The organism is Leclercia sp. UBA1284 (assembly GCF_002308415.1).
Classification (GTDB): Bacteria; Pseudomonadota; Gammaproteobacteria; order Enterobacterales; family Enterobacteriaceae; genus Enterobacter; species Enterobacter pneumoniae.
In genome coordinates, this window is the sequence record NZ_DBUS01000007.1 from 115,343 (window position 1) to 173,013 (window position 57,671).

General features: G+C 55.4%; 47 protein-coding genes, 1 pseudogene and 1 riboswitch (1 of these 49 cut by a window edge). Of the genes and pseudogenes, 22 read left to right on the top strand and 26 right to left on the bottom strand.

What is annotated here, in order from left to right; translation table 11 throughout:
* From murG to leuO, 14 genes are all read right to left on the bottom strand, one after another.
* Positions 1–700, bottom strand: the 5' portion of a protein-coding gene (gene murG, locus B3511_RS15275) for an undecaprenyldiphospho-muramoylpentapeptide beta-N-acetylglucosaminyltransferase (protein WP_286783717.1). It extends 365 nt beyond the left edge of the window; the window shows 700 of its 1,065 coding nt (coding positions 1–700); it begins with the start codon at positions 698–700; its stop codon lies off the left edge, out of view.
* A complete protein-coding gene (gene ftsW / locus B3511_RS15280; protein ID WP_040077170.1) occupies positions 697–1,941 on the bottom strand; it encodes a cell division protein FtsW in 1,245 nt (414 codons plus the stop codon). Before ftsW ends, murG begins: the two co-directional genes overlap by 4 nt.
* A complete protein-coding gene (murD, locus tag B3511_RS15285; RefSeq protein ID WP_286783718.1) occupies positions 1,941–3,257 on the bottom strand; it encodes a UDP-N-acetylmuramoyl-L-alanine--D-glutamate ligase in 1,317 nt (438 codons plus the stop codon). The genes ftsW and murD overlap by 1 nt, the downstream gene beginning before the upstream one ends.
* Positions 3,258–3,259: 2 nt before the next feature.
* Complete coding sequence (gene mraY, locus B3511_RS15290; RefSeq protein ID WP_040077172.1) at positions 3,260–4,342, bottom strand: phospho-N-acetylmuramoyl-pentapeptide-transferase; 1,083 nt, start codon at positions 4,340–4,342, stop codon at positions 3,260–3,262.
* Positions 4,336–5,694: a UDP-N-acetylmuramoyl-tripeptide--D-alanyl-D-alanine ligase gene (gene murF / locus B3511_RS15295; protein ID WP_040077173.1), complete on the bottom strand. Its 1,359-nt coding sequence runs from the start codon at positions 5,692–5,694 to the stop codon at positions 4,336–4,338. Before murF ends, mraY begins: the two co-directional genes overlap by 7 nt.
* Positions 5,691–7,178 carry a UDP-N-acetylmuramoyl-L-alanyl-D-glutamate--2,6-diaminopimelate ligase gene (murE, locus tag B3511_RS15300; RefSeq protein WP_286783719.1) on the bottom strand — a complete coding sequence of 496 codons (1,488 nt, stop codon included), beginning with the start codon at positions 7,176–7,178 and terminating at the stop codon, positions 5,691–5,693. Before murE ends, murF begins: the two co-directional genes overlap by 4 nt.
* On the bottom strand, positions 7,165–8,931 hold the full coding sequence (locus B3511_RS15305) for a peptidoglycan glycosyltransferase FtsI (RefSeq protein WP_040077175.1): 1,767 nt from the start codon (positions 8,929–8,931) through the stop codon (positions 7,165–7,167). The genes murE and B3511_RS15305 overlap by 14 nt, the downstream gene beginning before the upstream one ends.
* A gap of 15 nt (positions 8,932–8,946) precedes the next feature.
* Positions 8,947–9,312, bottom strand: coding sequence for a cell division protein FtsL (ftsL, locus tag B3511_RS15310; RefSeq protein WP_040077176.1), 366 nt, complete (start codon positions 9,310–9,312; stop codon positions 8,947–8,949).
* Positions 9,309–10,250: a 16S rRNA (cytosine(1402)-N(4))-methyltransferase RsmH gene (gene rsmH / locus B3511_RS15315; RefSeq protein WP_040077177.1), complete on the bottom strand. Its 942-nt coding sequence runs from the start codon at positions 10,248–10,250 to the stop codon at positions 9,309–9,311. Before rsmH ends, ftsL begins: the two co-directional genes overlap by 4 nt.
* Positions 10,251–10,252: 2 nt before the next feature.
* A complete protein-coding gene (gene mraZ / locus B3511_RS15320) occupies positions 10,253–10,711 on the bottom strand; it encodes a division/cell wall cluster transcriptional repressor MraZ (RefSeq protein WP_040077178.1) in 459 nt (152 codons plus the stop codon).
* Positions 10,712–11,309: 598 nt separating this feature from the next.
* Positions 11,310–12,314, bottom strand: a complete 1,005-nt coding sequence (gene cra / locus B3511_RS15325) for a catabolite repressor/activator (RefSeq protein ID WP_040077179.1) — start codon at positions 12,312–12,314, stop codon at positions 11,310–11,312.
* 179 nt (positions 12,315–12,493) lie between these two features.
* The gene (gene ilvN / locus B3511_RS15330) at positions 12,494–12,985 is read right to left on the bottom strand and encodes an acetolactate synthase small subunit (RefSeq protein ID WP_286783720.1); all 492 of its coding nucleotides are present in this window, start codon (positions 12,983–12,985) and stop codon (positions 12,494–12,496) included.
* 1 nt (position 12,986) lies between these two features.
* On the bottom strand, positions 12,987–14,711 hold the full coding sequence (gene ilvI, locus B3511_RS15335) for an acetolactate synthase 3 large subunit (RefSeq protein WP_286783721.1): 1,725 nt from the start codon (positions 14,709–14,711) through the stop codon (positions 12,987–12,989).
* Between the two features lie 382 nt (positions 14,712–15,093).
* Positions 15,094–16,056 carry a transcriptional regulator LeuO gene (gene leuO / locus B3511_RS15340; RefSeq protein WP_286783722.1) on the bottom strand — a complete coding sequence of 321 codons (963 nt, stop codon included), beginning with the start codon at positions 16,054–16,056 and terminating at the stop codon, positions 15,094–15,096.
* Positions 16,057–16,671: 615 nt separating this feature from the next.
* Here leuO and leuL point away from each other — a divergent pair.
* The 6 genes and pseudogenes from leuL to B3511_RS20630 all read left to right on the top strand — a co-directional run bounded on the left by leuL (position 16,672) and on the right by B3511_RS20630 (position 22,141).
* Complete coding sequence (leuL, locus tag B3511_RS20680; protein WP_154298789.1) at positions 16,672–16,758, top strand: leu operon leader peptide; 87 nt, start codon at positions 16,672–16,674, stop codon at positions 16,756–16,758.
* Between the two features lie 90 nt (positions 16,759–16,848).
* Entirely contained in the window at positions 16,849–18,420 is a 1,572-nt protein-coding gene (leuA, locus tag B3511_RS15345) for a 2-isopropylmalate synthase (RefSeq protein WP_040077183.1), read from the top strand.
* Entirely contained in the window at positions 18,420–19,511 is a 1,092-nt protein-coding gene (gene leuB, locus B3511_RS15350) for a 3-isopropylmalate dehydrogenase (RefSeq protein ID WP_286783723.1), read from the top strand. Before leuA ends, leuB begins: the two co-directional genes overlap by 1 nt.
* A gap of 2 nt (positions 19,512–19,513) precedes the next feature.
* On the top strand, positions 19,514–20,914 hold the full coding sequence (gene leuC / locus B3511_RS15355; protein WP_212477229.1) for a 3-isopropylmalate dehydratase large subunit: 1,401 nt from the start codon (positions 19,514–19,516) through the stop codon (positions 20,912–20,914).
* 11 nt (positions 20,915–20,925) lie between these two features.
* Positions 20,926–21,531 (top strand): 3-isopropylmalate dehydratase small subunit, encoded by a 606-nt coding sequence (leuD, locus tag B3511_RS15360; protein WP_207292988.1) that lies wholly within the window; start codon positions 20,926–20,928, stop codon positions 21,529–21,531.
* A gap of 337 nt (positions 21,532–21,868) precedes the next feature.
* Positions 21,869–22,141 (top strand): annotated as a pseudogene (locus B3511_RS20630) (hypothetical protein).
* Between the two features lie 188 nt (positions 22,142–22,329).
* Here B3511_RS20630 and B3511_RS15370 read toward each other — a convergent pair.
* Positions 22,330–23,508: a sugar efflux transporter gene (locus B3511_RS15370; protein ID WP_040077189.1), complete on the bottom strand. Its 1,179-nt coding sequence runs from the start codon at positions 23,506–23,508 to the stop codon at positions 22,330–22,332.
* Between the two features lie 101 nt (positions 23,509–23,609).
* A complete protein-coding gene (gene sgrT, locus B3511_RS15375; protein WP_046884995.1) occupies positions 23,610–23,762 on the bottom strand; it encodes a glucose uptake inhibitor SgrT in 153 nt (50 codons plus the stop codon).
* An 87-nt stretch (positions 23,763–23,849) separates the two neighbouring features.
* Between sgrT and sgrR the strand changes: the two genes are divergently transcribed.
* The 4 genes from sgrR (at position 23,850) to thiQ (ending at position 28,927) form a co-directional block, all read left to right on the top strand.
* Positions 23,850–25,505 (top strand): HTH-type transcriptional regulator SgrR, encoded by a 1,656-nt coding sequence (gene sgrR / locus B3511_RS15380; RefSeq protein ID WP_286783725.1) that lies wholly within the window; start codon positions 23,850–23,852, stop codon positions 25,503–25,505.
* Between the two features lie 36 nt (positions 25,506–25,541).
* A riboswitch (TPP riboswitch) is annotated at positions 25,542–25,641 on the top strand.
* 31 nt (positions 25,642–25,672) lie between these two features.
* The gene (gene thiB, locus B3511_RS15385; protein ID WP_207292985.1) at positions 25,673–26,656 is read left to right on the top strand and encodes a thiamine ABC transporter substrate binding subunit; all 984 of its coding nucleotides are present in this window, start codon (positions 25,673–25,675) and stop codon (positions 26,654–26,656) included.
* On the top strand, positions 26,632–28,242 hold the full coding sequence (gene thiP, locus B3511_RS15390; protein ID WP_207292984.1) for a thiamine/thiamine pyrophosphate ABC transporter permease ThiP: 1,611 nt from the start codon (positions 26,632–26,634) through the stop codon (positions 28,240–28,242). Before thiB ends, thiP begins: the two co-directional genes overlap by 25 nt.
* Entirely contained in the window at positions 28,226–28,927 is a 702-nt protein-coding gene (gene thiQ, locus B3511_RS15395; RefSeq protein ID WP_046884999.1) for a thiamine ABC transporter ATP-binding protein ThiQ, read from the top strand. The genes thiP and thiQ overlap by 17 nt, the downstream gene beginning before the upstream one ends.
* On the opposite strand, the gene B3511_RS15400 is transcribed toward thiQ, so the two are convergent.
* Both B3511_RS15400 and araC read right to left on the bottom strand, forming a co-directional pair.
* Positions 28,924–29,691: a DedA family protein gene (locus B3511_RS15400; protein WP_286783726.1), complete on the bottom strand. Its 768-nt coding sequence runs from the start codon at positions 29,689–29,691 to the stop codon at positions 28,924–28,926. The two genes, thiQ and B3511_RS15400, sit on opposite strands and share 4 nt — an antisense overlap.
* A gap of 129 nt (positions 29,692–29,820) precedes the next feature.
* Positions 29,821–30,666 (bottom strand): arabinose operon transcriptional regulator AraC, encoded by an 846-nt coding sequence (gene araC / locus B3511_RS15405; protein WP_046885001.1) that lies wholly within the window; start codon positions 30,664–30,666, stop codon positions 29,821–29,823.
* Between the two features lie 335 nt (positions 30,667–31,001).
* Here araC and araB point away from each other — a divergent pair, with 335 nt between their 5' ends.
* From araB to rluA, 6 genes are all read left to right on the top strand, one after another.
* On the top strand, positions 31,002–32,711 hold the full coding sequence (gene araB, locus B3511_RS15410) for a ribulokinase (RefSeq protein ID WP_212477239.1): 1,710 nt from the start codon (positions 31,002–31,004) through the stop codon (positions 32,709–32,711).
* Positions 32,712–32,721: 10 nt separating this feature from the next.
* Positions 32,722–34,224 (top strand): L-arabinose isomerase, encoded by a 1,503-nt coding sequence (gene araA, locus B3511_RS15415; RefSeq protein ID WP_046885003.1) that lies wholly within the window; start codon positions 32,722–32,724, stop codon positions 34,222–34,224.
* A 53-nt stretch (positions 34,225–34,277) separates the two neighbouring features.
* The gene (gene araD / locus B3511_RS15420) at positions 34,278–34,973 is read left to right on the top strand and encodes an L-ribulose-5-phosphate 4-epimerase (protein WP_286783727.1); all 696 of its coding nucleotides are present in this window, start codon (positions 34,278–34,280) and stop codon (positions 34,971–34,973) included.
* A 130-nt stretch (positions 34,974–35,103) separates the two neighbouring features.
* Positions 35,104–37,461: a DNA polymerase II gene (polB, locus tag B3511_RS15425; RefSeq protein WP_286783728.1), complete on the top strand. Its 2,358-nt coding sequence runs from the start codon at positions 35,104–35,106 to the stop codon at positions 37,459–37,461.
* Between the two features lie 130 nt (positions 37,462–37,591).
* A complete protein-coding gene (gene rapA / locus B3511_RS15430) occupies positions 37,592–40,498 on the top strand; it encodes an RNA polymerase-associated protein RapA (protein ID WP_040077203.1) in 2,907 nt (968 codons plus the stop codon).
* Positions 40,499–40,510: 12 nt separating this feature from the next.
* Positions 40,511–41,170: a bifunctional tRNA pseudouridine(32) synthase/23S rRNA pseudouridine(746) synthase RluA gene (gene rluA / locus B3511_RS15435; RefSeq protein WP_040077204.1), complete on the top strand. Its 660-nt coding sequence runs from the start codon at positions 40,511–40,513 to the stop codon at positions 41,168–41,170.
* A 28-nt stretch (positions 41,171–41,198) separates the two neighbouring features.
* Here rluA and djlA read toward each other — a convergent pair whose 3' ends face one another.
* Positions 41,199–42,017 (bottom strand): co-chaperone DjlA, encoded by an 819-nt coding sequence (djlA, locus tag B3511_RS15440; RefSeq protein WP_286783729.1) that lies wholly within the window; start codon positions 42,015–42,017, stop codon positions 41,199–41,201.
* Between the two features lie 240 nt (positions 42,018–42,257).
* Between djlA and lptD the strand changes: the two genes are divergently transcribed.
* From lptD to apaH, 6 genes are read left to right on the top strand one after another with little or no spacing between them, the layout of a single operon-like run.
* On the top strand, positions 42,258–44,606 hold the full coding sequence (gene lptD / locus B3511_RS15445) for an LPS assembly protein LptD (protein WP_286783730.1): 2,349 nt from the start codon (positions 42,258–42,260) through the stop codon (positions 44,604–44,606).
* A 54-nt stretch (positions 44,607–44,660) separates the two neighbouring features.
* Positions 44,661–45,947 carry a peptidylprolyl isomerase SurA gene (gene surA, locus B3511_RS15450; RefSeq protein ID WP_040077208.1) on the top strand — a complete coding sequence of 429 codons (1,287 nt, stop codon included), beginning with the start codon at positions 44,661–44,663 and terminating at the stop codon, positions 45,945–45,947.
* Positions 45,947–46,933, top strand: coding sequence for a 4-hydroxythreonine-4-phosphate dehydrogenase PdxA (pdxA, locus tag B3511_RS15455; protein ID WP_286783731.1), 987 nt, complete (start codon positions 45,947–45,949; stop codon positions 46,931–46,933). The genes surA and pdxA overlap by 1 nt, the downstream gene beginning before the upstream one ends.
* Positions 46,930–47,751, top strand: a complete 822-nt coding sequence (gene rsmA / locus B3511_RS15460) for a 16S rRNA (adenine(1518)-N(6)/adenine(1519)-N(6))-dimethyltransferase RsmA (RefSeq protein WP_212477248.1) — start codon at positions 46,930–46,932, stop codon at positions 47,749–47,751. Before pdxA ends, rsmA begins: the two co-directional genes overlap by 4 nt.
* 3 nt (positions 47,752–47,754) lie before the next feature.
* Positions 47,755–48,132, top strand: a complete 378-nt coding sequence (gene apaG / locus B3511_RS15465) for a Co2+/Mg2+ efflux protein ApaG (RefSeq protein WP_040077213.1) — start codon at positions 47,755–47,757, stop codon at positions 48,130–48,132.
* 3 nt (positions 48,133–48,135) lie between these two features.
* A complete protein-coding gene (gene apaH / locus B3511_RS15470) occupies positions 48,136–48,984 on the top strand; it encodes a bis(5'-nucleosyl)-tetraphosphatase (symmetrical) ApaH (RefSeq protein ID WP_046885010.1) in 849 nt (282 codons plus the stop codon).
* Positions 48,985–49,026: 42 nt separating this feature from the next.
* On the opposite strand, the gene folA is transcribed toward apaH, so the two are convergent.
* The 7 genes from folA to carA form a co-directional block, all read right to left on the bottom strand.
* Positions 49,027–49,506: a type 3 dihydrofolate reductase gene (gene folA, locus B3511_RS15475; RefSeq protein ID WP_212477250.1), complete on the bottom strand. Its 480-nt coding sequence runs from the start codon at positions 49,504–49,506 to the stop codon at positions 49,027–49,029.
* 114 nt (positions 49,507–49,620) lie between these two features.
* Positions 49,621–51,486, bottom strand: coding sequence for a glutathione-regulated potassium-efflux system protein KefC (gene kefC, locus B3511_RS15480; protein WP_212477251.1), 1,866 nt, complete (start codon positions 51,484–51,486; stop codon positions 49,621–49,623).
* Positions 51,479–52,009 (bottom strand): glutathione-regulated potassium-efflux system oxidoreductase KefF, encoded by a 531-nt coding sequence (gene kefF, locus B3511_RS15485; protein WP_286783732.1) that lies wholly within the window; start codon positions 52,007–52,009, stop codon positions 51,479–51,481. Before kefF ends, kefC begins: the two co-directional genes overlap by 8 nt.
* 105 nt (positions 52,010–52,114) lie before the next feature.
* Positions 52,115–52,348 carry a YgdI/YgdR family lipoprotein gene (locus B3511_RS15490; protein ID WP_046885013.1) on the bottom strand — a complete coding sequence of 78 codons (234 nt, stop codon included), beginning with the start codon at positions 52,346–52,348 and terminating at the stop codon, positions 52,115–52,117.
* An 88-nt stretch (positions 52,349–52,436) separates the two neighbouring features.
* On the bottom strand, positions 52,437–52,925 hold the full coding sequence (locus B3511_RS15495; RefSeq protein WP_286783733.1) for a toxin-antitoxin system YwqK family antitoxin: 489 nt from the start codon (positions 52,923–52,925) through the stop codon (positions 52,437–52,439).
* A gap of 124 nt (positions 52,926–53,049) precedes the next feature.
* Positions 53,050–56,274, bottom strand: coding sequence for a carbamoyl-phosphate synthase large subunit (gene carB / locus B3511_RS15500; RefSeq protein ID WP_040077219.1), 3,225 nt, complete (start codon positions 56,272–56,274; stop codon positions 53,050–53,052).
* 18 nt (positions 56,275–56,292) lie between these two features.
* The gene (carA, locus tag B3511_RS15505; protein WP_046885014.1) at positions 56,293–57,441 is read right to left on the bottom strand and encodes a glutamine-hydrolyzing carbamoyl-phosphate synthase small subunit; all 1,149 of its coding nucleotides are present in this window, start codon (positions 57,439–57,441) and stop codon (positions 56,293–56,295) included.
* Positions 57,442–57,671 lie beyond the last annotated feature (230 nt).

Here is a 57,671-nt window from a genome sequence, read left to right on the forward strand (position 1 = left end):
GACCGGCCTCTGCATAAGCTTGCTCAACGGTCTGCTGAGCGCCTTTACCGCTTTGATGCCAAATTGTCACAGCCTCACCCAGCTTCGCGGCCACCTGCGGCATCGTCTGGTTCAACACGCGCGCGCCCTGCGAGCCTCCGACGACCAGCACCCGCACCGGCCCTTCACGACCGGTGAGTCGCGCCTGGGGTAGCGGCAGCGCCAGCACATCAACGCGCACCGGGTTACCCACGACATCGGCTTTTGGAAACGCTCCCGGGAAAGCCTGCATCACTTTGCTGGCAATTTTCGCCAGCCATTTATTGGTGAGGCCCGCGATACCGTTCTGCTCATGCAGCACAACGGGGATACCCAACGACCATGCCGCCAGGCCACCCGGGCCAGAGACATAACCGCCCATGCCCAACACCACGTCCGGCTTAAAGCGTTTCATGATGGCGCGCGCCTGACGCCAGGCATTGAAAATGCGTACCGGTGCGAGCAGCAGAGCTTTCACTCCCTTGCCGCGAAGACCGGAAATACGAATAAAGTCGATCTCGATACCGTGTTTCGGTACAAGATCGGCTTCCATGCGGTCTGCGGTTCCTAGCCAGCGTACTTGCCAGCCCTGATCCATCAAATGGTGCGCAACCGCCAGCCCCGGAAAAACATGTCCGCCGGTACCGCCTGCCATCACCATTAACCGCTTCGGTTGATTCATCGTGAACCTCGTGTAAACGCCTGGGCATTCTCCAGACGCGTTTCATAATCTATACGTAGCAAAAACATAATGGCGGTCGACATAATCAACAGACTCGAGCCACCATAACTGATCAACGGCAACGTCAGGCCCTTTGTGGGCAGCATGCCGGCCGCCGCGCCGACGTTCACCAGAGCCTGGAAACTGAACCAGATCCCGATCGAGCACGCCAGAAAGCCCGAGAAGCGATGGTCAATCACCAGCGCTTTTCGGCCAATCGACATGGCGCGGAAAGCGACGAAGAATACCATTAAAAGTGCTAATACCACACCGATATAACCCAGTTCTTCCCCAATGATGGAGAAGATGAAGTCGGTATGTGCCTCCGGTAAATACTCAAGTTTTTGGACGGAATTCCCCAGCCCCTGCCCCCAGAATTCACCCCGTCCAAACGCCATCAATGACTGGGTGAGCTGATAACCGCTGCCGAAGGGATCTTCCCACGGATTCCAGAACGAGGTGACGCGGCGGATACGGTAGGGTTCAGCCAGAATCAACAGCACGACGGCAGAGATGCCCATCCCGATAATGGCGATGAACTGCCACAATTTGGCGCCAGCGAGAAACAGCATGGCCAGCGTGGTGACAAACAGCACGACCACGGTACCCAGGTCAGGCTGCGCAAGCAGTAATACCGCCAGCACCAGAATCACGCCCATCGGTTTTAAAAAGCCGCGCAGGTTGTTACGCACCTCATCGACTTTACGCACCAGGTAGTTGGCCAGATAGCAGAAGAGCGACAGTTTGGTAAACTCCGCAGGCTGAATACGCAGCGGGCCAAAGGCAATCCAGCGCGATGCCCCGTTAACAGAACTGCCCACCACCAGAACAATCAGCAGCATGACGATAGAGGCGATAAGCATTGCGGTGCTGTGCCGCTGCCAGAACTCCATCGGCAGACGCAGTGTCACCATCGCCAGACAGAATGCGAGAATAATGTACAAACCATCACGCTTGGCAAACAGGAAAGGATCGTTCGCCAGACGCTGCCCCACGGGCATCGAGGCGGAGGTCACCATAATAAAGCCAATAGCGGCCAGCCCCAGCGTAAGCCAGAGCAGCACACGGTCATACATAATAAGGCTATCGGAATCTTTATCCCGTGAGCCCATGACCCAGCCTTTCAGCGCCGCGAAGATCCACGCCAGGATACCGAATCCCGGCAGGCGCGGCAGGCGAAGGCGAGGGAAAGATAAACGCATCAGCCTAACTCCTGCGCCAGACGGGTGAAGAGATCGCCACGCTGTTCAAAGTTTTTAAACTGATCAAGGCTGGCGCAGGCAGGAGAGAGCAACACCATATCGCCCGGCTTCAGCGTGGGGGCGAGCAGGCGCATCGCCTGTTCCATGGTTTCTGTCTGCTGTGCGACCTCCGGACGTAATGCCGCCAGCTCTGCGCCATCCCGGCCGAAGCAGTAAAGGCGCACGTTGTCGCCCTTCAGATACGGTTTCAGAGACGAGAAGTCAGCCGATTTGCCATCACCGCCAAGCAACAGATGCAGCGTACCCTCTACGTGCAGGCCATTCAGCGCCGCCTCGGTGCTACCCACGTTGGTGGCTTTGGAGTCGTTGATCCAGCGCACGCCGTTGTGTTCCAGCGCCAGCTGGAAACGGTGAGCAAGGCCGGTAAAGGTGGTGAGGGCTTTCAGACTGGACGCACGCGGTAACCCGGCGGCATCCGCCAGCGCCAGTGCGGCCAGCGCATTGGTGTAGTTATGCTGCCCGGAGAGCTTCATCTCTTTTACGTTCAGCACTTTTTCACCCTGCACGCGCAGCCAGGTTTCGCCCTGCTGACGATTCAGATGATAGTCACCCATGTTGATACCAAAGCTGATGCAGCGCTCATCGGCGCCGCGAACCGGCATGGTCAGCGCATCATCGGCGTTAACCACACAAACTTCTGCATTCTCGTAAACCCGCAGTTTGGCTGCACGGTATTGCTGCAGACCAAACGGGTAACGGTCCATATGATCTTCGGTTACGTTGAGGATCGTGGCGGCCACGGCCTTCAGGCTGGAGGTGGTTTCTAGCTGGAAACTGGAAAGCTCCAGTACATACAACTCGCGTCCCTGATCGAGCAGCATTAAGGCCGGCAATCCAATATTTCCGCCGACACCGACGCTCACGCCTGCCGCTTTTGCCATCTCACCCACGAGAGTCGTGACGGTGCTTTTACCGTTAGAGCCGGTAATGGCGACGATGGGCGCCTGTGCCTCACGGCAGAACAGTTCAATATCACCCACAATTTCAACGCCCGCATCGGCTGCAGCGCTTAACGGAGGGTGCGCCAACGCCATACCGGGGCTGGCAACGATCAGATCGGCTGCCAGCAGCCAGTCATCATTAAGACCACCAAGGTGGCGTTCAACCTGTTCCGGCAGTTTGTCCAGCCCAGGCGGAGAGATACGCGTATCCATTACGCGCGGCGTCACGCCGCGCGCAAGGAAAAAGTCCACGCAGGAGAGCCCGGTAAGGCCCAGCCCGATGATAACGACTTTTTTACCCTGGTAATCTGCCATGATTAACGTACCTTCAGCGTTGCCAGGCCAATCAGCACCAGCATCAGCGAAATAATCCAGAAGCGCACAATCACGCGCGGCTCCGGCCAGCCTTTCAATTCATAGTGATGGTGAATCGGCGCCATACGGAAGATGCGCTGACCGCGCAGCTTGAAGGAGCCCACCTGCAAAATCACTGACAGGGTTTCAACCACGAACACCCCTCCCATGATCACCAGCAAGAACTCCTGACGCAGCAGCACGGCGATAATGCCCAGTGCACCACCCAGCGCCAGCGAACCGACGTCACCCATAAAGACCTGCGCCGGATAGGTGTTGAACCACAAGAATCCGAGCCCCGCGCCCACAATCGCCGTACAGACAATCACCAGCTCGCCGGCATGACGCAGATAAGGAATGTGCAGGTAGTTCGCGAAGTTCATATTCCCGGTTGCCCAGGCCACCAGCGCAAACCCGCCAGCCACGAAGACAGTCGGCATAATAGCCAGGCCGTCCAGACCATCGGTCAGGTTCACCGCATTACCGGTACCCACAATGACGAAGTAAGCCAGCAGGATGTAGAAGATCCCCAGCTGTGGCATCACATCCTTGAAGAACGGCACCACCAGCTCGGTGGCCGGGGTATCTTTGCCGGCCAGGTAGAGCGCGAATGCCACGCCCAGCGCAATCACCGACATCCAGAAGTATTTCCAACGGGCTATCAGCCCTTTGGTATCTTTGCGTACCACTTTGCGGTAATCATCGACAAAACCAATAATCCCGTAGCCCACCAGCACAACCAGCACACACCAGACATAGGGGTTAGACGGGTAGGCCCACAACAGCACGGAAACGACGATCGCCGTCAGAATCATGATGCCGCCCATGGTTGGCGTACCACGTTTGCTGAAGTGTGATTCCGGACCATCGTTACGGACAACCTGGCCGAAAGAGAGCTTTTGCAGATGGGCAATCATGCGCGGGCCCATCCATAAAGAGATGAACAACGCAGTCAGCAGGCTGACAATGGCGCGAAACGTCAGATAGGAAAAGACGTTAAAGCCTGAATAATATTTGACCAAGTGTTCGGCCAGCCAAACTAACATGTCCCATTCTCCTGTAATGCGCGCACAACGTCTTCCATGGCTGCGCTACGTGAACCTTTCACCAAAACGGTGATGATTTGTTTTTCCTGAATCAACGCCTTCAGGCGGGTGATCAGGGCGGCTTTGTCAGCAAAGTGCTCACCTGCGCCGCTTGCCTCACTAAGTGTCTGGCTTAATGCTCCGGTGCTTAACACGCGATCAATACCTGAAGCTTTCGCTGCTTCCCCCACCTGGCGGTGACACGCTACGCTTTCATCACCCAGCTCTGCCATATCACCGACCACCAAGACGCGGTAGCCCGGCATTTCGGACAGCACCTGCACCGCAGCGGTCATCGACCCGACGTTGGCGTTATAGGAGTCGTCCAGCAGCAGTTTGTTTTCACCCAGTGGGACCGGGAACAGACGACCAGGTACCGCGGTCAAATTTGCCAGTCCGGTTTTGATAGCGCTCAGGGGAGCACCGACCGCCATGGCCAGCGCCGTCGCGGCCAGCGCGTTGGCGATGTTATGGCGCCCCGGCAACGGCAGCAGAACGTCCGTGCTGCCGGTTGGCGTTTGTAAGGTGAACTCTGTACCGTGCGAGGTCACATGGATATTGGTTGCCGTAAAGTCGCTGTTGGCAGCATTCGGTGAAAATCGCCAGGTTTTGCGATCGCCAATCACGCTCTTCCAGTTCAACTGGTCGTTATTATCGGCGTTCATGATGGCGATACCGTTCTGCGGCAGACCGGTATAGATTTCGCCCTTCGCTTTCGCCACGCCTTCGAGCGAGCCAAACCCTTCGAGGTGAGCGGCCGCCAGATTATTGACTAACGCCGCCTCCGGTTTAGTCAGGCTGACGGTCCAGGCGATTTCTCCCTGGTGGTTAGCGCCAAGCTCAATCACGGCATACTCATGCTCTGGCGTCAGACGCAGCAGAGTCATCGGCACACCGATGTCATTATTCAGGTTCCCGGCAGTGTAGAGGGTGTTACCGCATTGGCTCAAAATGGCCGCGGTCATCTCTTTAACCGAAGTTTTACCGGATGAACCGGTCAGCGCCACGATCCGCGTAGGGACCTGTTGGCGCACCCATGCCGCCAGTTCACCAAACGCCTGGCGGGTATCTTTCACCACCACCTGGGGCAAATCGACATTCAGCTTACGACTCACTAACAGTGCGCCAGCGCCGGCCTCTTTGGCTTGATCGGCAAAATCATGAGCGTCAAAACGCTCGCCCTTCAGTGCCACAAACAGGCAACCTGGGGTGATTTTACGGGTGTCCGTTGTTACCGCATCACAGGTCAGATCCTGTCCCTGCAGTTCACCGTGCAAAATGCCGGCGAGTTGGCTTAGCGATACGCTAATCATGCTACGACCCCCAGCAGACGCGCTGCGGTCACGCGATCGGAGTAGTCCAGACGGTTGGTCCCCACGATCTGATAATCTTCGTGCCCTTTACCCGCCAACAAGACCACGTCGTTTTCATCGGCCTGCATAATGGCGTTAGTGACCGCTTCGGCGCGCCCTTCAACAACGCGAGCACGTCCGGCGTCCAGCATCCCGGCCAGGATATCGTTAATGATGGCGCGCGGCTCTTCGGTACGTGGGTTGTCATCCGTCACGACCGGAATGTCTGCAAACTCTTCCGCGATGGCGCCCATCAACGGACGTTTGCCTTTATCACGATCGCCGCCACAGCCAAACACGCACCAGAGTTTGCCGGCACAGTGCAGACGAGCTGCCTGCAGCGCCTTCTCCAGTGCGTCCGGAGTGTGGGCATAATCAACCACTACGGTCGGTTTACCCGGTGCGCTGAAGACTTCCATGCGGCCACATACCGGCTGCAGGCGAGCAGAGGTTTTCAGCAGTTCTGCGAGTGGATAACCCAGTGCCAGCAGCGTTGCCAGCGCCAGTAGCAAATTGCTAACGTTAAACGCCCCCATCAGACGGCTTTCAATTTCGCCTTCGCCCCAGGAGGAGGCGAAACGGATGGTTGCACCGCTGTCGTGGTAGTCCACTTCCGTGGCTTTTAGCCAGCGGCCATGACAGTTCGGGTTGATATGATCGTCCATCGACACGGCAACAGCGTCCGGCAGCTTAGCTAGCCAGCGGCGGCCGACTTCATCGTCGGCATTAATGATCGCCTGACCGCAGTGGTGAGTGGAATAGAGCAGCCATTTCGCGGCCTCGTAATTTTCCATATCACCGTGATAATCGAGGTGATCGCGGCTCAGGTTGGTGAACACCGAGGCGGCAAACTTCAGCGCCGCCACACGATGTTGAACCAGCCCGTGAGAAGAGACTTCCATCGCAGCGAAGGTTGCCCCCTGCCCTGCCAGACCCGCCAGCACGTGCTGGACGTCAACCGCAGAGCCGGTGGTGTTTTCTGTTGGGATCACTTTGCCCAGCAAACCATTGCCAACGGTGCCCATCACCGCACCGGTCTCGCCCAGCAGCTGCGCCCACTGCGCCATAAGCTGCGTGGTGGTGGTTTTGCCGTTCGTACCGGTTACGCCAATAAGACGCAGTTGTTCAGACGGTTCATGATAAAAACGCCCTGCCAGTGCAGAGAGACGCTCATTCAGCTGGCTGAGAAAGATTACCGGCACGCCGTGCATTTCACGGATTTCACCGTCGGTCGCCTCATCTTTTGCCTCAGCAATAATGGCAGCTACACCTTGCGCAATCGCCTGCGGGATATACCGACGCCCGTCCGCCTGATGACCGACCACCGCTACAAAGAGATCGCCCGATGCAGCCACACGGCTGTCGAGTACCATCTCCCGCAGTGCTCGCTCCGGTGCGTTTGGCACCCATGGAGCAAGAAGGTCGCGCAAATTACGATCTGCCACCTGTTCCCTCACCTTGATTAATTACAAATTCACTTTTCTCGCCCGTTGCCAGCGCATCCGGTTCGATGTTCATGGTACGTAAAACGCCGCCCATGATGGCACCAAACACCGGCGCGGAAACGGCGCCACCGTAGTATTTACCCGCCTGTGGATCGTTAATTACTACCACCAGCGCAAAACGCGGATTGCTTGCAGGCGCTACGCCTGCGGTATAGGCAATGTATTTATTAATGTAGCGACCGTCCGGCCCTACTTTTTTCGCTGTACCGGTCTTAATCGCGATACGATAGCCTTTAATTGCGGCTTTGACCCCGCCGCCGCCTGGCAGCGCCACGCTCTCCATCATATGTACAACCGTACGTACGATAGACTCCGGGAAGACACGCTCGCCGGGGACCGGGGGATCAACTTTGGTAATCGACAGCGGACGATAGATGCCATAGCTGCCAATCGTTGCGTAGACTCGCGCTAACTGTAACGGGGTTACCATTAGCCCGTAGCCGAAAGAGAAGGTGGCCCTCTCTATGTCAGACCACCGTTGTTTTTGAGGATATAAGCCACTGCGTTCTCCGACCAACCCCAAATTGGTCGCCTTTCCTAGCCCAAAACGTGAGTAAGTTTCTACTAACGCTGAGGACGGCATCGCTAACGCCAGCTTAGAAACACCGACGTTACTCGACTTCTGCAGAACCCCGGTCAGGGTCAATTCGCTGTAGCGCGCCACGTCTTTGATTTCGTGGCCGTTAATTCGATAAGGAACCGTGTTCAGCACCGTGTTTTCATTGACGATACCGCGTTGCAGGGCGGTCATGACGACCATAGGCTTCACGGTTGAACCCGGTTCAAACACGTCGGTAATGGACCGGTTACGCATTGCGTCTTTGGCGGTACCGGCGAAATTGTTCGGGTTATAGGAAGGACTGCTGGCCATCGCCAGCACTTCGCCGGTGCTGACGTCGACCAGCACAGCGCTACCTGATTCAGCTTTGTTGAAAGCGACGGCGTTATTTAGCTCACGGTAAACCAGCGCCTGCAGACGCTCATCGATGCTGAGGGCGAGGTTGTGTGCCGCCTGGCTATCGGTAGAGGAGATATCTTCAATGACGCGGCCATAGCGGTCTTTACGCACGATACGCTCGCCAGGCTGGCCGGTGAGCCATTTATCGAAACTCTTCTCGACGCCTTCAATACCCTGGCTATCCACGTTGGTGAAGCCGATGAGGTGAGCGGTGACTTCCCCTGACGGATAGTAACGGCGTGACTCTTCACGCAGATGGATCCCCGGCAGTTTCAGCTTTTTAATGTAATCAGCCATATCAGGATTGACCTGGCGCGCCAGATAGATGAATCGCCCTTTCGGGTTGGCATTCACCCGCGCGGCGAGCTGATCCAGCGGCATTTTGAGCGCGTCAGAGAGTGCTTTCCAGCGGTTATCCAGAGAGATCCCGCCGGCGTCATGCAGCTCCTTCGGATCGGCCCAGATCGCTTTTACCGGCACGCTGACGGCCAGCGGACGACCAGAACGATCGGTGATCAACCCTCGTGATGTCGAGACCTCTTGTACGCGAAGGGAGCGCATGTCCCCCTGACGTACCAGCATATCCGGTGCAATGATCTGTAGCCACGCCACCCGCCCCAGCAGAAAGCCCAGCGCCAGTAAGATACAGCCGCATAACAACGCAAAACGCCAGCTGATAAAGCTGGCCTGTTCTTCCTGACGTTTTGGTTTTAGCGCTTTTGCCGCTGCTCTCATGCGTCGCGTTTTCCCTTATTTTTGTACTACGATATTTTCCTGAGAAGGATCAACATGCTGCATCTGCAGCTTTTCCGTTGCGATCCGTTCAACCCGGCTATGATCGCCGAGCGCATTTTCTTCAAGAATCAAATTTCGCCACTCAATGTCCAGCGCATCACGTTCCAGTACCAGCTGTTCACGTTGCGCCGTTAACAAACGGGTGTGGTGTGCGGTGGTGACCACCGTTACGGCCGTTACGATAATGCAGATGAACAGGCAGAGTGGCAGTTTCCCAAATCGCAAAAGATCGTCACCGATCACGCCAGGCAAGGCATGGCGCTCGTTGCTTCCTAACGATCCCGTCACTTTGCTGAGGGTCTCTGTCACTCTGCTGATCATGCGTTCGTCCTTTCTGCAATGCGCAGTACTGAACTACGGGCACGTGGATTTTCAGCCACTTCTTCTTCGCCCGGCATTAACTTGCCTAGTGCACGCAACTGACGGCCGCCCAGTTTTCTGAGTTGCTCTTCAGTCATCGGTAACCCTGCCGGAACCTGCGGACCGCGGCTCTGTTCGCGCATAAAACGCTTCACAATGCGGTCTTCCAGCGAATGGAAACTGATGATTGATAGCCGCCCTCCCGGGGCCAGCACGCCGAGCGAGCTTTTTAGCGCCTGCTCTATCTCTTCCAGTTCACTGTTTACCCAGATGCGCACCGCCTGGAATGTACGGGTCGCGGGATGTTTGTATTTATCCTTCACCGGCATCGCCGCTGCGATAACTTCCGCAAGCTCTTTGGTACGGGTCATCGGCTCAATACGGTTACGCTCAACGATGGCGCGGGCAATGCGCTTACCAAAACGTTCTTCACCAAAGGTTTTGATCACCCAGGCGATATCCGCCTCTTCGGCCGTCAGCAACCACTCGGCGGCAGACTGTCCGCGCGTAGGATCCATACGCATGTCCAGCGGGCCATCGCGCATAAAGGAGAAGCCGCGCTCTGCGTCATCAAGCTGTGGTGAAGAGACGCCAAGATCGAGAAGAATACCGTCGATCTTACCGGTCAGATCGCGTTCAGCGACATAGTCAGCCAACGCAGAGAAAGGGCCATGTACGATGGAAAAGCGCGGATCATCGATGGTCTTCGCCACGGCAATAGCCTGCGGATCGCGATCGATTGCCAGTAAGCGACCTTCTGCTCCCAGTTGGGAGAGAATCAGACGCGAGTGACCGCCGCGACCAAATGTCCCATCAATATAAATGCCGTCAGGACGAATATTCAGGCCGTTTACGGCCTCGTCCAACAGCACCGTCGTATGTTTATAATTTTCCATCATTTTTATAGAGACAAATCCTGCAATCGATCCGTTAACATCGCGGAATCGGACTGCTCAGCGTCGATATCATCCTTGACCTGTTGATACCAGGTCGTTTCGTCCCACAGTTCAAACTTGTTGAACTGTCCGACCAGCATCACTTCTTTCGTCAGACCAGCATGTTGCCGCAGTACCGGGGCGATCAATAATCGGCCCGCACTGTCCATCTGACATTCACTCGCATGTCCCAACAACAAACGCTGCACGCGGCGTTCCTGTGGATTCATGCTCGACAGTCGAGACAGCTTTTGCTCAATGATTTCCCATTCAGGCAAGGGGTAAAGCAGCAGGCAGGAGTGGTTGATGTCAATGGTGCACACCATTTGACCAGAAGCGCTCTCATTCAGCTCATCACGATATCGGGTTGGTACCGATAAACGCCCTTTGCTGTCGAGATTGACTAACGTCGCTCCACGGAACATGCCAGCCTCACCCCCTCAATACCACTTTAACCCACAAAATCCCACCCGAAGGAGTTTACGGAGCGAGGGAAAACCTTGTCAAGCCAGGACTTCCGCCATACCAGACTAAATACGCCAAGTTTACGGACGTAACCTGACCCGGCTAATAACTGAACAACCGGCGAGGCAAATTAACGTTATGAATATTTGTAAGAAAAAATCGAATAAACATAGTGGCGTTAAAGATCACTTCTCTCATCGCAAGGAAATATAAAGTGTCAGTTTGCGACGCGGGCAGCATTTTAAGACATATTGCAGGGGGATAACAGCGCCAGTTACACGGCTATGTGTCGCAGCCTGCCGCGGTACTGCGCTGGGGAGGTTCAGATGGGAAAAAATGGCTGATAATTCAGCACCGCACTTCAGGAATGTTACAAAATAATACAAACTGGTAAACGAATAACATTGAAATAAGCAGGAAACTGACAAATTTAAATGTTCGAGTAATTGAAGAAGGGGGCTGGCCCTTTTTTAAAGAATTATCCTAAAAAAAATATGGCCATTATTTTTAAAGTATTTAAGGAAAATAACAGGGCAGCCCACCTGCCCTGTCAGGCTATTACACGCGGCTGAGTACACCACGGCGATAAAGATTACGCCGAATACGGGTTAATCCCGGTTTAGGTTTGCGCGGCTCATCCAGGCTTGCCAGCACGATTTCCAGCACTCGTTCCGCCACATCGCGGTGGCGCTGGGCAACGGCCAGTACCGGGCACTGCAGGAAATCGAGCAGTTCATTATCCCCAAAGGTGGCGATAGCCAGATCCGAGGGTAATTTGCCTTCACGACGCAGCGTCACGTCCATCACCCCCTGCAACAGGGCAAAAGAGGTGGTAAAGAGCGCCTGCGGCATCTCGTGCGTCTCTAGCCACTTCTCAAAAAGCTGCGCAGAGGCTTCACGTTCATAGCTATTGGCATAGAGGAACTCCACCTTGCGCGGATCGTCTTTCCATGCGGTCCGGAAGCCCTGTTCACGCAGGTAGCTGACGGATAGCTCTGGCAACGCACCCAGATAGAGGACTTTTTCCGCCGGGAAGGTACGCAGCTCTGCCGCCAGCATTTCGGCGTCGTCCTGATCCGCTCCCACAACGCTGGTGAAATGTTCGCGATCCAGCGCACGGTCCAGAGCGACAATCGGCAGCGGATCGTTAGCCCAACGCTGATAAAAAGGGTGCTCCGGTGGCAGGGAGGTTGAAACAATGATCGCATCAACCTGACGCTGCAGCAGATGATCGATACAGCGCATTTCGTTATCAGGCTGATCTTCCGAGCAGGCGATAAGCAGCTGATAACCACGCTGGCGCGCCTGACGTTCCAGATAATTTGCAATACGGGTGTAGCTGGTGTTTTCCAGATCCGGAATGACCAGACCTATTGAACGGGTGCGTCCGGCGCGCAAACCCGCCGCTACGGCATTCGGATGGTAGTTATGTTCACGAACCACTGCCATGACTTTCTCAACGGTCTTATCGCTCACACGATACTGCTTCGCTTTACCGTTAATCACATAGCTTGCCGTAGTTCGTGACACGCCGGCGAGCCGGGCGATTTCATCCAGTTTCACAATTGCCCCTCAAAAAAAATAAAAGAGTCCATGACCTCAACAGGGTTATGGCTAAATCTTTTAACATCTAAGCGCAGAAAAGAGTGTGCGGCAACCGCTTTTGTCTGCACAAAGGTGCAGGCCACAAAAAAAAGCCCGGTTATGAAGACCGGGCATGTTCGAGAGAGGCTCGTTGAGACTTAGCGCATCACTTTATCGCCGCGGGATAACCCTACGACGCCAGAGCGAGCCACTTCAACGATTTTTGCCACATCTCTTACCGACGCGAGGAAAGCATCAAGCTTGTCACTGGTACCCGCAAGCTGCACGGTATAAATAGACGGAGTAACATCGATGATCTGGCCGCGGAAAATCTCCGCGTTACGTTTCACCTCTTCACGCCCGTAACCGGTGGCCTGAACTTTTACCAGCATGATTTCCCGTTCAACATGGGCCCCCTGCCCCAGCTCGCTCACGCGCAGTACATCCACCAGCTTATGCAGTTGCTTTTCGATCCGCTCCAGCACTTTGGCATCGCCTACGGTCTGAATGGTCATCCGCGAGAGGGTAGGATCGTCGGTGGGCGCCACGGTAAGGCTTTCAATATTGTAGCCGCGCTGTGCGAAAAGCCCGATGACTCGCGATAAGGCCCCAGACTCGTTTTCCAGTAAGACAGATAATATCCGGCGCATATCAGGTTCTCTCCGTTTTGCTTAACCACATTTCATCCATTCCGCCTCCGCGAATGTGCATCGGATAGACGTGTTCAGTGCCGTCTACGATCACATCGACAAACACCAGGCGATTGTTTTTCACCTGTTCAAGCGCTTGCGCGAGCTTCGCTTCCAGCTCTGCCGGATCGGAAACCCGGATCCCAACGTGGCCATAGGCTTCTGCCAGACGAACGAAATCAGGCAGTGACTTCATATATGAATGAGAGTGGCGGCCTGAGTAGATCATGTCCTGCCACTGCTTCACCATCCCCAGATAGCCATTGTTAAGGTTTAACACCAGCACCGGAAGGTCATATTGCAGCGCCGTGGAGAGCTCCTGAATATTCATCTGGATACTGCCATCACCCGTCACGCAAACGACGGTTTCCGCTGGTAGCGCCATTTTCACGCCCAGCGCGGCGGGCAGGCCAAAGCCCATGGTTCCCAGGCCGCCAGAGTTAATCCAGCGGCGAGGTTTATCAAACGGATAGTAGAGTGCCGCAAACATCTGATGCTGACCTACGTCTGAGGTGACATAAGCATCGCCGTTTGTCAGACGCCAGATCGTTTCGATTACCGCCTGCGGTTTGATGTGCTCGCTTTGCGTGTCGTATTTCAGACACTGACGCGTACGCCACTGTTCGATTTGCAGCCACCAGTCACGTATGTCGTCGAGCGGCTGCGTGGTTGTCTCCTGCGGCAGTAGCTCCAGCATCTGCAGCAGCACCTGACGCGCATCGCCCACAATCGGAACGTCCGCCGCGACGGTTTTAGAGATCGAGGTGGGATCGATATCGATATGCAGTACGGTCGCGTTCGGACAATATTTCGCGAGATTATTGGTGGTGCGATCATCAAAGCGAACCCCGACGGCGAAAATCACATCGGAGTTGTGCATCGTCATGTTGGCTTCAAAGGTGCCGTGCATGCCAAGCATCCCCAGCGCCTGACGATGGGTGGCCGGAAATGCCCCTAATCCCATCAGTGAAGAGGCTACCGGCAGGTTGAGCTTTTCAATCAGCTCACGCAACGGCTCTTCACAATGGGCATTAATGGCCCCGCCACCGACATAGACAACCGGTTTTTTCGCCGCCAGCAGCGTTTGCAGGGCGCGCTTAATCTGCCCTTTGTGTCCCTGGGTTGTCGGATTATAAGAGCGCATACTGACCGAATCAGGCCAGACGTACGGCAGCTTATTCGCCGGGTTGAGGATATCTTTTGGCAGATCCACCACGACCGGGCCAGGACGGCCGCTGGCCGCCAGCCAGAATGCCTTTTTCAGCACGCCCGGAATGTCTTCCGTCTGTTTCACCAGGAAGCTGTGCTTGACCACCGGCCGGGAGATCCCAACCATGTCACACTCCTGAAAGGCGTCATAACCTATCAGCGATGTCGCGACCTGACCGGAGAGGATCACCAGTGGGATAGAGTCCATATAGGCGGTGGCAATCCCGGTAATGGCATTGGTTGCCCCAGGGCCAGAAGTGACCAGCACCACGCCCACTTCGCCGGTCGCGCGCGCCAGTCCATCAGCCATATGCACCGCCGCCTGCTCGTGGCGCACCAGCACGTGGTCAATACCGCCAACGGTATGTAGTGCATCGTAAATATCGAGGACTGCGCCCCCAGGATAACCGAACACTTGCTTCACGCCCTGATCGATTAACGACCGGACGACCATTTCGGCGCCAGACAACATCTCCATGCTTTGCCTCCAGGCATCATGTTACAGACGGACAGCAGAGATCATTTCTGCTCCATCTTTATTGACCAGGGTGACCCCAGTCATTTTTATTGTGCAGAGTGACAGTTAACATAACCGCTTGCCCTCAGGCAGGCAATTCGCGCTCCCCCGAAGGAGATAGCCTAAGAAAGTAGAATCAAGGGGTATAAGGTTGAGTTATGGATAAATATACTGCCAGCAGGAAATGCACCGACCAATAATCACATAAACTGGAAGCGTCACAGAAATTCATCCATTTTTGTGACAAATAAGGCGAGGTAAAAAAATGGCTGACAGTATAAAATTTCATAACGATTAAAAAATGCAGGATAAACAACAAATATGGTGCTTATCCTGTGATGTTTTAGCGATGACAGACATTCACTAATAACTCTTCCATCCACTGATGGCCTTTATCGCGCCCCGCCGCTTCATGCCAGGAGAGATAACAGGTCCGCGTATTCAACTGCAGAGGCAACGCCTGAATACGTAAACTCAGCGGTTCGGCAAATTTCTCAGCCAGCCAGCGCGGAGCGATAGCGACCAGATGTGTTTGCGACACAATATTTAATACGCTGACCATTGCCATACCCTGATAAGCAACGCTGGCTTGTTTATCCGGCGTGTCATACCACGGCTGACTGAAGGAGGCATATCTGTCCAGGGCAACAACGGCGTGCTGCTCATTATAAATATCGCTTTCATGCAGCGTGCCATGCAAACGCGGATGTTTTTTACTGGATACCAGAACCATTTCATCTTTGAATAAAGGCACGCAGGAGAATTCCGGGCGACGAAACTCTTCATAACCAATAACAAACTCCGTCTCCTGATAACGCAGCTGATGTTCCGTGTTTTGATTGAGAGAGGATTTGAAGACAAGTTGAATATTGGGGGCGATCTCACCCACTTTATTATAAATAATCGAGGTTAAATAATTATCCAGCGGGCTGCATACACAGAGATGGAAAATACGCTCGCTAACTAACGGCTCAAAACCGGAACCCGGTAGTTCATTTTGCACCAGTTGCAGCGCTTGTCGCACCGAAGCAAATAGCTGGTACGCACGGGCGGTGGGCTGAATCCCTCTGCCGTACCTTACAAATAATTCATCATTAAACATGACTTTAAGTCTTGCAACCGCATTACTTACTGCCGGTTGCGACATCCCCAGGGCATGTGCCGCCCGGGTAATATTTTGCTCCTGCATTACCGCATCAAAGACGGTAAGCAGATTAAGATCCACGGTACGCAACTGAGGTTTAGTATTCTCATTCTGCGGCGCTTTTTCATTATTTTCGTCACACATATCCATCTTCACTGTCATGCTAAGCTCCTTTTACTTGTGCGCAATAATAAGCTGACAAAATATGATTTATCACGCATATAAAACAAGCAAAAGAGAAATATATAAATTTCAGAAAACATCAAGCTCTGTCACAAGCGATAAAAAGGAGTCCTGTACCTTAAAAAGGGAGTTACCTCGTCAAAACATACTAGATAGTTTAGTAATTCAATGAAATCATAATCCCTACAAATATACAATATGGCATCTAATTAAGGATTATTTAAGCCACTATTAATTGTTAACAACTTTCTATAGATAATTATTAACAATGAATTATCAACCTAATCACTTTATTCTTCATCACCAAAAAAGAGCCTAAACAACCTTCTGATTCAAAAGGCAATCAAGAATATTACCGACATGTCGCAAAATTTGTACAAATGCAAACAAACATCTTCTTTTAATTCCAGCGATGAATATGCAAATGAATCGCAGAGCATTTAAATTGTCTTCAACGAAAAAAGCAGCACAATTAGCTCATTTCATCTTTGGCTGTCTGCCCCCTCTTCCGCCCTTTTCACCCTTGCGGGGTTGACATCAATGCGCGTATCCAGTACCACTAAAAGCATATCGCATTTAACCGAGGCTAGATTCATGATCCGCAGCATTCGTTTCACCGGTCTACTACTACTAAACGCATCCATTGTGCGCGGTAGACTGGCGGACGAAATTCAGCGTTGAATCGTCTCTGGTAAACAAAAAACCCGCGCCACTGCGCGGGTTTTTTTATGCTCGTAGCAAGGCGCCCAAATACAGACAAGGACCTAACCCATGAGCCAGCAAGTCATTATTTTCGATACGACCTTACGTGATGGTGAACAGGCATTACAGGCCAGCCTGAGTGTTAAAGAAAAACTGCAGATTGCTCTGGCCCTCGAACGTATGGGCGTAGATGTCATGGAAGTGGGTTTCCCGGTCTCCTCCCCGGGTGATTTTGAATCTGTACAGACCATCGCCCGCACGATCAAAAACAGCCGGGTTTGTGGTCTGGCGCGCTGTGTAGAAAAGGATATCGACGTCGCTGCAGAGTCGCTGAAAGTGGCCGAAGCTTTCCGTATCCATACCTTTATCGCCACCTCGCCAATGCACATTGCGACCAAATTGCGTAGTACGCTGGACGAAGTGATTGAGCGCTCCATCTATATGGTAAAACGCGCCCGTAATTACACTGATGACGTGGAATTCTCATGCGAAGACGCGGGCCGCACCCCAATTGCTGACCTGGCGCGCGTCGTCGAAGCCGCCATCAGCGCAGGCGCAACCACCATCAATATCCCGGATACCGTCGGCTATACCATGCCGTTCGAGTTCTCCAATATCATCACCGGGCTGTATGAGCGTGTGCCTAACATCGACAAAGCCATCATCTCTGTCCATACCCACGACGACCTGGGCCTGGCCGTAGGTAACGCCATTGCCGCCGTCCACGCGGGTGCCCGCCAGGTTGAAGGCGCGATGAACGGTATCGGCGAGCGCGCCGGTAACTGTTCACTGGAAGAGGTCATCATGGCCATCAAGGTGCGCAAAGACATCATGAATGTGCACACCCGCATTAATCACAACGAAATCTGGCGTACCAGCCAGACAGTCAGCCAGATCTGCAACATGCCGATCCCGGCGAACAAAGCCATCGTCGGCACCGGCGCCTTTGCCCACTCCTCGGGCATTCACCAGGATGGCGTGCTGAAAAATCGCGAAAACTACGAAATCATGACCCCGGAATCCATCGGGCTGAATCAAGTGCAGTTGAACCTGACCTCCCGTTCCGGCCGTGCGGCGGTGAAACACCGTATGGAAGAGATGGGTTACAAAGAGGCCGACTACAACATGGATCAGCTGTATGACGCGTTCCTGAAGCTGGCGGATAAAAAAGGTCAGGTATTCGATTACGATCTGGAAGCTTTGGCGTTTATTAATAAGCAGCAAGAGGAACCAGAGCACTTCCGTCTGGATTACTTCAGCGTGCAGTCGGGCTCCAGCGATATTGCCACCGCCTCCGTCAAACTGGCCTGTGGTGAAGAAGTGAAAGCCGAAGCGGCTAACGGAAACGGCCCGGTCGATGCGATCTATCAGGCCATCAACCGCATCACCGACTATGACATTGAGCTGGTGAAATACGGTTTAAGCGCCAAAGGTCACGGTAAAGACGCGCTGGGTCAGGTAGACATCGTGGTCAACTACAACGGCCGTCGCTTCCACGGCGTAGGTCTGGCGACCGATATCGTCGAATCCTCCGCGAAGGCGATGGTGCATGTCCTGAACAACATCTGGCGCGCCGCTGAGGTCGAGAAAGAGTTACAACGCAAAGCTCAGAATAAAGAGAACAATAAGGAAACCGTGTAATGTCGAAGAATTACCATATTGCTGTGTTACCGGGTGATGGAATTGGCCCCGAAGTTATGGCACAGGCGCTGAAAGTACTGGACGCGATTCGCACCCGTTTTGCGATGAAAATTACCACCAGCCACTATGATGTGGGCGGTATCGCCATTGATAATCATGGTACGCCGTTGCCGCAGGCCACGGTCACCGGCTGTGAAAACGCCGATGCCGTTTTGTTCGGCTCCGTGGGCGGCCCGAAATGGGAGCATCTCCCTCCTGCCGGGCAGCCTGAGCGTGGTGCTCTGCTGCCGCTGCGTAAGCATTTCAAATTATTCAGTAACCTGCGTCCGGCCAAACTCTATCAGGGCCTGGAAGAGTTCTGCCCACTGCGCGCCGACATCGCCGCCAACGGTTTCGATATCCTTTGCGTACGTGAATTGACGGGCGGGATCTACTTCGGCCAGCCGAAAGGCCGCGAAGGCAGCGGTCAGCATGAAAAAGCCTTTGATACCGAGGTCTATCATCGCTTTGAGATCGAGCGTATTGCCCGCATCGCCTTTGAATCTGCACGCAAGCGCCGCCACAAAGTGACCTCAATTGATAAAGCCAACGTCCTGCAATCCTCCATTTTGTGGCGTGAAATCGTGAACGAAATCGCCCAGGAGTATCCGGACGTTGAGCTGTCACATATGTACATCGACAACGCGACCATGCAGTTGATCAAAGACCCGTCTCAGTTTGACATACTGCTCTGTTCGAATCTGTTCGGCGATATTTTGTCTGACGAGTGCGCCATGATCACCGGGTCGATGGGTATGCTGCCCTCTGCCAGCCTGAACGAAGAAGGTTTTGGCCTGTATGAGCCTGCAGGTGGCTCGGCGCCGGATATCGCGGGTAAAAACATCGCTAACCCTATTGCGCAGATCCTCTCCCTGGCGCTGCTGTTACGCTACAGCCTGGATGCAAATGATGCGGCAACCGCCATTGAAAATGCCATTAACCGCGCCTTAGAAGAGGGCGTGCGGACAGGCGATTTAGCCCGCGGTAACGCGGCAGTCAGTACCGAAGAAATGGGCGATATCATTGCCCGCTATGTCGCTGAAGGGGTGTAATCATGGCGAAGACGTTGTACGAAAAAATTTATGATGCTCACGTGGTTTACGAAGCGCAGAACGAAACCCCGCTGCTCTATATCGATCGCCATCTGGTACATGAAGTGACCTCACCGCAGGCGTTTGACGGCCTGCGTGCTCATCATCGTCCAGTGCGCCAGCCGGGTAAAACCTTCGCGACCATGGATCATAACGTTTCCACCCAGACGAAAGACATCAACGCGTCCGGTGAGATGGCGCGGATTCAGATGCAGGAGCTGATCAAAAACTGCAACGAGTTTGGCGTAGAGCTCTATGATCTGAACCACCCTTACCAGGGTATCGTGCACGTGATGGGCCCTGAACAGGGTATCACCCTGCCGGGGATGACCATAGTCTGCGGCGATTCCCACACCGCCACCCACGGCGCATTTGGCGCGTTAGCATTCGGTATCGGCACCTCTGAAGTCGAACATGTTCTGGCGACCCAGACCCTGAAGCAAGGGCGCGCGAAGACCATGAAGATTGAGGTAACAGGTCAGGCCGCCCCTGGTATTACCGCAAAAGATATTGTCCTTGCGATCATCGGTAAAACCGGCAGCGCTGGCGGCACCGGTCACGTGGTGGAGTTCTGCGGTGATGCCATCCAGGCGTTGAGCATGGAAGGACGTATGACCCTGTGCAACATGGCTATCGAAATGGGTGCCAAAGCGGGCCTGGTCGCGCCGGACCAAACCACCTTTGACTATGTGAAAGGGCGTCTGCATGCGCCAAAAGGCCAGCATTATGACGAGGCAGTTGCCTACTGGAAGACGCTGAAGACCGATGACGGCGCCACCTTCGATACCGTGGTAACCCTGCAGGCCGAAGAGATCGCGCCGCAGGTCACCTGGGGGACCAACCCGGGGCAAGTTATCTCCGTGAACGACGCGGTTCCGGATCCCACCTCCTTTGCCGATCCGGTTGAACGCGCCAGCGCCGAGAAAGCGCTGGCCTATATGGGCTTACAGCCGGGCGTACCCTTAACTGAGGTGACGATCGACAAGGTGTTTATCGGCTCCTGCACCAACTCGCGCATCGAAGATTTACGCGCCGCGGCAGAGATCGCCAAAGGCCGCAAAGTGGCTCCGGGCGTTCAGGCGCTGGTCGTCCCTGGCTCTGGCCCGGTGAAGGCGCAGGCGGAGGAAGAGGGCCTGGATAAGATCTTTATTGATGCCGGCTTTGAATGGCGTCTGCCTGGCTGCTCTATGTGTCTGGCCATGAACAACGACCGTCTGAACCCGGGTGAACGCTGTGCCTCTACCAGCAACCGTAATTTCGAAGGCCGTCAGGGTCGCGGTGGACGCACGCACCTGGTCAGTCCAGCCATGGCAGCAGCCGCCGCCGTTACCGGCCATTTCGCCGACATCCGCAACCTGAAATAAGGAAGACAATCATGGCAGAGAAATTTACCCAGCATACGGGCCTGGTTGTCCCTCTGGACGCGGCCAACGTCGACACCGACGCCATCATTCCAAAGCAGTTTTTACAGAAGGTGACCCGCACCGGTTTTGGCGCGCACCTGTTTAACGACTGGCGTTTCCTCGATGACAAAGGCGAAGTGCCGAACCCGGAATTTGTGCTGAACTTTCCGGAGTTCAAAGGGGCTTCCATCCTGTTGGCTCGTGAAAACTTTGGCTGCGGCTCCTCACGTGAGCACGCGCCATGGGCATTGACCGATTACGGTTTCAAAGTGGTTATCGCCCCCAGCTTCGCCGACATCTTTTATGGCAATAGCTTTAACAACCAGCTGTTGCCGGTGACCCTGAGCGATGCGCAGGTAGACGAGATGTTTGCGCTGGTGAAAGCGCAGCCGGGGATCACCTTTGAGGTGGACCTGGAAGCTCAGGTGGTGAAAGCGGGCGAAAAATCTTACAGCTTTAAGATTGATGATTTCCGCCGCCACTGCATGCTCAATGGCCTGGACAGCATCGGCCTGACGTTACAGCATGAAGAGGCAATCTCCGCCTACGAGAACAAACAGCCTGCGTTTATGAGCTAAAAAACAGGCCCGCGTCTGGCGGGCCTGTTTTTCCTTCCCTGTATTACCTTTCCCTTTAATAAAATATAAATAGATAATAATTATCAGAATAAAATAATCATTATTTCCACATATAAATAACGCCATCCCAACCTCGCAATAAATAATAAACTCAAATTCAAACCACCTTATTTAATGATCAAAATCAACAGAACCTAATATTAATAACACTTATACTTGGCGGACATGATAATTTGCAAGGAGCACTACCATGAATAAACGTCGTTTTGTCGCCATCGTATTATCGACTCTGCTTTTAGCCGGTTGCGGAATGAGTCCGGCCGTAACAGAGAAAGAGATGAAAGATGCCGCGTCATTTGCCCTGAATGTCGACGCCAGCAAGGTAACCATCTAAAATGTCGACAAAAAAGGGGTTAAAACCAATTTCGTCGCCACCGTCAATAACACGGCCCACCGTTGCTACGTAACCAAAGTCGGCGCGGCAAAATTATATGGCGTGATTCCATTAGGCGCTGAGGATACGGTATCCGATGCGATTTGCGCCGGCACTAATAACGGCACCAGTAATACCACCTGTGATGCGCTTTCCAGGAAAGCCGGTCGTTGTTAATAAAAGAGTCAAGGCTAGTGGAGATATTTCCCCCCTCCGCTAGCCTCACACCCTGCACAGGTTTCAACAATAATGACGGCTCGTCGTTTTTTTACCGTTAAATACTCTACTTACTCACGGTTCTTCATTATTCCCTTAATAAGAACCGCCATCCTGTTTTTATTCTTTCCCGAACCGCTTAATCACGGTCAGACATCTTTCACCCTGGAGGTGATCGCTAGGGTCACCACCGAAATAGCCGCAATCGTCCAGTAAACCGCTGCATGTCCGTAGCTCTGGGCCAGAGCGCCCTGAATCATCCCCGCCAGAATCACCCCCGTAGAGATGCTGTTTGTAAACAGGGTGGTGGCCGAGCCCGCCCGGCCGGGCATCAAATCCTGGAACCAAAGCATCCCTATCCCGGCAACGATCCCGATAAAAATGGCATTAAACAGCTGGAGCGCCAGCAGCGCCTCACGGCTATGAAACAGAATTAACCCCACGTAAAACATCACCCCCGCCGCCACGGCAAGGGTCATCATACGGCGTTTACCGAAGCGTTTGACGTAATATCCCGCCAGGATCATGGCCGGGATCTCAAGCCCCGCGGCCGTGCCCATCAAAATACCCGCCAGCTTATCCGGCAACCCCAGATCGCTGCTGATCCACAAAGGCATATCAATGATATACATGGTGTTACAGGTCCACATCAGCGTCGAGGCGATAAACAGCAGGCGGACATTTTTGTTATGCCAGCCGCTCACCTGGGTCACCGGGGTATCCACCGTCTGCTCTACTCGAGCGACAGAGGGCAGCGCAAAGGCGATAAGCCCCAGACTGATGGCGAAGATTGCCGCCGCGATGGAGAACATGGCGGTAAAGCCGTAATTGAGGGCCAGCATAAAGGCCAGCGGCGGGCCGATTACCCACGCCAGCGAGAGCTGAGCACGCATCACCGAGCTGAACATCACCACTTCCCGCGCGGAGTTGTCGGCGTATTCACGGGCCAGGGCAAAGAGCTGTGGCATGGCGGTGTTTGCCAGCGCCGCCAGCAGAACCCCGCAGGTAAGCAAGGTCATGTAATGGCGGTTAAATGCAAATAGCAGTGCGTTAGCAATGGCCATGGCGCAGCAGAAGAGGATCAATTTACGCCGGTCGCCCTGACTGTCGGAGCGCTTCGCCAGCCACAGGCTGACCAGAATCCCGGCGATGGCATTGACCGTGTAGAACAACCCTACCCAGAAAGGTTGCGCCCCGACTTCACGACTCAGGAACAGGCTTAAGGTCGGGGCCTGCAGCGCGCCGGCAACGCCCATCATAAACGCCACTATCATAAACGCGGCATAGACACCGTTGAGGCGGCGACCCATCGTCATTAACCAGAGCATGACCCTATCCTTAAGCGCAAAAGAAATGAAAAAAGCCAGCAGATAATAACTGCTGGCGTGGTGATTAGCACCAATACTCAGTCACACATGATCGAGGCGAGTCAGCGTTCAGAAGTCGGCGTTGTAACGTCCCACTGCATCAACTCTTCCAGTATTTTGAACCGTTGTGCTTCACACTGGCGGGCCAGCCAGGACACTCCCTTTGTCGCGGCAAAGTACTGTTGGAAAAACTGACGTGCGGTCGACTTCCTCATATTCACCTCCTCGCTTCATCGAAGAGAATTATTGGCTTAATATAGGGATTAATAAATTGCTGATTTTTTGTCAGGAGTTCCTCTTTTATGGCCTCTGGTCGCCTGCAACAACAATTCATCCGCCTGTGGCAATGCTGTGAAGGCCAGACCCAGGACACCACCCTCAGTGAACTCGCCGCGCTGCTTAACTGTTCGCGCCGCCATATGCGTACCCTGCTCAATACGATGCAGCAGCAGGGCTGGCTGAACTGGGAGGCCGAAGCCGGACGCGGTAAACGCTCGCGCCTCACGTTTTTGTATACCGGCCTGGCGCTGCAGCAACAGCGGGCCGAAGACCTGCTGGAGCAGGATCGGATCGATCAACTGGTGCAGTTAGTCGGCGATAAAGCTGCGGTGCGGCAGATGCTGGTTTCTCATCTGGGCCGCAGCTTCCGCCAGGGGAAGCATATCTTGCGCGTCCTCTACTACAGGCCGATGAAAAACCTGTTGCCGGGTAGCGCATTACGTCGATCCGAGACCCACATGGCGCGGCAAATCTTCAGCGGGCTAACCCGCATAAATGAGGAAAACGGGGAACTGGAAGCCGATATCGCGCATCACTGGCAGCAGATTGCCCCCCTTCACTGGCGCTTTTTTTTACGGCCCGGCATCCATTTTCATCATGGCCGTGAACTGGAGATGAGCGACGTGATTGCCTCGCTCGAGCGCGCCAGAATGTTGCCGCTCTATTCCCACATCGTTAGCGTCCAGTCTCCTACCGCCTGGACGCTGGATATTCACCTCTCTGAACCAGACCGCTGGCTGCCGTGGCTGCTGGGTTACGTCCCCTCAATGATTTTGCCGCGTGAATGGGAATCAATGCCTAAGTTTGCCAGCCAACCCGTGGGGACAGGCCCCTATGCGGTGGTGCGCAATAACAATAATCAGTTAAAGATTCAGGCCTTTGACGATTACTTTGGCTATCGCGCGCTGATCGATGAAGTGAACGTCTGGGTATTACCCGATATCAGTGAAGAGCTGAGTCCAGGGCTGACGCTTGAGGGGCCGACCGAAGGGGAGAAAGCGGTAGAGAGCCGTCTGGAAGAGGGGTGCTATTACCTGCTCTTCGACGCGCGATCCCGACGCGGTGCCAGCCAGGAGGTCCGTCAGTGGATCAGCCAGATCCTCTCTCCCGCTAAATTGATCTATCAGGCGGAAGCGCAGTACCAGACTTACTGGTTCCCCGCCTGGGGCTTGCTGCCTCGCTGGCACCATGCCCGGCCGGGATGTGGCGAAAAACCTGCAGGTCTTGAGAGCATTACCCTGACCTACTACCGTGAACACGTTGAACACCGGGTCATCGGCAGAATGATGAGCGCTATGCTGGCCGCCGAAGGGGTAAAACTGGAAATAGTGGAAGTGGATTATGACGAGTGGCATCGCGGCGATATCGTCAGCGATATCTGGCTAAATAGCGTGAACTTTACTCTGCCGCTCGATTTCTCGCTCTTCTCACACCTGTATGAGGTCCCGCTGCTGCAAAACTGCATTCCCCGCGACTGGCAGCAAGACGCCGCCGAGTGGCGGGCGGGTGAGATGAATCTCGCGGTGTGGTGCCAGCAACTATTGGCACAGCAAGCGATGGTACCGCTTATTCACCACTGGCTGATGATTCAGGGTCAGCGCAGTATGCGTGGTCTGCGGATGAACACGCTCGGCTGGTTTGACTTTAAATCGGCGTGGTTTGCGCCGCCGGAGCCATAACACTTTCGTAATATTCACCAAATCATTACAATACTGCCGTTCTCAACGGGGTGCTGCGCGAAAGCGTGTGCTGAGAAAATACCCGTCGAACCTGATCCGGATAACGCCGGCGAAGGGATTTGAGGCTGTCACTCAAAATCCTTTGCCACTCAACATTGAGGTGCAAAGTGTTAAAAAAAGCTCTTCCCCTGCTGGCCCTGCTGGCCCTGCCTGCTTTCGCGAAACCCGTGCTGACGGTCTATACCTACGACTCCTTCGCCGCTGACTGGGGCCCTGGCCCGGTGGTCAAAAAAGCCTTTGAAGCCGACTGCAATTGTGAACTGAAGTTCGTGGCGCTGGAAGACGGTGTTTCCCTGCTCAACCGGCTGCGCATGGAAGGTAAAAACAGCAAAGCCGACGTCGTGCTGGGGCTGGATAACAACCTGCTCAATGCGGCCACCCAGACCGGATTGTTTGCCAAAAGTAATGTCCCGAACGATGCAGTAACTGTGCCGGGTGGCTGGAAAAATGACACCTTTGTGCCTTTCGATTATGGTTACTTCGCCTTCGTTTACGACAAAACCAAACTGCAAAACCCACCGAAGAGCCTGAAAGAGCTGGTTGAAAGCGATCAAAAATGGCGCGTGATCTATGAAGATCCCCGTACCAGCACGCCGGGTCTCGGCCTGCTGCTGTGGATGCAGAAAGTCTATGGCGATAAAACCCCGGAAGCCTGGCAAAAACTGGCTGCCAAAACGGTGACCGTCACTAAAGGCTGGAGCGAAGCGTACGGTCTCTTCCTGAAAGGAGAAGGGGACCTGGTGCTGAGCTATACCACCTCCCCGGCCTATCACATCATCGAAGAGAAAAAAGAGAACTATGCTGCCGCTGACTTTGCAGAAGGACACTACCTGCAGGTGGAAGTGGCTGCCCGCACCGCAGCCAGCAAACAGCCAGAACTGGCAGAGCAGTTCCTGAAGTTTATGGTCTCGCCGGCCTTCCAGAAGGCAATCCCGACCGGTAACTGGATGTACCCGGTGACCGATGTTGCGCTGCCTGAGGGCTTTAATAGCCTGGTCAAACCGAAAAATACGCTGGAGTTCACCCCGCAACAGGTTGCGGATAAGCGGGCTGGCTGGGTAAGTGAATGGCAACGCGCCGTCAGCCGTTAATCGCGGGCTGGCTCATACCGGGGCTGACGGCCGCCACGCTGCTGGTGGCTGTCGCTCTGGGCGCCTTTCTGTCGCTATGGTTCAGTGCGCCCGACGCCGATGTCTCTGCGCTGTGGCACGACAGTTATTTATGGCACGTCGTACGCTTCTCATTCTGGCAGGCCTTTTTGTCAGCCCTGCTCTCCGTCGCGCCCGCCATTTTGCTGGCGCGTGCGCTGTATCGCCGTCGTTTTCCCGGCAGGCAAGCCCTGCTGCGCCTGTGCGCCATGACGCTGATACTGCCCGTGCTGGTCGCCGTGTTTGGCATACTCAGCGTCTATGGCCGTCAGGGCTGGCTGGCCCAAATTTGTGCAGCGATCGGGCTGAACTGGCGCTTCTCTCCCTATGGCCTGCAGGGGATCTTACTGGCCCACGTCTTCTTTAATTTGCCTATGGCCACCCGCCTGCTCTTACAGGCGCTGGAGAACATTCCTGGCGAGCAACGCCAGCTCGCCGCGCAGCTCAATATGCGCGGCTGGTCCTTCTTCCGCTTTGTTGAATGGCCATGGCTACGCCGCCAGATCCTCCCTACTGCCGCGCTAATCTTTATGCTCTGCTTCGCCAGTTTTGCCACTGTGCTCTCACTCGGCGGCGGGCCGCAGGCGACCACCATTGAGCTGGCTATCTACCAGGCCCTGAGCTATGACTATGATCCTGGCCGGGCGGCGCTGCTGGCAATCATTCAGATGGTCTGTTGTCTGGCTCTGGTCTTACTGAGCCAGCGTCTGGGCAAAGCCCTCGCCGTAGGCACAAGTCAGCTCAGCGGCTGGCGCGATCCCCAGGACAGCCTGCGTAGCCGACTTACGGACGCGCTGCTGATTACGCTGGCACTGCTGCTGCTGTTGCCGCCGCTACTGGCGGTCGTGGTGGATGGTCTTAACGGGAATCTTTTCAGCGTGCTGCAACAGCCGGTGCTCTGGCAGGCGTTAACGACCTCGCTACGCATTGCCGCAGGCGCCGGCCTGCTCTGCGTGATCCTGACCATGATGCTCCTCTGGAGCAGCCGTGAGCTCTATGCCCGACAGGCCACCGCCGCAGGACAGCTGCTGGATTTGAGCGGCATGTTGATTCTGGCGATGCCCGGCATCGTACTGGCGACCGGCTTTTTCCTGCTGTTTACCCGCACCGTCGGGCTGCCCGCTTCGGCGGACGGCATTGTCATTTTTACCAATGCGCTGATGGCCATCCCTTATGCCCTTAAGGTTCTGGAAAACCCGATGCGCGACCTCAGCGCCCGCTATACGCTGCTTTGCGGATCATTAGGGATGCAGGGGTGGCAACGGCTAAAGGTGGTGGAACTGCGCGCCCTGAAACGCCCACTGGCGCAGGCGCTGGCCTTTGCCTGCGTACTCTCGATTGGTGATTTTGGGGTGGTGGCGCTGTTTGGCAATGACGATTTCCGCACCCTGCCGTTCTGGCTCTATCAGCAGATTGGCTCCTATCGCAGCCAGGACGGAGCCGTTACGGCGCTTCTGCTCCTGATGCTCTGCTTTGCCTTGTTTACCGTTATTGAAAAACTTCCGGGGCGTGATGCTAAAACTGACTGATGTGACCTGGCTTTACCAGCACCTGCCGATGCGTTTTACCCTCTCTGTGCCGCAGGGAGAGTCGGTTGCCATCCTCGGCCCAAGCGGTGCGGGGAAAAGCACCCTGCTCAATCTGATCGCCGGTTTTCTGCAGCCCGCCAGCGGGACAATCTTGATAGAAAACCGGGATCACACCTGGACGCCCCCTTCCCGGCGCCCGGTGTCGATGCTGTTCCAGGAAAACAACCTTTTTACCCACCTGAGCGTTCGGCAGAACATCGGGCTGGGGATGCACCCTGGCCTGAAGCTCAATGGCGATCAACAGCGCAAGCTCGCGGCCATCGCCGGCCAGATGGGCATCAGCGATCTGTTGGACAGGTTGCCAGGAGAGCTCTCCGGGGGCCAGCGCCAGCGTGCCGCGCTGGCGCGCTGCCTGGTGCGAGAACAGCCGATATTACTGCTGGACGAACCCTTTTCCGCCCTCGATCCTGCTCTGCGTCAGGAGATGCTATTGCTGGTCAAAGAGGTCTGCGAGCGTCAGCAGCTCACCATGTTGATGGTGTCGCATAGCGTGGAAGATGCGGCCCGCATCGCCAGACGTTCGGTAGTCGTGGCTGACGGGCGTATCGCCTGGGACGGTGAGACCCGCGTGCTGCTTAGCGGCGACGCCAGCGCCTCGCATCTGCTGGGCATTGCGCGCGGTTAACGGCTCACGACCTTCAACAGAATCTCACCATAGACGGGCATCAGCGGGTGGCGAATAAGCGCCACCAGCGCCACCACCGCCACGCCCAGCAGCAGGGGTGCCAGCCACAGTAATCGCGATCGCGGCAGCAAGGCGCTCAGCTTATCGACGTTAGCCCGGGTACTGCGCCACAGACGCCAGCAGAGCCAGGCCGCCAGCCAAAGCAGCAATGCCGTTGCCAGCAGTAACCACTTAAAGCCGCCGCTATCCTGACCTGCAGGAATATCGATAGCCGCTCCGGCCAGAATGCCAGGCAGGAAGTAGAATGGCGGCCAGAAGAGGCAGCCAATGATATTTGGCACAATGAATTTTTTGATCGGCAGATCGAGCATGCCAGCCACCATGGGCACCAGCGGACGCGTCGGGCCAACAAAACGTCCCACCAGAATCGTAAACATACTGTGTTGATGCAGGGCGTGCTCGGTTTTATCCAGCAGCGCCTTGTTCTTTTTCATGAAAGACCAGCGATGCAGCGGCTTTTTGAAACGCCAGCCCAGCCAGAACGAGATCCAGTCGCCCAGCAGACAACCGATAATGCCCGCCAGCCAGGCCTGCCAGAAATTAACCTCGCCGCTACCTATCAGCGCGCCAAGACCAGCCATCATCACCGTACCGGGGAGGATCAGCCCGACCAGCGCCAGCGATTCCAGAAAAGCCACCAGCGCAACGGCAATGAGGGAGTAAGTAACGGACTGGGTGATGAAGTGTTCCAGCAATGCCTGCATAACTTTTCCGGTCAGATAACGAAGCAGGGATTCTGCGAAGAGCCGCCTGCTGCGTCAAGACATCAATTGTCTGAATAGTTTACCGGGTGTGAACAGACTTACGCCATGTCGTTTATCTTTTTTTACGCTTTATTCACAACCTGCCCGGAATTCGCTGGGGCTGGCGCCGGTGCATTTCTTAAAGACGCGAGAAAAATAGAGCTGATCCTCAAACCCGACATTGCGCCCGACGCTGGCGATCGGCATGCGGGTGGTACTGAGCAACAGCTTGGCCTGGCTGATACGCTGATCTTCGCGCCAGCTCAACACGCTCACCCCCAACTGCTGGCGGAACAGATGCGAGAGGCGTGACGGCGACAGGCAGACATGCTGGGCTACGCTGGCAATATCAAACTGGCTGTCCGCCAGATGATCGCTAATGTACTGGCAGGCATCGCGCACCCGGTGATCCAGCGGCGGGTTAAGGGATTCATTGATGGCTTCCATACGTCTGAGCAGCAGTTGCTCCAGCAGGTTAATTGCCAGCAGTTCGGCATAGCGCCCCCCCGCCTGCCCTGCCTCGATGATCTGCGCAAACAGTTCACGAAACAGCGGTTGATGCACCTCGTCCGGGCGATAGAAACCGGTGTGGGCAAACATGGATGGCCAGCTCAGCCACTCTTGCCAGTAAGCGCGCGGACGGAAGTAGACCCACTGGTGATACCACTCGCTGGCATCCGGATGACGACCATAGTGGTGAACCTCCCCGGGAGGAAAGAGGAGGATGTCGCCCGGACGGCAGACAAAGGTCTGATCCTGATTTTTAATCACGCCTTCGCCACGCACCGTCAGGTTCAGGATATAGCCCTTCATACCCAGCGGGCGATCGATATAAAAATCGAGATATCCCTCTGCCTCAATAGGGGTCAGCCCCGCCACCAAATGCGCGTTGAACGAATAGCCTGGCAGTAAGGGATCGTTTTGCGTTTCAGCCATAAATTCAATACTCCTGGCATAGGGTAAGGAAACCAATTGTCCATATCTACAGAGCCGACCTGAAAAAAGGCGTCTGAAAGCCGTGAACGGGATGACTTCTCGTTAAGGTACGGCGCTTTAGCGTACTGCGTCACATTTTCGCCGTATCAGAGGCCGATAATCAGTAACAAAAGTGTCTATAACTACGGCAGAAATGTCCACATTGAATATTTGCACAGCGTCACACTTTCCACAGGCATAGCAAAATTATCCATAAGATTAGCGAATCCTGCCTGACGATTTTTCCCCCCACTCTCTAATGTTCTTCCATACCTGTATTTTGATGGAGCAGCACCATGGCAATTGCAATTGGCCTCGATTTTGGCAGTGACTCGGTACGCGCCCTGGCAGTGGAGTGCACAACCGGTCAGGAGATAGCGACAAGCGTGGAGTGGTATCCGCGCTGGCAAGAGGGGCGTTATTGCGATGCGCCGAACAACCAGTTTCGTCATCACCCCCGTGACTACATCGAGTCGATGGAAGCGGCGATCAAAACCGTACTCGCCGGGCTGAGTGCGGACCAGCGTAGCCAGATTGTGGGCATTGGCGTGGACAGCACCGGCTCGACCCCCGCCCCCATTGATGCCGACGGCCACGTTCTGGCGCTGCGCCCTGAATTTGCCGATAACCCGAATGCTATGTTCGTGCTCTGGAAAGACCATACCGCAGTTGAAGAAGCCGAGGCCATCACCCGTTTGTGCCATCAGCCGGGTAAGAGCGATTACTCACGTTATATCGGCGGTATTTATTCCAGCGAGTGGTTCTGGGCCAAAATCCTGCACGTGACCCGCCAGGATCCCCGCGTTGCCCAGACAGCAGTGTCGTGGATCGAGTTATGCGACTGGGTTCCGGCCCTGCTGTCTGGCACCACCCGCCCGCAGGATATTCGCCGCGGCCGCTGTAGCGCCGGGCACAAATCCTTGTGGCACGAAAGCTGGGGCGGTCTGCCACCCGCGACCTTCTTTGACGAGCTCGATCCCATCATCAATCAGCATCTCGACTACCCGCTGTTTACCGATACCTGGACCGCAGACGTGCCAGTAGGCAACCTCTGCGCCGAGTGGGCTGAACGTCTTGGTCTGCCAGAAACCGTAGCGATCGCCGGCGGCGCGTTTGACTGCCATATGGGTGCCGTGGGCGCAGGTGCGCAGCCAAACACCCTGGTGAAAGTCATCGGCACTTCGACCTGCGACATCCTGACCGCCGATAAAGCCAGCGTCGGCGAGCGTGCGGTAAAAGGTATTTGCGGCCAGGTTGATGGCAGCGTCGTCCCCGATTTTATCGGCCTGGAAGCAGGTCAGTCGGCGTTTGGCGATATCTATGCCTGGTTTGGCCGCGTGCTGGGCTGGCCGCTTGATCAACTGGCAGCGACCCATCCGGAACTGAAAACGCAGATTGCCGAGAGTAAAAAACAGCTGCTGGTGCAGCTCACCGATGCCTGGGCGAAAAATCCCTCCCTGGAGCATCTGCCGGTGGTGCTCGACTGGTTTAACGGCCGCCGTACCCCCTTCGCTAACCAGCGCCTGAAAGGGGTGATTACCGATCTTAACCTGGCGACAGATGCGCCGGCGCTGTTTGGCGGTCTGATTGCCGCTACCGCCTTTGGCGCACGCGCCATTATGGAGTGTTTCACGGAGCAAGGAATTGCCGTCAACAACGTGATGGCGCTGGGCGGTATTGCCCGTAAGAATCCGGTGATCATGCAGGCCTGCTGCGACGTGCTGAATCGCCCGCTGCAGATTGTCGCCTCCGATCAGTGCTGCGCGCTCGGTGCCGCCATCTTTGCCGCCGTGGCCGCTGGGGTCCATGCCGATATTCCTGCTGCGCAGCAGCATATGGCCAGCGCCGTGGAAAACACCCTTCAGCCGCGTACCGCCCAGGCGCAACGCTTTGAACAACTTTATCAGCGCTACCAGCAGTGGGCGAAAAGCGCTGAGCTTCACTATCTCCCTGTCGCCGCACCGGCAAAAAACAGCCCGGAATCCACGGCAACCCTGACACATTAAGGACACGATAATGACGATTTTTAATAATTATGAAGTGTGGTTTGTGATTGGTAGCCAACACCTCTACGGGCCGGAAGCCCTGCGCCAGGTGACGCAACACGCTGAACATGTGGTCAATGCCCTGAATGCCGAGGCCAAACTGCCGTGCAAACTGGTGTTGAAACCGCTGGGCACCTCCCCGGACGAGATCACCCATATCTGCCGCGACGCAAACTACGACGATAAATGCGCAGGCATGGTGGTGTGGCTGCACACCTTCTCCCCGGCAAAAATGTGGATCAACGGCCTGTCCATTCTCAATAAGCCGCTGCTTCAGTTCCATACCCAGTTCAACGCGGCCCTGCCGTGGGACAGCATCGACATGGACTTTATGAACCTGAACCAGACCGCTCACGGCGGCCGCGAGTTCGGCTTCATTGGCGCGCGTATGCGTCAGCAGCATGCCGTGGTCACGGGCCACTGGCAGGATGCTCAGGCACACAAACGCATTGGCGCCTGGATGCGTCAGGCGGTCTCTAAACAAGATACCCGTCAGCTGAAAGTAGTGCGCTTCGGCGACAACATGCGCGAAGTGGCCGTTACCGACGGCGACAAAGTGGCTGCGCAGATTAAATTTGGTTTCTCCGTGAACACCTGGGCCGTGGGCGACCTGGTACAGGTGGTGAATGAAGTTGCCGACGGCGACGTTAGCGCGCTGGTGGACGAGTATGAGAGCAGCTACCGCCTGACGGCCGCCGCGCAGATTAACGGCGACAAACGTCAGAACGTGCTGGATGCCGCGCGAATCGAACTGGGGATGAAACGCTTCCTTGAACAAGGCGGCTTCCATGCCTTTACCACCACCTTCGAAGATCTTCACGGCCTGAAACAGTTACCAGGCCTGGCGGTTCAACGTCTGATGCAGCAGGGTTACGGCTTTGCGGGCGAAGGCGACTGGAAAACTGCCGCTCTGCTTCGCATCATGAAAGTGATGTCAACCGGTCTGCAGGGCGGCACCTCCTTTATGGAGGATTACACCTACCACTTCGAAAACGGCAACGATCTGGTGCTGGGCTCACACATGCTGGAAGTATGCCCAACCATCGCCGTGGAAGAGAAACCGACCCTCGACGTGCAGTATCTGGGCATTGGCGGTAAAGCAGATCCGGCACGCCTGATCTTCAATACCCGTACCGGCCCGGCCATCAACGCCAGCCTGATCGACCTGGGCGATCGTTTCCGTCTGCTGGTGAACTGCGTGGATGCGGTCGAAACCCCACACGCCCTGCCGAAGCTGCCGGTAGCCAACGCCCTGTGGAAAGCACAGCCAGACCTGGCGACCGCCTCCGAAGCCTGGATCGTGGCGGGCGGTGCCCACCATACCGTCTTTAGCCATGCGCTGGATCTGAGCGACATGCGTCAGTTCGCTGAACTGCACGACATTGAAATTGCCGTCATTGATAACGACACCCGCCTGCCAGCCTTTAAAGACGCACTGCGCTGGAACGAAGTCTACTACGGCTCAAAACGTTAACAGGGGAACCTTTGGCCTGCCGCAGGGCGGGCCTCTTTTTCCTGGAGGAATGCATGTTAGAAGATCTGAAACGTCAGGTGCTGGAAGCGAATCTGGCGCTGCCGAAGCACAATCTCGTTACCCTCACATGGGGTAACGTCAGCGCTGTCGACCGTGAGCAAGGTGTCTTTGTCATCAAACCCTCAGGGGTGGATTACAGCGTCATGACCGCTGAAGACATGGTGGTGGTCAACATTGCCACCGGCGAAGTGGTGGAGGGGACCAAAAAGCCCTCTTCCGATACGCCAACCCACCGCCTGCTTTATCAATCATTCCCGTCGATTGGCGGCATTGTGCATACCCACTCACGTCATGCCACCATCTGGGCTCAGGCCGGTCAGTCTATTCCCGCCACCGGAACCACCCATGCGGACTACTTTTACGGCACCATCCCCTGCACCCGTCTGATGACCGATGCCGAAATTAACGGCGAATACGAATGGGAAACAGGTAACGTCATTGTCGAAACCTTCGAGAAACAGGGGATCGACGCGGCGCAGATGCCGGGGGTGTTAGTTCACTCCCACGGCCCGTTTGCCTGGGGTAAAAACGCCGAGGATGCGGTTCATAACGCCATCGTGCTGGAAGAGGTGGCTTATATGGGCATCTTCTGCCGCCAGCTGGCGCCGCAATTACCCGATATGCAGCAAACATTGCTGGATAAGCACTACCTGCGTAAGCACGGCGCAAAAGCTTATTACGGGCAGTGAGCACCGCCTCTCCCCTATAGGGAGAGGGGTAAGCCGAGGCCTTCCGGCCGAACACACCTGTATAAAACCCCAGCAAAAGCCCTTCAACCAGGCTATAATCACGCCTGGTTTTGTTTGATGGGATAATGGCGTGACGCAGGCGCGAGAAGGCTTTTTACTGACCCGACACTGGCGAGACACGCCGCAAGGTACCGAGGTGGCGTTCTGGCTGGCTACGGACGAGGGTCCGCTGCATGTTACGCTACCGCCGCAGGAATCGGTGGCCTTTATTCCCGAGCCTCATGTTGAAAAGACCCGAACGTTGCTGCGCGACGAAAACGGCTGGCGCCTTACGCCGCTTGCATTAAAAGATTTCCAGCGCCGCACGGTGTATGGCCTTTACTGTCGCGGTCACCGCCAGCTTATGCGCTTTGAAAAAGTGCTGCGCGAGGCGGGCGTTACCCTCTACGAGGCCGATATCCGGCCGCCTGAGCGTTTTTTAATGGAGCGCTTTATCACCGCCCCCGTCTGGGTCGATGGCACCCTGCAGGGCAACCGGCTGGTCAATGCGCGGCTAAAACCAAATCCTCACTATCGCCCGTCGCTAAAATGGGCCTCGCTGGATATCGAAACCACTCGTCACGGTGAGCTCTACTGCATTGGCATTGAGGGGTGTGGCCAGCGGGTTGTCTATATGCTCGGGCCGCCGAATGGCGAGGCTTCTGGCCTCGATTTCCAGCTGGAATATGTTTCAAGCCGCCCCCAGCTTCTCGAAAAACTCAACGCCTGGTTTGCCCAGCACGATCCCGATGTGCTCATCGGCTGGAATGTGGTGCAGTTCGATCTGCGCGTTTTGCAAAAGCATGCGGAACGCTATCGCGTCCCCCTGCTTCTGGGGCGCGACAACAGCGAGCTGGAGTGGCGCGAGCACGGCTTCAAGAATGGGGTCTTCTTTGCGCAGGCCAATGGACGCCTGATTATCGACGGCATCGAAGCGCTGAAATCCGCCTTCTGGAATTTCTCGTCATTTTCCCTCGAAGCGGTGGCCCAGGAGCTGCTCGGCGAAGGAAAAGCAATCGATAACCCCTGGGACAGGATGGACGAAATTGACCGCCGTTTCGCCGAAAACAAACCGGCGCTCGCTACCTATAACCTGAAAGATTGCGAGCTGGTGACCCAGATTTTCCATAAAACAGAGATCATGCCCTTTTTACTGGAGCGCGCCACGGTCAACGGCCTGGCGGTGGATCGTCACGGGGGCTCGGTAGCGGCCTTTAGCCATCTCTATTTTCCTCGCATGCACCGGGCGGGCTATGTGGCCCCTAATCTCGGCGATGTGCCGCCGCAGGCAAGCCCTGGAGGCTACGTGATGGACTCCAGGCCAGGGCTGTATGACTCGGTGCTGGTGTTGGATTACAAAAGCCTTTATCCCTCTATCATCCGCACCTTTTTGATTGATCCTGTGGGTCTGGTAGAGGGGATGGTGCAGCCAGATAACACTCACAGCACCGAAGGCTTTCTCGGGGCCCATTTTTCCCGTCAGAAACACTGCCTGCCCGAGATCGTCAGCCAGATCTGGCATGGCCGCGACGAAGCAAAGCGTCACGGCAATTCGCCTCTCTCTCAGGCACTGAAGATCATCATGAACGCCTTCTATGGCGTGCTCGGCACCAGCGCCTGCCGCTTTTTCGATCCCAGACTGGCCTCGTCGATCACCATGCGTGGACATGAGATCATGCGCCAGACGAAGGCGTTAATCGAATCCCAGGGCTATGAGGTGATTTACGGCGATACGGACTCGACCTTTGTCTGGCTAAAAGGCCAGCAGAGCGAAGACCAGGCCATGGCCATTGGCAAACGGCTGGTCGCCTACGTCAATGACTGGTGGCAAAACCATTTGCAAAAAGAGCGGTTAACCAGCGCGCTGGAGCTGGAGTATGAAACCCATTTCTGTCGTTTCTTAATGCCCACTATTCGGGGTACCGACCAGGGCAGCAAAAAACGCTACGCAGGGCTGATTCAGCAGGGCGATGACCAGCGCATGGTGTTTAAAGGGCTGGAGACGGTGCGTACCGACTGGACGCCGCTGGCCCAGCGTTTCCAGCAAGAGCTTTACCTGAAAATCTTCCGCAATGAGCCCTACCAGGACTATGTCCGGGAGACCATTGCCAGCCTGATGGCGGGCGAACTGGATACACAGCTGGTCTACCGTAAGCGGCTGCGTCGGCCGCTGGCGGAATACCAGCGCAATGTGCCGCCGCACGTGCGTGCTGCAAGGCTTGCCGATGAAGAGAATGTCCGTCTGGGGCGCGCGCAGCAGTATCAGAACCGCGGCACAATCAAATACGTCTGGACCACCAGCGGGCCTGAGCCGGTGGACTATCAGCGCTCGCCGCTTGACTATGATCACTACCTCACAAAACAACTTCAGCCCGTGGCGGACGGAATTTTACCCTTCCTGGACGACGATTTTGCTACACTGATGACTGGGCAGATGGGGCTATTTTGACAGGTGACGAAATCGCTGCCATCCAGTACCATAGCGCCCTTTCCATTCCCGGACCCATATTTTAATGACTGTCGATCTTCGACGGTGGTTGAACTATTGCCTGCAATTTAAAGAGTAGAGCCGAACATATATGCCTTTTACACTTGGTCAACGCTGGATCAGCGATACAGAAAGCGAACTTGGATTAGGAACGGTTGTGGCGCTGGATGCGCGAATGGTGACTCTCCTCTTCCCCGCTACCGGTGAAAACCGTCTGTACGCTCGCAATGACTCCCCTGTTACCCGCGTCATGTTCAACCCGGGCGACACCGTGACCAGCCATGAAGGCTGGCAGCTAAAGATTGAAGACGTAAAAGAAGAGAATGGACTGCTTGCCTATATTGGCACGCGCCTCGACACGGACGAGAGCGATGTGATGCTGCGCGAGGTGCTGCTTGATAGCAAACTGGTCTTCAGCAAACCTCAGGATCGTCTGTTCGCCGGTCAGATTGACCGTATGGACCGTTTCGCCCTGCGTTATCGCGCGCGTAAATTCCAGAGCGAACAGTACCGCATGCCCTGGAGCGGCCTGCGTGGCCAGCGCACCAGCCTGATTCCGCATCAGCTCAACATTGCCCATGACGTAGGCCGTCGCCACGCACCGCGCGTACTGCTGGCAGATGAGGTTGGCCTGGGTAAAACCATCGAAGCGGGCATGATCCTGCATCAACAGCTGCTCTCCGGCGCCGCCGAGCGCGTGCTGATTATCGTCCCGGAAACCCTGCAACACCAGTGGTTGGTGGAGATGCTGCGTCGCTTCAATCTGCGTTTTGCGCTGTTTGACGACGAGCGTTACGCCGAAGCCCAGCACGATGCAGATAACCCCTTCGAAACCGAACAGCTGGTGATCTGCTCGCTGGACTTCGTCCGCCGGAGCAAACAGCGCCTCGAACACCTCTGCGACGCGGAATGGGATCTGATGGTGGTGGATGAAGCGCACCATCTGGTCTGGAGCGTCGATGCGCCAAGCCGCGAATATATGGCTATCGAACAGCTGGCCGAGCGCGTGCCGGGCGTATTGCTGTTGACCGCTACGCCAGAACAGCTGGGGCTGGAAAGCCACTTTGCCCGCCTGCGCCTGCTCGATCCGAGCCGTTTCCACGATTTCGAGCAGTTCGTCGAAGAGCAAAAAAATTATCGTCCGGTTGCCGATGCAGTAGCGCTGCTGCTGGCAGGCAAACATCTTTCTAATGATGAGCTTAATACTCTGAGCGATCTGATTGGCGAGCAGGATATCGAGCCGCTGCTGCAGACGGCCAACAGCGGGCATGACGGTGCAGAAGCTGCCCGCCAGGAGCTGGTCTCTATGCTAATGGACCGCCACGGCACCAGCCGCGTGCTGTTCCGTAATACTCGCCATGGTGTGAAAGGCTTCCCGAAACGCGAGCTGCACACCATTAAGCTGCCGCTGCCGACCCAGTATCAGACGGCCATTAAGGTCTCCGGCATTATGGGCGCGCGTAAAAGCGCTGAAGATCGCGCCCGTGACATGCTCTATCCCGAGCAGATCTATCAGGAATTCGAAGGGGATACCGGTACCTGGTGGAACTTCGACCCGCGCGTTGAGTGGCTGATGGGCTACCTGACCGCGCATCGCTCCCAGAAGGTGCTGGTGATTTGCGCCAAAGCCGCCACTGCGCTGCAGCTGGAGCAGGTGCTGCGCGAGCGCGAAGGTATCCGCGCCGCCGTGTTCCACGAAGGGATGTCCATTATCGAGCGCGACCGCGCTGCCGCCTGGTTTGGCGAAGAGGATAGCGGCGCTCAGGTACTGCTCTGTTCCGAGATCGGTTCTGAAGGGCGTAACTTCCAGTTCGCCAGCAACCTGGTGATGTTTGACCTGCCGTTTAACCCGGACCTGCTGGAGCAGCGTATTGGCCGTCTGGACCGTATTGGGCAGGCGCACGATATTCAGATCCATGTGCCTTACCTGGAAAAAACGGCTCAGAGCGTGCTGGTGCGCTGGTTCCACGAGGGTCTGGACGCGTTTGAACATACCTGCCCGACCGGTCGCACTATTTACGATCAGGTGCATGGCGATCTGATTGGTTACCTGGCCGCGCCGGAAGAGACCGAAGGCTTTGACGAGCTGATCAAATCTTGCCGTGAAAAACATGATGCGCTTAAAGCGCAGCTGGAACAGGGCCGCGATCGCCTGCTGGAGATCCACTCCAATGGCGGCGAAAAAGCACAGCGCCTGGCCGAAAGCATTGAAGAGCAGGATGACGATACCAGTCTGATCAGCTTCTCTATGAATCTGTTCGATATCGTGGGCATTAACCAGGACGATCGTGGCGAAAACCTGATTGTGCTGACGCCTTCCGATCATATGCTGGTGCCGGATTTCCCGGGCCTGCCGGAAGACGGGTGCACCATCACCTTTGAACGTGATGTGGCCCTCTCACGCGAGGATGCGCAGTTTATCACCTGGGAACATCCGCTGATCCGCAACGGTCTGGATCTCATTCTCTCCGGCGATACCGGCAGCAGTACCATCTCGCTGCTGAAAAACAAGGCCCTGCCGGTGGGTACCCTGCTGGTAGAACTTATCTACGTGGTTGAGGCCCAGGCGCCAAAACAGCTGCAGCTTAACCGCTTCCTGCCCGCGACGCCGGTACGCCTGCTGCTGGATAAAAACGGCACCAATCTTGCCGCGCAGGTCGAGTTCGAAAGCTTTAACCGTCAGCTCAGCGCGGTAAACCGCCATACCGGCAGCAAACTGGTGAATGCGGTACAACAGGACGTTCATGCCATCCTGCAACTGGGTGAAACGCAGATTGAGAAAGCGGCTCAGGCATTGATTGACGCGGCGCGCAGCGAAGCGGATGAAAAACTCTCTGCCGAGCTCTCTCGCCTCGAAGCCTTGCGTGCAGTGAACCCGAACATCCGTGATGATGAGCTGGCGGCGATTGAGAGCAACCGTCAGCAGGTGCTGGAAAGCTTGCAGCAGGCTGGCTGGCGTCTGGATGCGCTGCGCCTGATCGTCGTGACGCATCAGTAACCGGAGCGCAGCATGCAAATGGAGCCCTACAATCCGCCGCAGGATCCCTGGCTGGTTATCCTGTATCAGGATGAACATATCATGGTGGTCAACAAGCCGAGCGGTCTGTTATCCGTACCGGGCCGTCTGGATGAACACAAAGACAGCGTGATGACGCGCATTCAGCGCGATTATCCGCTGGCAGAGTCGGTTCATCGTCTGGATATGGCCACCAGCGGCGTGATTGTGGTGGCGCTGACCAAAGCGGCGGAGCGGGAGCTTAAACGCCAGTTCCGCGAGCGTGAGCCCAAAAAAGAGTATGTTGCCCGCGTCTGGGGGCACCCGGAGAAAGCCGAAGGGCTGGTGGATCTGCCCCTGATTTGCGACTGGCCTAACCGTCCGAAGCAGATGGTCTGCTATGAGACAGGCAAACCGGCGCAGACTGAGTATGAAGTGCTGGAGTACGCGCCGGATAATACGGCGCGGGTCCTGCTAAAACCGATTACCGGCCGTTCACACCAGCTGCGCGTGCATATGCTGGCATTGGGGCATCCGATTCTTGGGGATCGCTTCTATGCGCCACCGGAGGCGCGCGCGCTGGCGCCTCGCCTGCAGCTGCATGCCCGGATGCTGACCATCACCCATCCCGCTTTCGGGAATGCGATGACCTTTAAAGCCCCGGTCGACTTCTAAAATAACGCCCGGCTATACCGGGCGTATCTTATTTAAAGCCTTTCTGATCTTTTATGAGCTCATACGCTTTCTGAATCTCCTGCGCTTTCTGCTTCGCCATCTCCATCATTTCTGGCGGTAACCCTTTCGCCACCAGCTTATCCGGATGATGTTCGCTCATCAGTCGACGATAGGCGCGCTTAATGGTTGGGCCATCGTCCGTTGGCTTCACACCTAGCACGTTACAGGCATCTTCCAGCGTCGGGCCACGTTGCGCCTGCTGCCAGCCGCCGCCAGAAGATTGCTGCTGTTGGTAACCGCCACCGAACTGCGCTCCGCCCTGCATCATGCGCAGGAACTGGTCAAACTGCATTCGTGAGATACCGAGCTCTTCCGCAATGACATACAGCACGTCGCGTTCGTTCGGATGAAGCGAACCATCGGCAAAGGCTGCCTGAATCTGGATCTCAAGGAACATACGAATCAAATCAAAACGACCGAAACAGACGCTGCGGAACTGACGCATCTTTTCACGCAGGGGATAGTTATCCGCCTTACCTACGCGAAATGCATGTTGCGCCGCCGCACGCGAATCCCCGTGCAGGTTCATTCGGTCCATAAACTGGCTGGCGACGTGAATGTCCGCCTCTGTCACGCGCCCTTTTGATTTAGTCAGATGCCCCATCACTTCGAAGGTCGTCGCAAAAAAGAGGGCCTGACGCTGTTGCTGATTGGCGAACCAGGCCATCTTACGACTGCGAGCTTTATCAAACATATGGCCGATAATCAGCCCCAGAATGATGCCCCAGAAGCCTGCGCCCATCATTAATGCGAACGCCACGCCGATAATTTTTCCCCAATACTGCATATACTCCCCAAATGGTGATGGATCTGATCCTGTGCAATGCCATCATTCCTGTGGTCTCGCCACGGTCAATTGAAGGACATCGCCTATAATTTGCATTATCATACTCGTCATTCAATAGCGAGCCTATCACCACGGCTCGCAAACGGGCAGGATTAACGCTGGCACTGCGATGATGAGTAAGATAGTCTCTGACCGTTTGCCAGCGTATAGCCACTGATGACGGAACAACAAATAAAACGTATGAAAAAACGTATCCCCACCCTTCTGGCCACAATGATTGGCACTGCCCTCTATACTCAACAGGGACTGGCAGCCGATCTCGCCTCGCAATGTATGCTGGGTGTTCCCAGCTATAATCGCCCGTTGGTTCAGGGTGATACGAACGACTTACCGGTCACCATCACTGCGGATAACGCAAAAGGTAATTACCCTGACAATGCCGTTTTCCACGGCAATGTCGATATTGCACAGGGTAATAGCCGTCTGCAGGCCGATGAGGTTCAGCTTCATCAAAAGCAGCCTGACGGTGCCGCCGAACCGGTGCGAACTGTTGATGCGCTGGGTAATGTGCACTATGACGATAATCAGGTCATTCTGAAAGGTCCGAAAGGTTGGGCAAATCTTAATACCAAAGATACCAACGTCTGGGAAGGCGATTACCAGATGGTGGGTCGTCAGGGTCGCGGTAACGCCGATCTGATGAAACAGCGCGGTGAAAACCGCTATACCATTCTGGAAAACGGCACCTTCACCTCCTGTCTGCCCGGCTCTAATACCTGGAGCGTCGTGGGAAGCGAAGTGATCCATGACCGCGAAGAGCAAGTTGCAGAGATCTGGAACGCCCGCTTTAAGCTCGGCCCGGTGCCTATCTTCTACAGCCCTTACCTGCAGCTGCCGGTTGGCGATAAGCGCCGTTCAGGTTTCCTGATCCCGAATGCGAAATACAGCACCAGTAACTACTTCGAGTTTTACCTGCCGTACTACTGGAACATCGCGCCAAACATGGATGCCACGATTACGCCGCACTATATCCATAAGCGCGGCAATATCATGTGGGAGAATGAGTTCCGCTATCTGTCGCAGGCGGGCGCGGGTATTATGGAGCTGGATTATCTGCCTTCAGATAAAGTCTATGAAGATGAGCATCCCACCGAAGGCGATCGCCATCGCTGGTTGTACTACTGGCAACACTCCGGGGTAATGGATCAGGTGTGGCGTTTTAACGTCAACTACACCAAGGTCAGCGACTCGAACTACTTTAACGATTTCGATTCCAAATACGGTTCCAGTACCGATGGCTACGCGACGCAGATTTTCAGCGCCGGCTATGCGGTACAAAACTTCAACGCGACGGTCTCTACCAAGCAGTTCCAGGTCTTCAGCAACCAGACTCGCAGCACCTATGCTGCCGAGCCACAGCTTGATGTTAACTGGTATCAAAATGATGTCGGTCCGTTCGATACCCGCGTTTATGCGCAGGCGGTGCACTTCGTTAACACCAATGACGATATGCCGGAATCCACGCGTGTGCACATTGAACCGACTATCAACCTGCCGTGGTCGAATAACTGGGCAAGCCTGGATACCGAAGCCAAGCTGATGGCAACCCACTATCAGCAGGAGAACCTGGATTGGTATAACAATCGTTATGGCACCGATCTGAAAGATTCTGTTAACCGTACCCTTCCGCAATTTAAGATGGACGGTAAGCTGATTCTTGAACGCGACATGAACCTGGCGAACGGCTACACCCAGACGCTTGAGCCGCGCATTCAGTATCTTTACGTCCCTTATCGCGATCAGAGCAACATCCAGAACTACGACTCGTCCTTCCTGCAGTCTGACTACAGCGGCCTGTTCCGTGACCGTACCTACGGCGGTCTGGACCGCATTGCTTCTGCTAACCAGCTGACGACCGGGGTAACAACCCGCATCTTTGATGATGCTCAGGTTGAACGTTTTAACGTTTCTGTTGGTCAAATCTACTATTTCACCGAGTCTCGTACCGGTGATGACGATATCAACTGGGAAGAAGACAACAAAACGGGCTCCCTGGTCTGGGCCGGAGACACTTACTGGCGCATGACCGATCGTTGGGGCCTGCGCGGCGGCGTACAGTACGATACCCGTCTGAACAACGTCTCCACCGGCAGCGGCTCCATCGAGTATCGTCGTGATGAAGACCGTCTGGTGCAGTTGAGCTACCGTTATGCCAGCCCGGAATACATCCAGGCGACATTGCCGAGCTTCGCTACGGCGCAGCAGTACAAAGAGGGCATTTCGCAGGTGGGTGGCACAGCAAGCTGGCCGATCGCCGATCGCTGGTCCATCGTGGGTGCGTACTACTTTGACACCAACACCAGCAAGCCGGCCGATCAGATGGTGGGGCTGCAGTATAACTCCTGCTGCTACGCTATCACTGTCGGCTACGAACGTAAGCTGAACGGTTGGGATACAACTCGCCAGCAGAGCGAATACGATAAAGTTATCGGCTTTAACATCGAACTGCGTGGCCTGAGTTCGAATTACGGCCTGGGTACTCAGCAGATGCTGCGTTCTAACATTCTGCCGTACCAAAATTCTCTGTGATGTACTTGAATGACAACGTAATCCGCATTTGCGGTTAATTGAAATGGAAAAAGTATGAAGAACTGGAAAACGCTGCTGCTCGGTATCGCCATGGTTGCGAATACCAGCTTCGCGGCCCCACAGGTTGTCGATAAAGTCGCAGCCGTTGTGAACAACGGTGTAGTACTTGAGAGCGACGTTGATGGTTTAATGCAGTCTGTGAAGCTCAACGCGGGTCAGGCAGGTCAGCAACTTCCGGATGATGCCACGCTGCGTCATCAGATCCTTGAACGTCTGATCATGGATCAGATCGTTCTGCAGATGGGTCAAAAAATGGGTGTGAAGATCTCTGACGAACAGCTCGATCAGGCGATCGCGAACATCGCTAAACAGAACAACATGTCTGCAGATCAGATGCGCAGTCGTCTGGCCTATGACGGTATTAGCTACTCAACCTATCGTAATCAGATTCGCAAAGAGATGCTGATTTCTGAGGTGCGTAACAACGAAGTCCGTCGTCGTGTCACCATCCTGCCTCAGGAAGTGGATCAGTTGGCGAAACAGGTGGGTAACCAGAACGATGCCAGTACAGAGCTGAACCTGAGCCACATCTTGATCCCACTGCCGGAAAATCCGTCCTCCGATCAGGTTGCTGATGCGGAAAACCAGGCGCGTTCCATCGTCGATCAGGCGAAAAACGGCGGTGATTTTGGCAAACTGGCAATCACTTACTCTGCCGACCAGCAGGCGCTGAAAGGCGGCCAGATGGGTTGGGGCCGTATCCAGGAGCTGCCGTCTATCTTCGCTCAGGCTTTGAGCACCGCGAAGAAAGGTGACGTCATTGGTCCGATCCGCTCGGGCGTTGGCTTCCACATCCTGAAAGTGAACGACCTGCGCGGCCAGAGCCAGAGCATCTCTGTCACGGAAGTGCATGCCCGTCATATCTTGCTGAAGCCATCACCGATCATGAACGACGATCAGGCACGCGTGAAGCTGGAGCAGATTGCGGCAGATATTCGTAGCGGAAAAACCTCTTTCGCCAATGCGGCAAAAGAGTTCTCTCAGGATCCAGGCTCTGCTAACCAGGGCGGCGATCTGGGCTGGGCGGCAGCCGATATCTACGATCCGGCCTTCCGTGATGCGCTGATGAAGCTGAACAAGGGCCAGATGAGCGCGCCGGTTCACTCCACCTTTGGCTGGCACCTGATCGAACTGATGGATACCCGCAGCGTGGATAAGACCGATGCGGCGCAGAAAGATCGCGCGTATCGCATGCTGTTCAATCGTAAATTCTCGGAAGAAGCGGCGACCTGGATGCAGGAGCAACGCGCCAGCGCTTACGTGAAAGTATTGAGCAACTAATGAAACACCACCGTGTTGTCATCACTCCCGGCGAACCCGCCGGGATTGGTCCGGACCTCGTTGTCCAGCTCGCGCAATGCAGTTGGCCGGTAGAGCTGGTCATCTGTGCTGACGCCACACTGTTACAAGACCGGGCGGCACTGCTCGGTCTGCCTTTATCTCTCCTCCCCTATGATGCCGCCCTGCAGCCGGTTCCCCAGCAAGCGGGGACCGTAACCCTGCTCAATGTCCCGCTGCGCGCACCCGTGATTCCCGGTCAGCTCAGCACCGAAAATGGTCACTACGTGGTAGAGACCCTGGCGCGTGCCTGCGATGGCTGTCTGAACGGCGAATTTGCGGCGCTGATTACCGGTCCGGTGCACAAGGGGGTGATCAACGACGCAGGTATTGCTTTTACAGGGCATACCGAATTCTTTGAAGAGCGCTCGCATAGCCCGAAAGTGGTGATGATGTTGGCCACTGAAGAGATGCGCGTGGCGCTGGTCACCACCCACCTGCCCATTAAGGCGATTTCTGATGCCATTACCCCGGCACTTTTGCGGGAAATTATCGGGATTCTGCATCATGATTTGCAGACTAAATTCGGTATTGAGCAACCGCACGTACTGGTCTGCGGCCTGAATCCCCATGCCGGGGAAGGCGGGCACATGGGTACAGAAGAGATCGACATCATTATCCCGGTCCTCAACGAGATGCGTGCGAAAGGGATGAATCTCAGCGGGCCACTGCCTGCCGATACCCTTTTCCAGCCCAAATATCTTGAGAATGCCGATGCCGTGCTGGCGATGTACCACGATCAGGGCCTTCCCGTGCTAAAATACCAGGGATTTGGCCGCGGCGTGAACATCACCCTCGGTTTACCCTTTATTCGAACGTCCGTTGACCACGGTACTGCACTTGATTTAGCAGGCCTGGGCCAGGCAGATGTCGGCAGTTTTATTACGGCGCTTAATCTCGCCATCAAAATGATTGTTAATACTCAATGAATAATCGCGTCCATCAGGGCCACTTAGCCCGTAAACGTTTCGGGCAAAACTTCCTCAACGATCAGTTTGTGATCGAAAGTATTGTTTCGGCTATCAATCCACAGAAAGGCCAGGCGATGGTCGAGATCGGCCCAGGTCTTGCTGCGTTGACTGAACCGGTCGGTGAGCGTCTTGACGCGCTGACGGTTATCGAGCTGGACCGCGATCTGGCGGCGCGCCTGCAAACGCACCCCTTCCTCGGGCCGAAGCTGACTATCTATCAGCAGGATGCGATGACCATGAACTTTGGCGAATTGTCAGAGAAGATGGGCCAGCCGCTGCGCGTATTTGGTAACCTGCCGTACAACATCTCGACGCCGCTGATGTTCCACCTGTTTAGCTATACTGATGCCATCGCCGACATGCACTTTATGTTGCAGAAAGAGGTGGTGAATCGACTGGTTGCAGGGCCGAACAGTAAAGCGTATGGTCGACTGAGTGTAATGGCGCAATATTATTGCAACGTCATCCCGGTACTTGAAGTGCCGCCGACGGCCTTTACGCCACCGCCAAAGGTAGACTCTGCGGTGGTGCGTCTGGTTCCTCATACCACGATGCCTTATCCAGTAAAAGATCTGCGCGTACTGAGCCGCATTACGACGGAAGCCTTTAATCAGCGCCGGAAAACGATCCGCAACAGCCTGAGTAACTCGTTTACCGTTGAGGTGTTATCTGAGCTGGGCATCGATCCGGCAATGCGTGCGGAAAATATTTCTGTCGAGCAGTACTGCAAGCTGGCTAATTACATCAGCGATAATACGCCGCCGAAGGAGAGCTAAGCCATGATTGATTCGCCCCGCGTATGTGTTCAGGTGCAAAGTCTCTATATCGAATCGCAATCCACGCCGGATGAAGAGCGTTATGTCTTTGCCTATACCGTCACCATCCGTAACCTGGGGCGAACGCCTGTGCAACTGCTTGGGCGCTACTGGCTGATCACCAATGGCAACGGCCGTGAAATCGAAGTCCAGGGGGAAGGCGTCGTTGGTGAACAACCGCATATCGCCCCTGGCGAAGAGTATCAATACACCAGCGGTGCGGTCATCGAAACGCCGCTGGGCACCATGCAGGGCCATTACGAAATGGTCGATGCCGACGGCAATACCTTCCGTATTGCCATTCCTGTTTTCCGTCTGGCTGTCCCAACACTCATTCACTAAAACATGTCTACATACCTTATTGGCGACGTTCACGGTTGCTACGATGAACTGATCGCGTTGTTAAAGCAGGTGGAGTTTACACCGGGCAAAGACACGCTGTGGCTGACGGGCGATCTGGTCGCGCGCGGCCCAGGCTCGCTGGAAGTGTTACGCTACGTTAAATCACTCGGCGATAGCGTTCGCGTCGTGCTGGGCAACCACGATCTCCATCTGCTGGCGGTCTATGCCGGCATCAGCCGTAACAAGCCAAAAGATCGTATCACTCCGCTGCTGGATGCGCCGGATGCCGATGAACTCATCAACTGGTTACGCCGTCAGCCGCTGCTGCAAATCGATGAAGAGAAGAAGCTGGTGATGGCCCACGCGGGGATTACGCCGCAGTGGGATCTGCAAACCGCTAAAGAGTGCGCGCGTGATGTAGAAGCGGTGCTGACCAGCGACTCTTACCCCTTCTTCCTCGATGCCATGTACGGCGACATGCCGAATAACTGGAGCCTTGAGCTGAGCGGTCTGGCACGCCTGCGATTTATCTCCAACGCCTTTACCCGCATGCGTTACTGCTTCCCGAACGGTCAGCTGGATATGTACTGCAAGGATGTTCCCGAAAGTGCGCCTGCGCCGCTCAAGCCCTGGTTTGCTATCCCCGGGCCGGTGACGGAAAGCTATAGCGTGGCCTTTGGTCACTGGGCATCACTGGAGGGGAAAGGCACGCCAGAGGGCATTTATGCTCTGGATACCGGCTGTTGCTGGGGAGGTGACCTCACCTGCCTGCGCTGGGAAGATAAAGCCTGGTTTATTCAACCATCGAATCGTCAGCCGGATTTAGGCGACGACGAGGCGGTAGCCTCTTAAGAAAAGTACGCACCTCTCGTCAAAAAGAGGTGCGTAACGCAGTTAGCGACGCTCAAGGATCTCAAAGCAGTAGCTGTGCGAGTTTTGTGCGTCCGCATCGTGAAACTCACTGAAGACCGACTCCCATTCATCCGGATCGTAATCCGGGAAATGGGTATCGCCTTCCACTTCCGCATCGATATGGGTCAGGTAGAGTTTCTGGGCTTTTGGCAGGAACTGCTCGTAAACACGGCCGCCGCCAATCACCATAATTTCTTCCGCGTCGCCACAGGCGACGATAGCTTCATCGACAGATTTAACCCACTCAACGCGATCATCGGTCCCTGGCTGGCTACTGATGACAATGTTCTTACGGCCAGGTAAAGGGCGACCAATTGACTCCCAGGTCAGGCGGCCCATCACTACTGGCTTGTTCAGCGTGGTACGTTTAAACCATGCGAGATCGGCAGGCAGGTTCCATGGCATGGCGTTTTCCATACCGATAACGCGATCTACCGCCAGCGCTGCAATCAGACTGATCATTGAAAAATTTCCCGGATATAAAAATTGCCGCCACTATACGTAAAGCTTAATCTTTCGTCGACGGGCGGCAGAGTAAAGAAGCGGAAATATTTAAATATTGCTGTCGAGGCCTCTTCAGGTCATAGGTTTACTCTCTGGCTCATCCGCAGGGTTGCCCGTATGCTTACCCTCTTCGGTCCCTTGCCATCCATGACGCTGAATCAGTGAAAGATGATTACGATCTTCGCTGATGATTTCAGTCAGCATCGCGCTGGTACGTTTGACGACCGCGGCACGCGACGACGCGTCACTTTCGGTCATTGCGGCCATCTCTTCCACCATCTCAATGTTAAAGCGGCGGAACAGATCGGCACGCTCTCGCGCCTCGTAGGCACCCAGCCCCAGCTTTTCCAGCGCCAGACGCCCTGATTTCAGCGCCCCTTCGAAGGTTTCACGCTCGGGAGCTTCAACACCGGCCTGCCGTAGCTGGATGTAATGGTCCACATCGCGCGCACGAGAGATGATCTTCAGGTGTGGGAAATGTTCCTGAGCCAGCTTCGCCAGCTGCAGGCTGGTTTCAGGATCGTCGATGGCGTTGATCAGCACTTCGGCCTTACTGGCACCCGCCGATTCAAGCAGATCGACCCGCGTGGCATCGCCATAGAATACCTTCATATCAAATTTACGCAGCGTTTCGATATGGTCCGGATCGTGATCAAGTATGACCATCTTTACGCCACTCGACAGCAGTAAGCGGCCAGTAATCTGACCAAAGCGGCCAAACCCGGCGATAATCACGCGAGGTTGTTCTTCATCAATCTCATCAGCCTCACGCTCGTGGCCGCTGCCCGCATTTTCCAGGCGAGTTAAGAGCACCAGCAAGAGTGGCGTAACCGCCATCGAGAGCGCCACCGCCAGGGTTAAGGCTTTTGCCCATTCAGGATCCAGTACGTTCGCCATCTGCGCCGCGCCAAAAACCACGAAGGCAAATTCACTCCCCTGCCCCAGCAATACGGCAAACCAGCGACGCTGTTGATTAGGCACGTTCAGCGGACGGGCAACAAGCCATAACACCGCCATCTTGATGACCAGGAAACCGACCAGTAGCACCAGGATCCGCAGCGGATGCGTCACCAGCGTACCAAAGTCGACCGACATCCCAACGCCAATAAAGAACAGCCCAAGCAACAAGCCTTTAAATGGCTCAATATCACTTTCCAGCGCATGACGATATTCCGAGCTGGCCAGCAGTACCCCGGCCAGGAATGCCCCCATCGCCATCGATAATCCGGCCTCTTCCAGCAGCAAACCGAAGCCAAAGACCAGGAACAATGCCACGGCGCTGAAGACTTCACGCAGGCCAGAGCGCGCGACAAAGCGCAGCAGCGGCCGGGTAACATAGCGTCCCAGCAGGATCACCAGCGCCAGTGCGCCCGCAACTTTCAGTGCCGAGAGCGCAAACGCCCCCAGCGTTGTCGAGGCACCAGAGGCTGCCAGGAGGGGGATCATTGCCACCAAAGGAATGGCGGCAATATCCTGGAACAGCAGCACCGAGAACGTGCTGCGCCCCATTTGCGAAACAGTCAGATTACGTTCGTTCATCGCCTGCATGGCAATGGCGGTAGAGGAGAGCGCCAGCGTCATGCCGATCAACTCCGCCACTTTCCACTCCATACCCAGCAGCATACAGAACCCACCCAGCAGCAGGCCGCAGGCAATCATCTGTAGCGCCCCGCCGCCAAATACCGATGCCCGTAGCGTCCATAAACGACGCGGATCCAGCTCCAGACCGATAACAAACAGCATCAGCACTACGCCGATTTCCGCAAAATGCAGGATCGACTCGGCATCTGTTACTAAGCGCAATCCCCAGGGGCCAATGACACAGCCAGCGATGAGATAACCGAGAACCGATCCCAGCCCCAGCCGTACAGCAACCGGCACGATCAGTGCCGCCGCGCCTAAATAGATCAGCGCCTGAATCAGCGTATGGCTATCCATGGTGCTTCTCCTGCCAGTCGAGTAAACGTTGTTTATAGTGACGCGCCTGCGCTTGCAGCGTTTCATCGTCGCAAACGAAGGTGCAGTGCATCGCGAAAGGCGGGAGCCAATGTAATCCACAATAGAGCGCGGTCGCCTGAAGTGGCTGCGCCAGCACATCAAAGCCCGGGAAGTCGCCGATATCGAAGTGGCTCTCCCCCCCGCCGGTGGTCACCGCCCAGAGCAGACTTTTGCCCCGCAGCGCTTGACCGTTATGACCATACGCCCAGCCGTGCAAGAAGACTTTATCGATCCAAAGTTTTAACAGAGGTGGCGTGCTGTACCACTGCATAGGATGTTGCCAGACGATGAGATCGGCACGAGATAGCGCTTCCTGTTCGGCGGCGATATCGATATTGAAATCGGGATAGAGTTGATAGAGCGAGCGTACTTCTACGCCGTCGAGATTCCTTACCTGCTCCAGCATCCGCTTATTCGCATGCGAGTGCTGCGGATAAGGGTGAGCATAAATAATTAAGATCATGTATTAGCCTGTTGATTTACTGCTCTCTTTTAAGGAAAGAGTGTAGTCAGTAATCTAACAGGCTAATAGTGAATAATATTGACGAGCTAAATGGGTAAATCTGAACTAGTTATCCAGTTCGCCCATTGATTTTACCTGATCGCGGTTAATCTGCTCTGTCTGCCCGGTTTCAGCATTTTTGTAAGAAACCAGACCCGTATCATCATCCACCTGCGGTTTGCCGTCGGTGACAATAGTTTTACCGTCAGTCGTTTTTACTGACTGGTTAGAAGAGCAGCCGGCAACGGTAAACAGAGCAGCGGCAGCAAAAATGGAGGTCATCAGCAGTTTGTTGTTCATTGTATTCTCCCTGGGTCAGTCAAGACGTGTCGTCTAGCGTAATACTATAGTGGAATATTCCGCCTTCAGGGGTAAATACAGAACACTCTTAGCTTTTTACCGGCAGACCCTCTTTATAGATCACCGTCTTCACCACTTTGCCGTTGGCATCATAGGTCTTCGCCTCTCCGTTAGCCTCACTCTCTTTAAAGGTGATGGTCGAATGCAGTTTGCCGTCCTGGGTGTAGCCCTGAGAAACCCCGTTGGCTTTGCAATTGACCAGCGGCGTATGGCTTCTTAACACGCCATTGGGATAGTAGACATCGATGTACTCATCAAAACAGCGGTTTTTGACCATGGTTTCAAACTTCTTGCTGCCATTGTCGTACTTCTCTACCAGCTTGCCTTCCGGCACGTTGTCCGCCACCTTCACCTCAGGTGTCGTGAGCTTTTTCTGCCCCTCCAGATCCTCTTTCAACCCTTTGGCATAGTCGGGCGTCATACCCATGCTATCGATGGTATTGGTAACAGAGGAGGCGAAATCCGCGCATCCAGAGAGCAACGCCACCAGCGAGATCAACGCAATTGTACGATTCACAAGAAACTCCTTTTAAGATGAGTGCGCTAACCATGCGGCCACTACTCTGTAAGCGCAACCGCCAATATTGGTCGTAAAGGCAATAAAAAACCCGCCGAAGCGGGTTTTAAGAGCATTCTGATGCTTACTTCGCGATTTGCGCGTGCATTTCCTGCACTGAAATCACCTTCTCTGTAGCGTCTGCATTCAGCGCCATCGCGGTGGCGAAACCGCCATTCAGCGTGGTGTCATAATGCACTTTATACTGCAGCGCACTGCGGCGAATCAGCTTGGAGTCTTCAATCGCCTGACGGCCCGCCGTGGTGTTGATGATGTAGGTGTATTCGCCATTCTTGATACGGTCCTGAATGTGCGGACGGCCTTCATGCACCTTGTTCACCAGACGAGGGTTGATGCCCGCTTCACCCAGTACAATCGCCGTACCGTGAGTTGCATCCAGCTCGAAGCCGTACTTCAGCAGCTTAGCGGCCAGGTCGACCACACGCTCTTTGTCGCCTTCGCGTACGGAGAGCAACGCACGCCCCTGTTTCTTCATGGTGGAGTTGCTGCCCAGCTGTGCTTTGGCGAACGCTTCCGCGAAGGTGCGGCCCACGCCCATCACTTCCCCGGTAGAGCGCATTTCAGGCCCTAACAGCGGGTCAACGCCCGGGAATTTGTTGAACGGCAGCACCACTTCTTTCACCGAGTAGTACGGCGGGATGATTTCTTTAGTCACGCCCTGCTGCGCCAGCGTCTGTCCGGCCATCACGCGCGCCGCTACTTTCGCCAGCGGTACACCGGTGGCTTTAGAGACGAACGGTACTGTACGTGCCGCACGCGGGTTCACCTCAATCAGGTAAACTTCGTTGTCTTTCACCGCGAACTGGACGTTCATCAGGCCGCGAACCTGCAGCTCAAAGGCCAGCTTCTGCACCTGCTGACGCATCACGTCCTGAATTTCCTGACTCAGGGTGTAGGCTGGCAGAGAACAGGCGGAGTCACCGGAGTGCACGCCCGCCTGCTCGATGTGCTCCATGATGCCGCCAATTAGCACCATTTCGCCATCGCAGATCGCATCCACATCGACCTCTACCGCGTCATCCAGGAAGCGGTCGAGCAGAACCGGCGCATCGTTAGAGACGCTCACCGCCGTCTGGAAGTAACGGCGCAGGTCGGCTTCGTCGTAGACGATCTCCATCGCGCGGCCGCCCAGTACGTAGGATGGACGCACCACCAGCGGGTAACCAATCTCTTTCGCCTTCTCCACCGCCATTTCAATCGCGGTCACGGTGGCGTTCGCCGGCTGCTTCAACTTCAGACGGTCAACCGCCTGCTGGAAACGTTCGCGGTCTTCGGCGCGGTCAATCGCATCCGGGCTGGTGCCGATAACCGGTACGCCTGCTGCTTCCAGCGCGCGCGCCAGCTTCAGCGGGGTCTGGCCGCCGTACTGCACGATGACGCCCTTCGGCTTCTCGATGCGCACGATTTCCAGCACGTCTTCCAGGGTAACCGGCTCGAAGTAGAGGCGGTCAGAGGTGTCGTAGTCGGTCGAGACGGTTTCCGGGTTACAGTTGACCATGATGGTCTCGTAACCGTCTTCGCGCAGCGCCAGCGAGGCGTGGACGCAGCAGTAGTCAAACTCAATGCCCTGGCCGATACGGTTAGGACCGCCGCCCAGTACCATGATTTTGTCGCGGTCGACGGACGGATTCGCTTCGCACTCGTCTTCATAGGTGGAGTACATGTAGGCGGTGTCGGTGGAGAACTCCGCCGCGCAGGTATCCACGCGCTTGTAGACCGGGTGCAGGTCATACTGGTCGCGCAGCTTGCGGATTTCCGCTTCGCGCACGCCAGCCAGCTTAGCCAGACGCGCATCGGCGAAGCCTTTACGCTTCAGGACGCGCAGGAAGTCAGCGTCCAGGCCGTTGATGCCCAGCTCTGCCACTTTCTCTTCCAGACGCACCAGCTCTTCAATCTGCACCAGGAACCAGCGGTCAATGTTGGTCAGGTTGAACACGCCGTCAACCGAGAGGCCAGCACGGAAGGCATCGGCGATGTACCAGATACGCTCAGCGCCCGCGTCTTTCAGCTCGCGGCGAATTTTGGTCAGCGCTTCCGGATCATCCAGGCTCACTTTCGGGTCAAAGCCGGTGGCGCCCACTTCGAGGCCACGCAGCGCTTTCTGCAGGGATTCCTGCTGGGTGCGGCCAATCGCCATCACTTCACCGACAGATTTCATCTGGGTAGTCAGACGGTCGTTCGCGCCGGCAAATTTCTCGAAGTTGAAGCGTGGAATTTTGGTCACAACGTAGTCGATAGACGGTTCGAAAGACGCTGGCGTGCGGCCGCCGGTGATGTCGTTCATCAGCTCGTCGAGGGTGTAACCTACCGCCAGTTTCGCCGCCACTTTCGCAATCGGGAAGCCGGTGGCCTTAGAGGCCAGCGCAGAGGAACGGGAAACACGCGGGTTCATTTCAATAACAATCAGACGACCGTTTTTCGGGTTGACCGAGAACTGGACGTTAGAGCCGCCGGTTTCTACGCCAATCTCACGCAGTACCGCCATCGAGGCGTTACGCATGATTTGGTACTCTTTGTCGGTCAGGGTCTGGGCCGGGGCCACGGTGATGGAGTCACCGGTGTGGATGCCCATCGCATCGAAGTTTTCGATAGAGCAGACGATGATGCAGTTGTCGTTTTTATCACGCACCACCTCCATCTCGTACTCTTTCCAGCCAATCAACGATTCGTCAATCAGCAGTTCGTTGGTTGGAGAGAGATCCAGGCCACGCGCACAAATCTCTTCAAACTCTTCCCGGTTGTAAGCGATACCGCCGCCGGTGCCGCCCATGGTAAAGGAAGGACGGATAATGCACGGATAACCCACATCAGCCGCGACGGCCAGCGCCTCTTCCATATTGTGCGCAATACCGGAACGCGCAGTATCGAGGCCGATTTTCTTCATGGCAACGTCGAAGCGACGGCGATCTTCCGCTTTATCAATCGCATCGGCGGTGGCGCCAATCATGGTTACGCCGAACTCTTCCAGTACGCCCTGACGCTCCAGCTCCAGCGCACAGTTCAGCGCGGTCTGCCCGCCCATGGTTGGCAGAACCGCGTCCGGGCGCTCTTTCTCAATAATTTTGCGTACGACTTCCCAGTGAATCGGCTCGATGTAAGTCGCATCGGCCATTTCCGGGTCGGTCATGATGGTGGCCGGGTTGGAGTTCACCAGGATAACGCGGTAACCCTCTTCACGCAGGGCTTTACACGCCTGCGCACCGGAGTAGTCGAATTCACAGGCCTGACCGATAACAATCGGGCCAGCGCCAAGGATCAGGATGCTTTTTATGTCTGTACGTTTTGGCATGGTCTTCTCGGCTCCTGATTATTTAGCGGTCTTACGGTATTGCTCGATGAGTTCGATAAAGTGATCGAACAGCGGTGCGGCATCGTGCGGGCCAGGGCTGGCTTCCGGGTGACCCTGGAAGCTGAACGCGGGCTTATCGGTGCGATGAATCCCCTGCAGGGTATGGTCAAACAGCGACTTGTGCGTCACGCGCAGGTTCGCAGGCATAGAAGCTTCATCGACGGCAAAGCCGTGGTTTTGCGCGGTAATCATCACCGTGTTGTTGTCGATATCTTTTACCGGGTGGTTACCACCGTGGTGCCCGAACTTCATCTTCACGGTTTTGGCACCGCTCGCCAGCGCCAGGAGCTGATGGCCCAGGCAGATGCCGAAGACCGGGATATCGGTTTCGAGGAAAGCTTTGATCGCGTCGATAGCGTAATCGCACGGCGCCGGGTCACCGGGACCGTTTGAGAGGAAGATGCCGTCCGGGTTCATTTTCAAGACTTCATCAGCCGGGGTTTTCGCCGGAACAACCGTCAGGCGACAGCCGCGATCCACCAGCATGCGCAGGATATTGCGCTTGGCGCCGTAATCGTAGGCCACCACGTGGAAAGGCAGTTCACTCTCTTTTTTGGCTTCTGGCAGGTCGCCAGCCAGCGTCCAGCTACCCTGCGTCCAGCTATAAGCTTCTGCGGTAGTGACTTCTTTCGCCAGGTCCATGCCGTTGAGGCCGGGGAAGGCTTTTGCTTTTTCCAGCGCCAGCGCCGCATCGAGGTTGTCCCCTGCGATAATGCAGCCGTTCTGTGCACCTTTTTCGCGCAGAATCCGGGTCAGCTTACGGGTATCGATATCGGCGATTGCCACAATGTTATGGCGCTTCAGGTATGAAGAGAGGTCTTCAGTGTTGCGGTAGTTGCTGGCAATCAGCGGCAGGTCACGAATGACGAGGCCTTGTGCATGTACCTGGGAAGATTCTTCATCGGCGGCATTGGTGCCGACATTGCCGATATGGGGATAAGTAAGGGTGACGATTTGGCGGGAATAGGAAGGATCAGTGAGGATTTCTTGATAACCGGTCATTGAAGTATTGAAAACGACTTCCCCAACCGCCGAACCTGTTGCCCCTATGGCCCGACCGATAAACTGGGTTCCGTCTTCCAGAACCAATAGCGCTGACTTAATCAAAACACCCTCCAGAGAATATTCACTCACTTTATCTGCATATTAATTCACAACCATGTTGCGGATCAATGCAAATTTGTTGCCTGTGGATTTTCGGCAAACGGCGGCATTCTGGAGATTTCGGGGGGGAAAGTCAACTTAAAACGCGTATTTTATTTGTTGTTTTGCGTCACTGGTGGCGAAGAGAGGTTTTAAGCGCTGAAAAGATCAAATAAATCACACAGGAAATCGCT

Excerpts from the sequence above, each read along its gene's own strand:
- leuO (WP_286783722.1), bottom strand. The coding sequence starts at position 16,056 with ATGACAGTGAAGATGGATATGTGTGACGAAAATAATGAAAAAGCGCCG.
- rsmH (WP_040077177.1), bottom strand. The coding sequence starts at position 10,250 with ATGATGGAAAATTATAAACATACGACGGTGCTGTTGGACGAGGCCGTA.
- murF (WP_040077173.1), bottom strand. The coding sequence starts at position 5,694 with ATGATTAGCGTATCGCTAAGCCAACTCGCCGGCATTTTGCACGGTGAA.
- araB (WP_212477239.1), top strand. The coding sequence starts at position 31,002 with ATGGCAATTGCAATTGGCCTCGATTTTGGCAGTGACTCGGTACGCGCC.
- djlA (WP_286783729.1), bottom strand. The coding sequence starts at position 42,017 with ATGCAGTATTGGGGAAAAATTATCGGCGTGGCGTTCGCATTAATGATG.
- rluA (WP_040077204.1), top strand. The coding sequence starts at position 40,511 with ATGCAAATGGAGCCCTACAATCCGCCGCAGGATCCCTGGCTGGTTATC.
- sgrT (WP_046884995.1), bottom strand. The coding sequence starts at position 23,762 with ATGAGGAAGTCGACCGCACGTCAGTTTTTCCAACAGTACTTTGCCGCG.
- surA (WP_040077208.1), top strand. The coding sequence starts at position 44,661 with ATGAAGAACTGGAAAACGCTGCTGCTCGGTATCGCCATGGTTGCGAAT.
- B3511_RS15305 (WP_040077175.1), bottom strand. The coding sequence starts at position 8,931 with ATGAGAGCAGCGGCAAAAGCGCTAAAACCAAAACGTCAGGAAGAACAG.
- lptD (WP_286783730.1), top strand. The coding sequence starts at position 42,258 with ATGAAAAAACGTATCCCCACCCTTCTGGCCACAATGATTGGCACTGCC.
- pdxA (WP_286783731.1), top strand. The coding sequence starts at position 45,947 with ATGAAACACCACCGTGTTGTCATCACTCCCGGCGAACCCGCCGGGATT.
- B3511_RS15370 (WP_040077189.1), bottom strand. The coding sequence starts at position 23,508 with ATGCTCTGGTTAATGACGATGGGTCGCCGCCTCAACGGTGTCTATGCC.
- mraY (WP_040077172.1), bottom strand. The coding sequence starts at position 4,342 with ATGTTAGTTTGGCTGGCCGAACACTTGGTCAAATATTATTCAGGCTTT.
- B3511_RS15490 (WP_046885013.1), bottom strand. The coding sequence starts at position 52,348 with ATGAACAACAAACTGCTGATGACCTCCATTTTTGCTGCCGCTGCTCTG.
- apaH (WP_046885010.1), top strand. The coding sequence starts at position 48,136 with ATGTCTACATACCTTATTGGCGACGTTCACGGTTGCTACGATGAACTG.
- ftsL (WP_040077176.1), bottom strand. The coding sequence starts at position 9,312 with ATGATCAGCAGAGTGACAGAGACCCTCAGCAAAGTGACGGGATCGTTA.
- apaG (WP_040077213.1), top strand. The coding sequence starts at position 47,755 with ATGATTGATTCGCCCCGCGTATGTGTTCAGGTGCAAAGTCTCTATATC.
- leuC (WP_212477229.1), top strand. The coding sequence starts at position 19,514 with ATGGCGAAGACGTTGTACGAAAAAATTTATGATGCTCACGTGGTTTAC.
- mraZ (WP_040077178.1), bottom strand. The coding sequence starts at position 10,711 with ATGTTCCGTGGAGCGACGTTAGTCAATCTCGACAGCAAAGGGCGTTTA.
- leuA (WP_040077183.1), top strand. The coding sequence starts at position 16,849 with ATGAGCCAGCAAGTCATTATTTTCGATACGACCTTACGTGATGGTGAA.
- murD (WP_286783718.1), bottom strand. The coding sequence starts at position 3,257 with ATGGCAGATTACCAGGGTAAAAAAGTCGTTATCATCGGGCTGGGCCTT.
- araC (WP_046885001.1), bottom strand. The coding sequence starts at position 30,666 with ATGGCTGAAACGCAAAACGATCCCTTACTGCCAGGCTATTCGTTCAAC.
- leuL (WP_154298789.1), top strand. The coding sequence starts at position 16,672 with ATGATCCGCAGCATTCGTTTCACCGGTCTACTACTACTAAACGCATCC.
- carB (WP_040077219.1), bottom strand. The coding sequence starts at position 56,274 with ATGCCAAAACGTACAGACATAAAAAGCATCCTGATCCTTGGCGCTGGC.
- leuB (WP_286783723.1), top strand. The coding sequence starts at position 18,420 with ATGTCGAAGAATTACCATATTGCTGTGTTACCGGGTGATGGAATTGGC.
- ilvN (WP_286783720.1), bottom strand. The coding sequence starts at position 12,985 with ATGCGCCGGATATTATCTGTCTTACTGGAAAACGAGTCTGGGGCCTTA.
- araD (WP_286783727.1), top strand. The coding sequence starts at position 34,278 with ATGTTAGAAGATCTGAAACGTCAGGTGCTGGAAGCGAATCTGGCGCTG.
- rsmA (WP_212477248.1), top strand. The coding sequence starts at position 46,930 with ATGAATAATCGCGTCCATCAGGGCCACTTAGCCCGTAAACGTTTCGGG.
- B3511_RS15400 (WP_286783726.1), bottom strand. The coding sequence starts at position 29,691 with ATGCAGGCATTGCTGGAACACTTCATCACCCAGTCCGTTACTTACTCC.
- ilvI (WP_286783721.1), bottom strand. The coding sequence starts at position 14,711 with ATGGAGATGTTGTCTGGCGCCGAAATGGTCGTCCGGTCGTTAATCGAT.
- kefC (WP_212477251.1), bottom strand. The coding sequence starts at position 51,486 with ATGGATAGCCATACGCTGATTCAGGCGCTGATCTATTTAGGCGCGGCG.
- folA (WP_212477250.1), bottom strand. The coding sequence starts at position 49,506 with ATGATCAGTCTGATTGCAGCGCTGGCGGTAGATCGCGTTATCGGTATG.
- araA (WP_046885003.1), top strand. The coding sequence starts at position 32,722 with ATGACGATTTTTAATAATTATGAAGTGTGGTTTGTGATTGGTAGCCAA.
- kefF (WP_286783732.1), bottom strand. The coding sequence starts at position 52,009 with ATGATCTTAATTATTTATGCTCACCCTTATCCGCAGCACTCGCATGCG.
- thiP (WP_207292984.1), top strand. The coding sequence starts at position 26,632 with ATGGCAACGCGCCGTCAGCCGTTAATCGCGGGCTGGCTCATACCGGGG.
- sgrR (WP_286783725.1), top strand. The coding sequence starts at position 23,850 with ATGGCCTCTGGTCGCCTGCAACAACAATTCATCCGCCTGTGGCAATGC.
- thiQ (WP_046884999.1), top strand. The coding sequence starts at position 28,226 with ATGCTAAAACTGACTGATGTGACCTGGCTTTACCAGCACCTGCCGATG.
- rapA (WP_040077203.1), top strand. The coding sequence starts at position 37,592 with ATGCCTTTTACACTTGGTCAACGCTGGATCAGCGATACAGAAAGCGAA.
- ftsW (WP_040077170.1), bottom strand. The coding sequence starts at position 1,941 with ATGCGTTTATCTTTCCCTCGCCTTCGCCTGCCGCGCCTGCCGGGATTC.
- leuD (WP_207292988.1), top strand. The coding sequence starts at position 20,926 with ATGGCAGAGAAATTTACCCAGCATACGGGCCTGGTTGTCCCTCTGGAC.